Genomic DNA, 57214 nt, shown 5'->3' with positions numbered 1-57214 from the left:
GCCGGCCCTTCTGGAGCGACTGTTCGAGGAGTTCCCTGACCGGCGCGGGGACGGAGCCGGTGTCGCTCAGCGCCTTGATCCGGGCGAGCAGCGGTTCGGCGCCGGGGACGGCCGGACGGGAACCCGCCGGGGTGCGCTCCCGGGCCAGGTCGGTGGCGACGGCGGCGGAGCCGGCGATGCCGACCAGGAGGGCGGCGCAGAGGGCGGCGGACGCGAGACGCCGTGGGGGCAGCACACGCATGTGGGTTCCTTTCGGTGGGGCTGGGTCTCAGCCCACCGTTGAACCGCGGGTGGCGTACCGCAACCGCTCGGAGCCCGGGTGGAGCATCCGGGGGAGGCGGCACGTGCACCGGCCGCCCGTCCGTGCGTGACACACGGGCGGGCGGCCGGCGAAGGGGGTGCGTCTCGGCGTCAGTCGTTTTCGCAGCCGTTGCCGAAGGCGGGGTTCAGCAGGCCGATGACGTCCACGGTGTCGCCGCAGACGTTGACCGGCACGTGGATCGGGGCCTCGATGACGTTGCCCGACAGCACGCCCGGGGAGTTGGCGGCGAGGCCGTCCGCACCCGAGTCGGCGGCGGCCACGCCGACACCGCCGGCGACGGCCGCGACGGCGGCGGAGGTCAGAACCAGACCCTTCGCGATACGCGACATGGAGAAGTGCTCCTTGGGATCGACACAAACATCCGGGCGGGATGCCCAGCGCTGTGTCAACGCGTGGCAGCCACCGGGGTTCCGCCGCCAAAGGGGTGATGTGCACCGAAGTCCCCCTTCACGAATCCGACACACTTGTCCGGTTTCTTCCGATTAATCCGCATGCCCCATACAGTTGCTGCCCTCTCCGCGATGTTGCGGGAGAGGCACGGCGTGCCCCGCTCGCCGCCACGCAGGTGTGTTCGAAACCGGCCCGGCGCGGCGGCGCGGTGGTGACCAGCCGGGCCCCCGGCTCGTTGCTCATCGGGACGTGGCGTGGACCGGCGCACACCTCATGGCCGTGGATGCGCCGGCATCACACGCGTACCCACCCTCAGCCCCGATCGCCCCCCGTGAGCGAGGAACTCGAGAATGCATCAGCCGGCACCCGACCCTCGGCCGCGGGTTCTGCATCTCGCGCAACCCGTCGACGGCGGGGTCGCCCGTGTCGTGCTCGACCTGGCGCGGGCCCAACTGGCGTCCGGCGCACGGGTCACGGTCGGCTGCCCCGGCGGCGAGCTGGGCTCGGAGCTGCGCGGGACGGGTGCCGCCCTCCGCCAGTGGCGGGCCGAGCGGTCGCCGGGTCCCGGGCTGGCCGGCGAGGTACGGCGGCTGGCACGCCTGATCGAAGAGGTACGGCCCGAACTGGTGCACGCGCACAGCGCCAAGGCCGGGCTCGCCGCCCGGCTGGCGGTGCGCGGCCGCGTCCCGACCGTCTTCCAGCCGCACGCATGGTCGTTCGAAGCGGTCGGCGGAGTGACCGCCGGCCTCGCCCTGCGCTGGGAGCGCTGGGGCGCCCGGTGGGCCGACCGGGTGGTGTGCGTGAGCGAGGCAGAGCGCGCGACCGGAGTACGCGCCGGGGTGCACGCCTCGTACGCCGTCATCCCCAACGGCATCGACACCGCCCGCTTCTCCCCCGCGCCGGCGACGGCCGCGCCCGCCGCCCCCACCCGCGCCGCGCTCCTGCCGGACCTCGATCCGTCCGCACCGCTCGTCGTCTGCGTCGGGCGGCTGTGCCGGCAGAAGGGCCAGGACGTGCTGCTGCGCGCCTGGGAGCGGATCAGGAGCGCGGCGCCGGACGCCCGGCTGGTGCTGGTAGGCGACGGGCCCGACCGGGACGCGCTGCGCGCACGGGCGCACCCCTCGGTCCGTTTCGCGGGCGCCGTCGCCGACACCGTGCCCTGGTACCGGGCCGCCGACCTGGTGGTCCTGCCCTCGCGCTGGGAAGGCATGGCCCTCGCCCCGCTGGAGGCGCTGGCCTGCGGACGGCCCGTCGTGCTCACCGATGTCGACGGCGCCCGGGAGAGCCTGCCACCGGCCCTCGCGCCCCACTGTCTGGTGCCGGCGGCGGACCCCTCGGCGCTGGCCGGGGCCGTCACCGCGCTGCTCGCCGACGCATCCCTGCGTGCCGCCCTCGCGGACCAGGGGCGCCGGCACGTCCTGTCCACGCACGACGTGCGGCACACCGCCGAGCGGGTCGCGGACCTCTACCGCGAACTCCTCGGGCCCCGGCCACCCGTGTCCTTCGAGCGCAGGGAGTCCATCCACTCGTGACCGCGGAAAGTACCGTCCCCTCCACCGGCGGCCAGCCATGGGACCACGGACTCTCACCCCTGTCGGTGCTGCCGGCCCGCGCCGCCGGCGGGTCCCGGTTCCCGGTGCGCAGGCCGCCCGCGCGGCCCGCCTCGCCGCTGCCCCTGCTCGCCGCCGACGTGCTCGCCGCGTGCGCGGGCGCGCTCGCCCTTGAAGGCGCCGTCCACGGCCCGTTACTGGCCGCCGCGCTGGTGGCGGGCGCCATACTGCTGCGTCCGCGCGCGGTGCGACCGGTGCTCGGCGTGCTCGACGAACTGCCCGCCGTCTGCGGCCGGATCGCGGTCACCTGGCTCGCCCTGGCCGCGCTGCGGGCCGCCTACGACCCGGACCTGGCGCTGTCCGCACGCAGCCTGCTCCTCGGCTGGACGCTGCACGCGGCGGTGGCCTGCGCGGGGCGCGGCGCCGTGCACTGGCGGCGCCGTGCCGCCCTGGCCGGACACCCGCGCCCGGCGCTGGTCGTCGGCCCCGCGGCGACCGCCCAGCGGGTGGCCGCCGCGCTGCTGCGGCATCCGCGCTGCGGGGTGCGGCCGGTCGGCGTGGTCGCCGAACACCCCGAGGACCGGGGCGGACTGCCCGTGCTCACCACGGACGAGGAAGTGGGGCGCGCCCTCATCCAGAACGGCGTGGGCGTCGTCCTCACCGTGGCGCCGGCCGTGCGCACCGAGCGGGCGCCGCTGCTGCGGACGCTGCTCGAAGCGGGCTGCACGGTGTGGGAGGTGGACCCGGAGAGCCCGGCGCACGAGTCGCGCGACCAGCTCGCCGGGTTCGCCGTGCGCCGTCTGGACCCGGATGCGGGGCGGCGCGGGAGCCTCGGCAAGCGGCTGCTGGACCTGCTGGTGTCCGGGGCGCTGCTGGTACCGGTCTCCCCCGTGCTGCTGGTGTGCGCGGTGGTGCTCCGGCTCACCGACGGACCCGGGGTGCTGTTCCGGCAGGAGCGCATTGGCAAGGACGGGCGTCCCTTCACCCTGCTGAAGTTCCGCACCCACCGCCCGGTCGACCAGCACGAGTCGGCCACCCGCTGGAGCGTGGCGGGCGAGCGCGACATGAGCCGCTTCTGCCGCTTCCTGCGGCGGACCTCGCTGGACGAGCTGCCGCAGTTGTGGAACGTGTTCCGGGGCGACATGAGCCTGGTCGGACCGCGGCCCGAGCGGCCGTACTTCGTCTCCCTGTTCAGCCAGGCCCATCCCGGTTACGCGGCCCGCCACCGGATGCGGACCGGCATCACCGGGCTCGCGCAGATCAACGGCCTGCGCGGCGACACCTCCATCGAGGACCGGGCCCGCTTCGACAACGCCTACATCGACAACTGGTCGCTGTGGCAGGACGTCTGCATCATGCTGCGCACCGCGGTCGCGCTCGTGCGGTCGGCGGGGAGCTGACCGATGAGCCTCGCCCTGCCGCTCCACCGCTCGTTCAGGCCCTCGCCGGTGCTGTCCGTGGTGGCCGTGGTCGCGCTGCTGGCGCTGCCGGGCCAGCCCGGCAGCGAGGGCGGCGCCGGCCCGGCGGACGCCATGTCCGCGGTGGTCGTCGCGCACTGCGCCGTACGGCTCCTGCGGGAGCGCCGGCGCCCGCTGTCCCGCACCGCCGCCGTGGTGCTGGGGCTGCCGGTCGCCGGCCTCGCGTTCGCCGCGATGGGCGCGGTGTCGCCGAGCGCCGGGCTCACCGGCCTCGGCCGCTACCTGCAGATCTTCGTCCTCGTGCCCGCCGCCGTGCTCCTGCTGGTCCGCGACCGGCGCGACTTCCGGCTGCTGGCCTGGTCGCTGGTGGCGCTCGCGCTGTGGCAAGGGGCCCTCGGAGTGCAGCAGTACGTCACCGGCACGGGGGCGTCGTACGAGGGCGAGGACATCCGCGCGGTGGGCACCTTCGGCGCGTCGGACGTGATGGGCATGGCGACGGTGGTGTCCTTCGGGCTGGTCTGCGCGGTGGGCCTGGCGCTCGGCCGTGCCACGCGACGCGAGCGGTGGACCGCCGCCGCCTGCGCCCTGGCCCTGCTGCCGCCGCTCGCCCTGTCCTTCAGCCGGGGCGCCTGGATCGCCACCGTCGCGACCGTCACGGTCCAGCTCGTGCTGGCCGGGCCGCGCCGGGCGCTGCGGGTGGGGGCGGCCGCGGTGGCCGCGGGCGTCGTCCTGGTGGGCGGGTTCGGCGTGGGCACGGCGATGCTGCAGGAGCGGTTCGACAGCATCACCCAGGTCGCCGACGCGCCCGACCAGTCCGTCACCGACCGGTACACCATGTGGGCGGCGGCCACCGACATGTGGCGGGAACACCCGCTGACCGGCGTCGGCCTCAAGGGCTTCCCCGAGTACCGCGACGGCCACGCCTCGCTGGCGCTGTCCTCGGGCAGCGACACCGCGGGCGCGGGGGCGGCCTTCCGCCGCCAGCCGCTGCTGTCCCCGCACAACATGTACCTGCTGGTACTCGGCGAGCAGGGCCTCCTCGGGCTGCTGGGCCTGGCCGGCGGCTGGCTGGCCCTGCTGGTGTGCGCGCTGCGGAACCGCTGGCGGACCCGGCGCTCACGCGGGGGCCGGGAGTGCGCGCTGGTCGCCTGCGGGCTGCTGGTCTGGCAACTCGTCGACTTCGCCTACGCCGACATCGGCGGCCCCTCGACCGTGCTGACGGCGGTGTGCCTCGGCCTTGCGGCCTGGTGGGCGCTGTCCGGCACCGCCACGGAGCCGGGAGAGGCGGCCGTACGGTGACGGCGATCCCCTCCCGCGACCCACGGGACCCCCGAACGCCGGCCGGACCGGCGGCGAGCCCCGAACCCGGCGGGCGCGCGGCGGCGGCCGAACGCGCCGACGCGGAGCCGGTGGGCGGAGTGTCCCTGCCGGCCGCTCGGACGGCCGGAGAAGCCGACGCGACACCCGACACGACCGCCGGCACCCAGGGTGCGGAGGTCACGCCGGGTGCGGGGGTCACGTCCGGTGCGGAGGTCACGCCGGGTGGGGGTGCGAGGCTTGGCGCGGACGTCACGCCGGGTGCGGGGGTCACGTCCGGTGCGGAGGTCACGCCCCGTGCGGGCGCGAGGCTTGGCGCGGACGTCACGCCGGGTGCGGGGGTCACGTCCGGTGCGGAGGTCACGCCCCGTGCGGGTGCGAGGCTTGGCGCGGACGCCACGCCCACTGCGGGGGGCACGCCCAGTGCAGGCGCGAGAGTCACACCCAGTGCGGAGGTCACGCCCGGTGCGGGCGCGAGGCGTGGCGCGGACTTCACGCCCATTGCGGGGATCACGCCCAGTGCAGGCGCGAGGCCCGGCGCGGACGTCACGCCCAGTGCGGAAGTCACGCCTACTGAGGACGCGAGACCCGGTGAGGGCGCGGCCACGCCCCGGGCGGAAGCAGCCGCCGGTACGGGGGGCACGCCCCGCACCGGCGAGGACGCCCCGCCCATCCCCCGGTTCCTCGCGCGTGCCGCCCTGGTCACCGCCTCGCTCTCCATCGCCGGTTCTCTCCTCGGGCTGGTGCGGGACCAGTCGCTGGCGCGGTTGTTCGGGGCCGGGCGGGACACCGACGCCTTCCTGGTCGCCTGGACCGTGCCGGAGTTCGCGGCCACGCTGCTCATCGAGGAGGGGCTGGCGTTCGCGCTGATCCCGGCGTTCAGCGCCGCCCTGGCCAGGCGTGCGCAGGGCGCCCCCGGCGATCCCGTGCGGTCGCTGGTGGCCGGCAGCCTGCCCCGGCTGTCGCTGGCCTTCGCGGCGGTGGGCGCGCTGCTCGCCGCCGCCGCGCCGCAACTGGTGGGGGTGCTCGCGCCCGGGCTGCCCGACCCCGCGCTCGCCGTCGACTGCACCCGGCTCACCGCGACCTGCGTGCTGAGCTTCGGGCTCGCCGGGTACTGCAGCGCGGCGCTGCGGGCCCACGGCCGCTACCTGGCCCCGGCGGCGATCTACGTCGTGTACAACGCCGGCATCATCACCGCGATGTACGCGCTCGGCGGGCACTGGGGGGTGCGTTCGGCGGCGTTCGGGGTCGCGGCCGGCGGCTTCCTGATGGTGGCGGTGCAACTGCCGGACCTGGTCCGCCGGTTGCGCGACCGCCAGGTGACACGGGCCGTCTCAGGGGACGCCGCCGCCGTCCGGCCCGTGGACGTCACGCTGATGGCCACCGTGCTGCTGTTCGGGCTGTGCCGGCAGTCGCAGGTGCTCATCGAGCGGTTCCTCGCCTCGCAGCTGCCCGCCGGGGCCATCTCGCACCTGAACTACGCCCAGAAGGTCGCGCAGATCCCGATGATGCTGTCGATGATGCTGTGCACGGTCACCTTCCCGGTGGTGGCCCGGGCCCTCGCGGACGGCGACACCGAGCGGGCCCGTACGAGGGTGGAGCGCGATCTCGCGGTGGCCGCGGGCCTGGTGCTGCTCGGCGCCGCGGCCGTCCTCGCCTGCGCCCCGCAGCTCATCGGGTTCCTCTTCCAGGGCGGCGCGTTCACCGCCGCCGACACCGCGGCGACCGCGGACGTCATGCGGGTGTACGCGCTCGGCCTGCTCGGCCAGACCCTGACCGGCGTGCTGGTCCGTTCCTACTTCTCGGCGGGCCGCGCCACCTGGTACCCGCTCGCCGCCATGGCCGCCGGCATCGTCGTGACCTCCTGGATCGGCGCGGCCACCATCGGCGCCTGGGGCGTCACCGGCATCGCCGCCGCCAACGCCGCCGGGATCACCGTCACCGCCCTCCTGCTGCTGTCCGGGCTGGCCTCGCGCGCCGTGCCCGTGCGGGCCCGGGGCGTGCTGCGCGAGCTGAGCCGGCCGCTGGGGGCCGCCGCGGTGGCCGCCCCGGCCGGGGCGTTCGCCGCGAGCCTGCCCACCGCCCCGCTCGTCGGCCTGCTGGCCGGCGGCACCGCCGTGACCGTCGTGTTCGTCCTGCTCGGGCACGCCCTGGGCGCCCAGGGCTGCACCTTCGCCATCCGATTCGTCCGCACCCTCGCCGGAAGGCTCGCCCATGCCGTCCTCCGTTGAGTCGCCCCGGCGCACCGCCGCCGCGGGCCCTGGCCGTGTCCCGTGGATCGCCATGTACCACTCGGTCGGCGACCGCACCGACGACCCGTACCGGATCACCGTCACACCCGACCGGCTGGAGCGGCAGCTCCGCTGGCTCCGCGACCGGGGCCTGCGGGGGGTGTCGGTGCGCGAACTGCTCGCCGCCCGCGCCCGCGGCGAGGGGCGCGGCCTCGTCGGGCTCACCTTCGACGACGGCTACGCCGACTTCCTCACCGGCGCGGTCGACGTGCTGACCCGCTGGGACTGCACGGCCACCCTGTTCGCGCTGCCCGGCCGGCTCGGCGGCGACAACGCCTGGGACCCGATGGGCCCGCGCAAGCCGTTGCTGACCGCCGACGGGGTCCGGCGCGCGGCCCGGGCCGGCGTGGAGATCGGCTCGCACGGCCTGACCCACGTCGACCTGACCCGGGCCGACGACCTCACGCTCAAGGCCGAGACGGTCGAGAGCCGGGTCCTGCTCGAAGGGCTGACCGGTGCTCCGGTCACCGGCTTCTGCTATCCGTACGGCGCGGTCGACGCCCGCGCGGCCGAGGCCGTGCGGGAGGCCGGGTACGAGTACGCCTGCGCCATCGACCCCGGCGCGCTGACCGGCCCGTACGCCCTGCCCCGGGTGTACGTCGGGCAGCACGACACCGGTGTGCGCCTGTCGCTGAAGTACCGGCTGCACCGGCTGCGCCGCCGCCCGGTGGAGGGGCCGCGGTGAGGGCGCTGCACGTCATCACCGGGCTCGGGGTGGGCGGCGCCGAGCAGCAGTTGCGGCTGCTGCTGCGGCACCTGCCCGCGCGGTGCGACGTGGTGACGCTGACCAACCCCGGGCCGGTGGCCGACGGGCTGGCCGCCGACGGGGTGCGGGTGACGCACCTCGGCATGAGCGGCAACCGGGACGTGGCGGCGCTGCCCCGACTGGCCCGCGTCATCCGGCGCGGCCGCTACGACCTGGTGCACACCCACCTCTACCGGGCCTGCCTGTACGGCCGGATCGCCGCCCGGATCGCCGGGGTGCGCGCGGTCGTCGCCACCGAGCACTCCCTCGGCGACTCGCAGATGGAGGGCCGGCCGCTCACGGCGGGGGTGCGCGCGCTGTACCTGGCCGGCGAGCGGCTGGGCCGGACCACCGTCGCGGTCTCCCCCACGGTCGCCGACCGGCTCACCCGGTGGGGCGTGCCCCGGCCGCGCATCGCGGTGGTGCCCAACGGGGTCGACCTCGACGGCTTCCGCTTCGACCCGGAGCGGCGGCGGCTCACCCGCGCCCGGCTCGGGCTGCCGGACGACGCGTTCGTCGTCGGCGGCATCGGCCGGCTGGCCCCCGGCAAGCGCTTCGACGTCCTGATCCGGGCCCTCGCCCTGCTCCCGGACGACTGCAGGCTGCTGCTGGTCGGCGGCGGCCCGGAGGAGGCCGCCCTGCGCCGGGCCGCCGAGCGGGCCGGCGTCGCCGGCCGGGTGCTGTTCACCGGTGAGCGGCCCTACGCCCCGGACGGCTCGCCCGGTCCCGAACTGCCCGCGCTGACCTCGGCGATGGACGTGCTCGCCGCGCCGTCCCCGGAGGAGGCCTTCGGGCTGGCCGTCGTCGAGGCGCTGGCGGCCGGGCTGCCGGTGCGCTACGCCTCCTGCCCGGCCGTCGAGGACCTGCCCCCCGAGGCCGCCCCGGACGCGCTGCGCGTCATTGGCGGCGCCGACGCCTACGCCCGCGCGCTCGCCGGGGTGCGCGCCGCCGGGCCCGGCCCCCGCACCGCCCCCGAAGCGCCCCGCCACTACTGCATCACCCGCAGCGCCGCCCGGCTGATGGACGTCTACACGGCGGCGCTCGCCGGCACGTTCCCCAGGTCCCGATTCCCCGAGGAAGTCAGCTCGCCATGACCGAGAATCCCACCCGGCACTCCCGCCCGGCCCGCTTCAGGCGCCTGCGCGCGCTTCCGCCCTGGTCGCTGGTGGCGGCCGGCGTCCTCACGGGCGGGCTGCTGGGCGGCGCGTACGGCGTGCTGAAGCCGCCGGTGTACACGGCCACCAGCTACGTCATCGCCGTACCCACCGAGAGTTCCGACTCCGCCGCCGCGGTCGGCTTCGCCCAGGCCTACGGCCGGGTCGCCACCGACCTCGCGGTGCTCGGCGACGCGCAGGTGTGGGCCGGGGTGCCGGTGAACACCCTGCGCGCGAGTGTGCGCACGGCCACCTCGCCGGACGCCCCGATGGTGTCCGTCTCCGCCACCTCGGGCCGCCCGGCCAAGGCCGCCGACATGGCCAACGCGGTGGCCCGCTCCCTCGCCCAGCACGCCAACGCCACCAAGGCCGACACCCATGTCGAGCTGGTGCAGTTCTCCCGGGCCCCGCGGCCGACCGCGCCCACCTCGGCCTCGCCCGTGGTCACGGGCCTGGTCGGGACCAGCGCGGGCGGGCTGCTCGGCGCCCTGGTGCTGCTGGTGCGGCCGCGCCGCAGGCCCGAGGACGAGGCCGAGGCCGAGCTCCGCCCGGCGTCGGTGCCCGGCCCGGCCGTCGCCTCCGACGCCCACGGCCAGCTGTGACGGCCCTCTGCCCGGCGGTCCGGGCCCACACCACCGACCTCGTCACCGACGCGGCCGCCTTCGCCGCGCTGGCCCCGGCCTGGGGGCGGCTGTACGAGCGGTGCGCCGCCGCGACCCCGTTCCAGCACCACGCCTGGCTGCACTCGTGGTGGCGTTCGTACGGCGCACCGGGCCGGCTCCGGGTGCTGGTGGTGCGCCGCGGTGACGAACTGGTCGGGGCGGCGCCGCTGATGCTGGTGCACCGTCCGCTGCCCGCGCTGGTGCCGCTGGGCGGGGCGATCTCCGACTACGGGGACGTGCTGCTGGACGACGCCGACGACGGGCGCGCGGCGGACGCCCTCGCCGACGCCCTGTGGGACGCGGCCCGTACCGCCCTGGTCGACTTCCGCGAGGTACGGCCCGGTGGCGCGGTGGAGCGGGTCTACGACCGCTGGCGCGGGCCGCGCCGTACGGTCCGCGACTCGCTGTGCCTGGAACTGCCCGCCGTTCCGCTGGCCGAGCTGGCCGCCCGGCTGCCCACGAAGCGGGCCCAGCGGGTCCGCGCGCAACAGCGCCGGCACGCGTCGCTGGGCGTGGAGCGGCACGTGGCCGGTCCCGACGAGGCGGCCGCCGCGCTGCGCCGGATGCTGGAGCTGCACCGGCTGCAGTGGCAGGAGCGCAAGGTGACGGCGGAGCACATGCTGCCCCGGTTCCGTGAGCACCTGGTGCGCGCGGTGCCGGAGCTGGTCCGCTCCGGGAACGCGGTCGTCACCGAGTTCCGGATCGGCGACGACGTGGTCGCCGTCGACCTGACGCTGTGCTCCCGCAGCCTGGCCGGCGGGTACCTGTACGGAGCGCACCCGCGGCTGCGGGAGAGCAAGGCGGATGTGGCCGTGATGCTGCTGGACGCCTGCAGCGAGCAGGCCGCGCGCACCGGCGGCGCGGACGGGGGCGGCACGCTGAGTCTGCTGCGCGGGAACGAGCCGTACAAGATGCACTGGCGGCCCGAACCGGTCGCCAACCAGCGGCTGCTGATGGCCAGGCGGCGGACCGCGCCGCTGCTGTCGGCCACGCTGTTCGGCGCGGCCGCCCGGCAGCGGGGCGGCAGGGTGCTGCGCCGGTGGCGGGAGCAGCCGTCGGGCTGACTCCGGGGTCCGCCGGCCGCCGCGTCACCGGTCGAGGTCGAGGCAGAACTTCCGGCCGAGCCAGTACTGCAGCCAGTCCGCCGGGTCCGGGGCCGGGCAGTCGTCGGCCGGCGCGGGCGCGGTGGACTTCGTGGGCCTCGGGGCCGGCGTGGACACCGTCGGCGCCGGCGCGGCGGGCTGCTCGCCTCGGCCGTACAGGAAGGACCGGTAGACCTGCGACGAGCGGGGGTTCTGCGCGCACTGCCACACGCCGTGCGGGCAGTAGTCCGTGAGGGTGTTGTACACCGGCCTGTGTTCCTCGATCCAGGCCAGCATGCCCCGCATGTAGTCGGTGTCGTCGCCGTTGCGGAAGAGCCCCCACTCCGGGTAGGAGACGGGCTTGTTGTGGGCCTTGGCGAAGTCGACGTGCTGCCGCAGTCCGTAGGGCTCCTTCACCTGTTCGGCGAACGAGAGCCCGGCCGGCTGGTCGTAGGCGTCCATGCCGATGATGTCGACGGTGTCGTCCCCGGGGTAGCACTCGGTCCAGGGGACGGCGTCCCGGCCGCGGCTCGGGGTGAAGTCGAAGCGGAACCGCTGGCCCGGCACCGACCGCATGGTCCTGACGATGCGCTTCCAGTACGTCTTCCAGGCCGCCGGGTCCGGTCCGCAGCGGTGGGTGTAGGTGATGCCGTTCATCTCCCAGCCGAGGACCACCACGGTGTCGGGCACCCTCTGCTCCACCAGCCGCTCGGCCAGCGTGCGGAAGTGCTGGTCGAACTCCCCGGCCGCCCCCTGCCGGAGCAGCTGGCGCACCTGGTCGTCGGAGACGTTCTCCTCGTTGTGCTCCTGCATCGGCACGTTGAGCACGAGCGTGCGGTCCGGCTTCGCCAGCCGCCACGCCGCCCACGCGTCCAGGAAGCCGGGCGGGCCCTCGATGTCTCTCCAGGTGCCGCCGGGGAGGTAGGTGTGGCCGACCTTCACCTCGGTGCCGCCCAGCCAGCGGCGCAGCCCCGCCATACGGGTCACCCCGAGCGGCCCCGAGTCGAGGAAGGCGCCGAACGGAGCGAGCCCGGCGGTCCCCTTCGTGGCCTGGGGCGAGGCGGAGGCCGGGGGCTTCGCGGGCGCGGAGGCCGCGGGTGGAGAGGTCGTGGACGGGGAGGCCGTGGGCGCCGGTGGCGCCGGTGCGGGGGTCGCCGGGTGCTGGACCGGCCCCGCGGCCAGGACCGCCGCGACGGTGGTCCCGGCCGCGATGAGCGTCAGCCGGTACCGGGCCCTTCGCCGCTGTGGAGCCATGCCGGGATCCTCCCTCTCCCGCACGCCCGCCTGCTCGCCCGGCGGTTCCTGTTACTGACACCCAGTCATACGAACACCGGCTCCGCCAACGCGGTTACGGCTTACAGGTGGCCGCGCCCCCCGTACGGCCGAACAGGCGGGGTGCCGGGCCCGGGGCGCCGGCACCCGGCACCTCAGCGGCGGGACGCGGTGCGGCGGCCCCGGCGGTAGAGCACGGTTCCGGCCACGATCAGCGCGGCGCTCGCCGCCGAGGTCGCGATCATGGCCTGGGCGTTGCCGCCGGTGTGCGGCATGTGGGGTCTGCCCCCGTGATGGTGGTGGTGATGGTGCCCGCCGCCGTAGGACGGGGAGTCGTCATCGCCGTAGGAGGGCTTCTGCGAGTGGTCCTCGTCCCCGTAGGACGGCTTCTGCGAGTGGTCCTCGTCGCCGTAGGAGGGCTTCGGCGTGGGCTCGTCGTCCCCGTAGGAGGGCTTCGGCGTGGGCTCGTCGTCCCCGTACGAAGGCTTCGGGCTGGGCTCGTCGTCGCCGTAGGAGGGCTTCTGCGAGTGGTCCTCGTCCCCGTAGGACGGCTTGGGTGTGGGCTCGTCGTCCCCGTACGAAGGCTTCGGGCTGGGCTCGTCGTCGCCGTAGGAGGGCTTCTGCGAGTGGTCCTCGTCCCCGTAGGACGGCGGAGCCGAGTGCTCCTCCTTTCCGTACGAGGGCGCGGTCGAGTGCTCCTCCTTTCCGTACGAGGGCGCGGTCGAGTGCTCCTCGTCGCCGTACGAGGGCTCATGGCCGGGCTTCTCCTCGCCGTACGAGGACTCGGAGGAGTGCTCCTCGTCGCCGTACGAGGGCGCCTGGGTGGGCTCCTCCTTCCCGTACGAGGACCCGGTCGGGTGCTCCTCCTCCTTCGAGGGGCCCTCGGCCTTGTCCTCCTCACCGTACGAGGACTGAGGCGAATCGTTTCCCTTGCTCTGCGAGGAGGCCGGGGTCACGTCGTCGCTGTAGTCGGGCTCGTCCTGCGGGTCCGCGTTCGCGGCGCCCTGGCCCTTGTCGCCGTCCGAGCCGGACTCGTGGCCGCCGGCGCAGGAGCCGCCGGAAGCGGGGTTCAGCGCGGCGGTGCCGTTCGCCGAGTCGCCGCAGGCGTCCGCCGGGGCGTCCGCCGGGGTCTGGACGGTGTTGCCTGACACCATCCCGGACGATTGCCGTGCGGCGCCGTGCGCGTCCGAGTCGGCGAGTGCCAGGCCGCCGTACAAGGACAGCATGCCCGTCGCGGCGGCCGCCACGAGAATGCCCTTGCTGAGGGTCTGTCGCAATGTCGTCGTCTTCCTGCTCGTAGAAATGGGAAGGCCGGCCCCGGAACGAGAAAGAGGTCCGGGGCCGGCCACGACACAGCCGGTGGGCTGGAGCGTCGGGTTACCGCTCTCAGTCGTTCTCGCACTTGTTGCCGAGCGCCGGGTTCAGCGCCCCGATGACGTTCACGGTGTTGCCGCAGACGTTGACCGGAACGTGCACCGGCACCTGCACGACGTTGCCCGAGATGACGCCGGGCGAGTTGGCGGCGGCGCCCTCCGCGCCGGAGTCCGCGAAGGCGGGAACCGCCCCGCCCAGAGCCAGGATCGCACCGGTGAGGACAGCAGCGCTCTTCTTCATGAAACATTCCCTTCTCTGCGGTCATGCCCTTTTGACGACCGAGACCCAGCGAGCGGCTTCAGCCGAGCGAGCGCATCTTCAACGGCTCGCACCATGACCGGCAGTTGTAAAACGAGGAATAGACAGCGGAAGAAACTACGGAACGCATACCACCCGTCAATTCACTCGAACGCCCCCACAGAATTGACAGCTCGGCCGACACCGACGGGGTGGCTCACGGCTGAGCGCACACGAAACGGCGGCGGCCACCGGTGACCCCGGTCGCCCGCCGCCGTTTCGTGTGCTCACCCGCGGTACAGCGCCTCAATGCGTTCGGCGTAGGCGGCGGTCACCGCGTGCCGCTTCACCTTGAGCGACGGGGTCAGCATCCCGTTCTCCTCGGTGAACTCCCCCTCGATCAGAACGAAGGCGCGGATCGACTCGGCGCGCGAGACGGCCTCGTTGGCGTGGTCCACCGCCTTCTGCACCTCGCGGCGCAGCCTTTCGTCGTGGACGAGTTCGGCGAGCGGGGTGTCCGGCGGGAGCTTGCGCACCGTCAGCCAGTGCGCGACCGCCTCCGGGTCGAGGGTGATCAGCGCGGCGACGAACGGCCGGTTGTCCCCGACGACCAGGCACTGGCCGACCGGTGAGCGGCTGCGCAGCCGGTCCTCCAGGATCGACGGGGAGACGTTCTTGCCGCCGGAGGTGACCAGGATGTCCTTCTTGCGGCCGGTGATGGTGAGGTAGCCGTCCGCGTCGAGGCGGCCGAGGTCGCCGGTGGCGAACCATCCCCCGGACAGGACGGCGTCCGTGGCCGCCGGGTCGTTCCAGTACGCGCCGAAGACCACGCCGCCGCTGATCAGCACCTCGCCGTCGTCGGCGATGCGCACGGCCACGCCCGGGACGGGCAGGCCGACCGTGCCGGGGCGAGGGGAGAGCGGGGGCACGATGGTGGCGGCCGCGGTGGTCTCGGTGAGGCCGTAGCCCTCGTAGACGACGATCCCGGCCGCGTTGAAGAAGAGGTTGAGGTCGCGGTCCAGCGGGGAGCCGCCGCTGATGGCGTAGCGCATGCGGCCGCCCAGTTCCTTGCGGATGCGCCGGTAGACCAGCAGGTCGTACAGGGCCCAGGCGGCGTACAGGCCGGGGCCGGGGCCCTTGCCGGTGCCGAGGAACTTCCGCAGGTACGCCTCGGCGAAGCGCACGGCGATCCGTTCGGCGCGGTCGAAGGAGGCGCCGCGGCCGATCTTCTCGGCGGTGGCGCGCCCGGTGTCGTGGATCTTCTCGAAGAGGTACGGCACCCCGACCAGAAAGGTGGGCCGGAACTCCCTGAGCGCGGGCCTGAGTTCGTCGGGCCTGACGCTCGGGAAGTGGCCGGTCTCGATGCGGGCCATCAGGCAGGCGAGTTGCAGGGTGCGGCCGAGGATGTGGGCGAGCGGCAGGAAGAGCAGGGTGGAGGCGGTCTGTCCGGTGACCGCCTGGAAGACCGGGTGCAGCAGCTCGACGGTGTTGGCGGCCTCGGCGTGCAGGTTGGCGTGGGTGAGGACGCAGCCCTTGGGGCGGCCGGTGGTGCCGGAGGTGTAGCAGAGGGTGGCGACGGTGTCGGGGGTGAGGGCGGCGCGCCGCTTGGCGACCTCGTCGTCGCCGATGTCACGGCCGAGGGCGGTGAGGTCGTCGAGGGTGTCGCCCGGCGCGGCGGACGTCCCGGCGTCCCCCGGCGGGGTCAGTTGCCACACGCGCGGCCGGCGGGCGTGGCTCGCGGTGCCGGCGAGGACGGTGGCGGTGTTCTCGGCGGTCTCGGTGACCACGTACCGGGCGCCGGAGTCCCGCACGATCCACTCCACCTGCGCGGCGGAGGACGTCGGGTAGACGGGCACGGACTGGCCGCCGGCCGCCCAGACCGCGAAGTCCAGCACCGTCCACTCGTAGCGGGTGCGGGACATCACCGCGACCCGGCCGCCCGGTTCCAGGCCGGCGGCGATCAGGCCCTTGGCGACGGCGGTGACCTCGGCGGCGAAGGCGGCCGCGGTCACCGGGCGCCAGGCCCCCTCGGCGCGGCGGCGCAGCAGCACCGCGTCGGGCGTCGTGGCCGCGTGGCCGAACGGGAGGTCGGCCATGGAGCCGCTGGCGAGCGGGGCCGCGAGGGGCGCGGCCCGCACCTCGCGCACGTCGCCCCCGGGATCTCTGACGATCTCCACCGACCCGCGTGCCGCCAGGTCGGCGCGCCGCCGTGCTCGCTTCAGATCCCTGCGTACGCCCATGACGGCTCCCGGTCGCGGCTGTGGCGAAGGTTCTTACTGCCGGGTCAACTTACTCATAAGTAAGGGAACGTCAATGGGGCCCGCCGCCGCGCGTCCGGGCCGCGGTCACGAGACGATGTCCTTGCGCGCGAACCCCCGGAAGGCCAGGGCGAACAGCACCACGGCGTACGTCACGGAGACCGCGGCGCCCTGGACCATGCCGGACCACTCGGGGTCCTGCTGCACGGCGTCGGCCCAGGCGAACTGCCAGTGCGCGGGCAGGAAGTCGCGCCAGTGGCCGAGGGCGGTCACGGCGTCCAGGACGTTGCCGACGATCGTCAGGCCCACCGCGCCGCCGACCGCGCCGAGCGGGGCGTCCGTCCTGGTGGAGAGCCAGAACGCCAGTCCCGCGGTGACCAGTTGGGACACGAAGACGTAGCCCACGACCACCACGAGCCGCTGCGCGGCCGTGCCCGGGTCCAGCGCGCCGCCGGTGGGGATCTGCAACGGGCCCCAGCCGTAGGCGGCCGTGCCGACCGCGAGGGCCACGACCGGCAGCAGCACCATCGCGGCGAGGCTCAGCCCGAGACCCACGGCGAGCTTGGAGAGCAGCAGCCTGGTTCTGGGCACGGGCGCGGCGAGCAGATAGCGCAGCGAGGACCAGCCGGCCTCGGAGGCGACCGTGTCCCCGCAGAACAGCGCGACCGGGATCACCAGCAGGAAGCCGGCCGAGACGAACAGGTTGACCGCGGCGAAGTTGGCCCCGGACGCGGTGGCCGTGTCCATCAGGGTGACCCGGCCGTCGCGGCCCGAGGGCTCGCCGCCGATCGCGAACGCGACGAGCAGCACGAACGGCAGGACCGCGAGGACGCCGCCCATGATCAGCGTGCGGCGCCGCTTGAGCTGGCGGACCAGCTCCACGCGCAGCGGCAGGGTGCGGCCCGCGCGGTAACCGGGGGCGGCCTCGACGGGCTCCACGGGCTCGGTGAGCGTGCTCACGGGGCACCTCCGATCAGGGTGAGGAAGGCGTCTTCCAGGCGCCGGTGGGGACCGACAGAGGCGACGGGCACCTCCAGGCGCACCAGCTCCACGACCAGCGCCTCGGCGGTGCCGCCCGGTTCGAGCCGGACCAGCAGCCCGTCGTCGGTGCGGACGGCGGAGGCGACGCCGGGCAGGGCGGTGACCTTCTCCACCACGGGTTCCTCCACCGGCGTACCGGTGCCGACCAGCAGCGTGTCGCCGGAGCCGACTATCTCCCGCACCGGTCCCGCCTGGACGAGCCGGCCGCGGTCCATCACCACCAGGTGGGTGCAGGACTGCTCGACCTCGGCGAGGAGGTGGCTGGAGACGATCACGGTGCGGCCGGCCGCCGCGTAGCGGATCATCACCTCGCGCATCTCGCGGATCTGGGGCGGGTCGAGGCCGTTGGTGGGTTCGTCCAGAATGAGCAGGTCGGGCAGGCCGAGCATGGCCTGGGCGATCGCCAGGCGCTGGCGCATGCCCTGGGAGTAGGTGCGCACGGCACGGGCGAGCGCGTCGCCCAGGCCCGCGATCTCCAGTGCCTGGTCGAGACGGGCGTCCTCGGGCGGCCGGCCGGTGGCCCGCCAGTAGAGCTCCAGATTCTCGCGGCCGGACAGGTGGGGCAGGAAACCCGCGCCCTCCACGAAGGCGCCGACCCTCGACAGCACCGGCGCGCCGGGCCGTACGGCGTGGCCGAAGACGCGGATCTCCCCTCCGTCGGGTCCGATGAGGCCCATCAGCATGCGCAGAGTGGTGGTCTTGCCCGCGCCGTTGGGTCCGAGCAGGCCGAGGACCTGGCCCTTCTCCACGCGGAACGACAGCTCGCGCACCGCGTAACGGTCGGCGGACCTGGCGTACCGCTTGCTCAGGTCCGTTATCTGCAGCGGGACGTCGGCGAGCGCCGGATCGGGCGCGGGGGCGGCCGTGGGGCGGCGGCCGGTGACCAGCAGGGCGAGCGCGCCCACGGCACCGGCCAGGGGCAGCCACCACACCCAGGAGGGCAGCGGGGCCGCCGCGGTGGTGACGGCGGGCGCGGTCGGCACGCTCAGTTCCGACCTGAGGGCGACGGTGTACGTGGCGGGGGCGGCCGGTGAGGCGTAGCCGAGGTCGGTGGAGGCGAGGACCAGGCGGAGCCGGTGGCCCTTGCGCACCTCGTGGTCGATCGCCGGGAGGGTGACCGTGACGTCCTTGCCGGTCCTGGCGCCGGTGACCCGCAGGGGTGCGACGAGCTGGGACGGCAGCACCTGCCGGGTGCCGTCGGGGCCGACGTCGTACACCTTGCCGAACAGGACGGCGTCGTCGGTGGTGGAGGTGACGTGGACGGTGGCGGTCGGGGACCCGGTGATCCGCAGGTCCCGGGTGAGCGGGGCCGAGTCGAACCGGGCGTACTGCCCGGGGAAGTCGAGGGAGACCCCGACGCCGAGCGCGGAGAGCTGGGAGAGGCCGCCGGAGCCGCCGAGGCCGGGCAGCGCGGAGACGCCGGGCGGGCTGGCGCCGGCCGGGTTGGCCACGTGCTGCTCGCGGCCGGTCAGGGCGATGGCGCGCGGGTGGTCGCGCAGGCCCGGGTAGGCGCCGGCGCTCGCGCCGCGGAGCCGGGCGGCGCCGTCGGTGGAGTCGACGCCGCCGGTGCGGGTGACGCGGAAGGCGGGGCCGGTGCCGGTGGCGTGGTCGCCCTTCAGGTAGTGGTCGAACCAGGCGGTCACCCGCCCCTGCACCCGGCTGTCCTCCATGTCGCCGCCGTCGTGTCCGCCCGCGATCCAGTCGACGTCCACGGGGGCGCCGTTCGCGCGGATCGCCTTCTCGGCGGCGTCGGACTGGGCGAGGATGAACAGGGAGTCGGTCTGGCCCTGCACCAGCAGGGTGGGCACCTTGACACGGTCGGCGACCGCGACCGGCGAGCGCTCCCGGAGCAGTTCGCGGGCGGCGTCGTCCGGGGTGCCGGACTCGGCGACCCGGTCGTACATCCGGCACAGGGCGGGCTCGAACCTGGCGCAGCCGCCGCCGGTGTTGAAGAAGACGCCGGCCCAGAGCTTCTTGAAGACGCCGTTCGGGAAGAGGGCGTCGGCGAGGTTCCAGTAGGTGACGGCCGGGGCGATGGCGTCGACGCGGCGGTCGTGTCCGGCGGCGAGCAGGGAGATCGCGCCGCCGTAGGAGCCGCCGGTCACGCCCACGCGCGGGTCGCCCCTGCCGTCGAGGCGGACCTGGGGCTGCTCGGCGAGCCAGTCGATGAGCCGGGAGACGTCGGCGACCTCGTGCCGCGGGTCGTTCAGGCCGATCCTGCCGGTGGAGCGGCCGAAGCCGCGGGCCGACCAGGTCAGCACGGTGTATCCGGCGCGGGTGAGGTCCTCGGCCTGCTGCCGCACGTCGTTCTTGCTGCCGCCGAAGCCGTGGGCGAGCAGGACGGCGGGGCGGCGGCCGGCGGCGCCGGTGAAGTACGAGGTGTCCAGCCGGGTGCCGTCGGCCATGGTCATGACCCGGTCGGTCCGGCGCACCACCGGCGGGTCGTCGGACGCGACGGCCGACCACGTACCGGCGCCGGCGAGCACCACGACCGCGGCCGCGGCGGCCAGCAGCCGGCGCGGCCCCTTCAGCAGTCCCCGCGGTACGGGCACTCGAAGATCCATGCATCAACGGTACGGGCCGCCGCCGACACCGCATGCGGCCCGGGGGCCGAACCTACGCCCTCCTTGCGGCGTACGGGACGGTTCCTCGCGTACTCCAGGCGTGGTACCAAGGCGCATGCGCCCTCCGGACATCCGCCGTGCCACGACCGTCGCGCAGCTCGTCGCGGCCGGGCACCTGTTCGACCAGCCGGTCCGCCCCGAGTGGGCCGAACGGTTCCTGACCACCGCCGGGCACCATCTGTTCCTCGCGCACGCGGAGGAGGGCGGCGGCCCGGTCGGGTTCGTCAGCGGCGTGGAGACCCTGCACCCCGACAAGGGCGCCGAGATGTTCCTGTACGAGCTGGAGGTCGCCGCGCCCTACCGCCGCCGGGGGATCGGCCGGGCGCTGGTGCTGCGGCTGGCCGCGCTCGCGCGGGAGCGGGGCTGTCACGGGATGTGGGTCGGCGTGGACCGCGGAAACGACGTCGCCCTCGCCGCCTATCGCAGTGCGGGCGGCGAGGACGACGGGTCGTGCTCGGTGGTGACGTGGGACTTCGGCTGAGCCGTCAGGCCTGCTCGTCCTCGGGGATCGACACCAGCCAGCGGGTGTCGCGGCGCGGGCGGAGGTAGAAGGCCCAGTAGAGGGTGGCGACCGCGGTGATGCCGCCGGTCCACAGCAGGTAGCTCGCCTCCTGCTGGGTGAGGATGTAGGCGAGGACCACGATCAGCAGGACGGGCATCGCGGGCCACAGCGGCATCCGCCAGGCGGGGGTGTGCTTGTGGGTGCCGCGGCGGCACAGCAGGGCGGCGACCGCGACGAGGATGTACATGCCGGTCACGGAGACGCCGGTGACGCCGTACAGGGTGTCCAGGTTGACGAAGCAGAGCAGCGCGCCGGGGACGCCGACCGCCAGGGTGGCGACCCAGGGCGAGCCGAAGCGGCCGAGCCGGGAGAAGAGGTTGTTGACCGGCTCGGGCCAGGCCTTGTCGCGGGCGGAGGCGAACAGGACCCGGGAGTTCTGGATGACCATGACGATGCCCGCGTTGATGATCGCGAGGGCGACGCAGAGGCTCACGAACGTGCCGACCGCGGAGTTGGACCAGGCGGTGACCATGGAGCTGATGTCGCCGCTGGTGAGCTCCTTGACGTCGGAGGCGCCCATGGTGATCGCGGCGACCGGCACGATGATGACCACCGAGGAGATGGCGAGGGTGGCCAGCACCGTGCGGGCGACGTTGCGGCGCGGGTGCTCCAGCTCCTCGGAGAGGTAGACGGCGGTCGAGAACCCCTGGGTGGCGAAGAGGGCGATGGCGAGCCCGGATATGACCAGCATGGCCGTCACCGGGTCGGTGTGGCCGCTCGGGCCGGCCACCTGCATGGAGACCAGGCTGCCGACGCCGCGGTGGCTGTGCGAGAAGCCGAGCAGGGCGACCACGCCGGCCGCGATGACCTCGAGGACCAGGAAGATGCCGGTGATCCAGGCGTTGGCCCGCAGGTCGAGCAGTCCGGCGAGGGTGGCGAGCAGCATCACGCCGGCGCCGGTCATGGCCGGGTCCAGGTGCACGATCGGGGCCAGGTAGTCGGCCGTGCCCATCGCGATCACGGGCGGGACGATCATCACCACGAGCAGGGACAGCACGAAGACCAGCCAGCCCGCGAGCCGCCCGGCCATCGTCGACACCATGGCGTACTCGCCGCCCGCGCTGGGGATGAGGGTGCCCAGCTCGGAGTAGCAGAACGCCACGGCGATACACAGCAGGGAGCCGATGGCGATCGTCAGGGCGGTGGCGGTGCCGAGGGAGCCGAACAGGTCCGGGACGACCACGAAGAGCGTGGAGGCGGGCGTGACGCACGAGAGCGTCAGCAGGGTGCCGCCGACGACGCCGATGGAACGCTTGAGCTTCTGGGGGCCGTCGGAGATGCCGGGGGCGTCTGCGACGGCTGTGTCGACAGGGCGGAGCGTGTCGGTCATGCGGCGTGGTTCCGATCGACTCGTGCGACTGAGGGTGGGGGTCGGGAGCGCTATCGCCTCCGGCGGCTCGTCTTACGTTCGTCTCGTCCGCTCCCGGCGCTGCTTAGAGAACCCCTTCGAAAACCGCCGCGTCAATGGGGGTTCACCTTCGGATTCCGCACTCGTAAAGCGACGCAGTTCACATAACTTTCGCAGGCACTGATCACGCAGCAGCTCATTCAGCAAGCTGATGGGATCTATGACCTTGCTTTCGAAGGTGATCAGGAGATCCCTCATGGCTTGCCCGTTTCATCCGCGAAAACGGGAACCGCAGGAGGCGGGGCAAAAAAATGTCGGGCCGTCCGGTATCCGGACGGCCCGACGGGGTGTTCTCAGTGGTTGCGCGGGAAGCCCAGGTCGACGCCCGCTGGGGCGTCCGCCGGGTCGGGCCAGCGGGTGGTGACGACCTTGCCGCGGGTGTAGAAGTGCGTGCCGTCGTTGCCGTAGATGTGGTGGTCGCCGAAGAGCGAGTCCTTCCAGCCGCCGAAGGAGTGGTAGCCGACGGGGACCGGGATCGGGACGTTGACGCCGACCATGCCGGCCTCGACCTCGAGCTGGAAGCGGCGGGCCGCGCCGCCGTCCCGGGTGAAGACGGCGGTGCCGTTGCCGAACGGCGAGGCGTTGATGAGCGCCAGGCCCTCCTCGTACGTCTCGGCGCGCAGCACGCACAGGACGGGGCCGAAGATCTCGTCCCGGTAGGCGCTGGCGGTCGTCGGCACCCGGTCGAGCAGCGAGATGCCGATCCAGTGGCCGTCCTCGAACCCGTCCACGGTGTGGCCGGTGCCGTCCAGCACCACTTCGCAGCCCTCGTCCGCCGCGCCCTTCACGTAGGAGGCGACCTTGTCCCGGTGGGCGGCGGTGATCAGCGGGCCCATCTCGGACGTCGGGTCGTTGCCGGGGCCGATCTTGATCTTCTCGGCCCGCTCGCGGATCTTCTCCACCAGCTCGTCGCCGATCGCGCCGACCGCCACGACCGCGGAGATCGCCATGCAGCGCTCGCCCGCCGAGCCGTAGGCCGCCGAGACGGCCGCGTCGGCGGCCGCGTCCAGGTCGGCGTCCGGCAGGACCAGCATGTGGTTCTTGGCGCCGCCGAGGGCCTGCACCCGCTTGCCGGCCGCGGAGGCGGTGGCGTGGATGTAGCGGGCGATCGGGGTCGAGCCGACGAAGGAGACGGCCTTGACGTCCGGGTGCTCCAGCAGCCGGTCCACGGCCGTCTTGTCGCCGTGCACGACGTTGAAGACGCCGTCGGGCAGCCCGGCCTCGGCGAGCAGCTCGGCGAGCCTCACCGCCGCCGACGGGTCCTTCTCGCTCGGCTTCAGCACGAAGGTGTTGCCGCAGGCGATGGCGATCGGGAACATCCACATCGGGACCATTGCCGGGAAGTTGAACGGGGTGATGCCCGCGACGACACCGAGCGGCTGGCGGATCGACGACACGTCCACCCGGCTCGCCACCTGCGTGGACAGCTCGCCCTTGAGCTGCACGCTGATGCCGCAGGCCAGTTCGACGATCTCCAGGCCGCGCGCGACCTCGCCCAGGGCGTCCGAGTGCACCTTGCCGTGCTCGGCGGTGATCAGCTCGGCGATCTCGTCCCGGTGCGCGTCGAGCAGCGCCCGGAACTTGAAGAGGATGCCGGTCCGCTGGGCCAGCGAGGACTGGCCCCAGGTCGTGAAGGCGTCCTTGGCGGCGGCGACGGCCGCGTCCACCTCCTCGACCGACGCGAACGCGACCTTGGTGGTGACCGCGCCGGTCGCCGGGTCCGTGACCGGCCCGTACGTACCCGACGCGCCTTCGGCGGTCTTGCCGCCGATCCAGTGGTTGACGATCTTCGTCATGCCCTAAGACTCCTTCTACAGATGGCGGCGTCGGGTCGAGACGTGCCGTTCGTACAGCTCACGTGCCTTGACCGCGGACGGTCGGGTCGCGGTCTCGGCCACAGGAACATCCCACCAGGCCTGCGCCGGAGGCGCGCCCGACACAGTGTCGGACGTTTCGGTCTCCACGTAGACACATGTGGGAGTGTCGGCCGCGCGTGCCTCGGCGAGCGCCGCCCGCAGGTCCCGGACCGTCCGCGCGCGCAGCACCCGCATGCCGAGGCTGGCAGCGTTGGCGGCGAGGTCCACCGGCAGCGGGGCGCCGGTGAAGCCGCCGTCGGCCGCGCGATAGCGGTAGGCGGTGCCGAACCGCTCGCCGCCCACCGACTCCGACAGGCCGCCGATCGAGGCGTACCCGTGGTTCTGCAGCAGCAGGACCTTGATCGCGACGCCCTCCTGGACGGCGGTCACGATCTCCGTCGGCATCATCAGGTAGGTGCCGTCGCCGACCAGCGCCCAGACGTTCCGCCCGGGCGCGGCGAGCTTGACGCCGATCGCGGCCGGGATCTCGTAGCCCATGCAGGAGTAGCCGTACTCCAGGTGGTACTGGTCCCGGGACCGGGTCCGCCACAGCTTGTGCAGGTCGCCGGGGAGGGAGCCGGCCGCGTTCACGATGATGTCGGACTCGTCGACCACTGCGTCCAGGGCGCCGATGACCTGGGGCTGGGTCGGCCGTACGTCGGGCTCGTCGGCCTCGAAGCAGGCGTCGACCCGCTGTTCCCAGCGCTCCTTGTCCTCGGTGTACTCGGCGACGTAGCTGTCGGCGACCCGGTGCCCGTGCGTCGCCAGGGCCTCGGTCAGCTCGCCCAGACCGCTGCGGGCGTCCGCGACCAGCGGGAGACCGGCGAGCTTGTGGCCGTCGAAGGGCGCGATGTTGAGGTTGAGGAAGCGGACGTCCGGGTTCTCGAAGAGGGTCCCGGAGGCGGTGGTGAAGTCGGTGTAGCGGGTGCCGACGCCGATGACGAGGTCAGCGGTGCGGGCCAGTTCGTCGGCGGTGGCGGTGCCGGTGTGGCCGACGCCGCCGACGTCCTGCGGGTGGTCGTGACGCAGGGAGCCCTTGCCGGCCTGGGTGGAGGCGACCGGTATGCGGGTGGCCGCCGCGAACTCCGCGAGGGCCTCCTCGGCGCGGCTGTGGTGGACGCCGCCGCCCGCGACGACGAGCGGCCTGCGCGCCCGGCGGACGGCCCGCACCGCCTCGGCCAGCTCGGCCGGGTCCGCGCCGGGACGCCGTACCGTCCACACGCGCTCGGCGAAGAACTCCTCGGGCCAGTCGTACGCCTCGGCCTGCACGTCCTGCGGCAGGGCGAGGGTGACCGCGCCGGTCTCCACCGGGTCGGTGAGCACCCGCACGGCCTGCAGCGCGCCCGGGACGAGCTGCTCGGCCCGGGTGATCCGGTCGAAGTAGCGCGAGACCGGGCGCAGGGTGTCGTTGACCGAGACGTCGCCCGCGTACGGCGTCTCTAGCTGCTGCAGGACCGGGTCGGCGGGGCGGGCGGCGAAGACGTCGCCGGGGAGGAGCAGGACCGGGAGGTGGTTGACGGTGGCGAGGGCGGCGCCGGTGACCAGGTTGGTGGCGCCGGGGCCGATGGAGGTCGTGACGGCGTGGGCGGACAGGCGGTTGGACTGGCGGGCGTAGCCGACCGCCGCGTGCACCATGGCCTGTTCGTTGCGGCCCTGGTGGTACGGCATGACCTCGGCGTACTCGACCAGCGCCTGGCCGAGCCCGGCTACGTTGCCGTGCCCGAAGACGCCCCAGGTGGCGCCGATCAGCCGGCGGCGCTCGCCGTCGCGTTCGGTGTACTGGGCGGCGAGGAAGCGGACGAGTGCCTGGGCGACGGTCAGCCGGATCGTCATCGGTAGCCCCCTGTGCTCATCGCTTGGTCGGGGTGGAAGCGGATCCGCCACTCCCGCGTCTCGCCGGGTCCCGCCATGACGTTGAGGTAGTACATGTCGTGACCGGGCTGGGCGATCGACGGGCCGTGCCATCCGTCGGGGACGAGGACGGCGTCGCCGGAGCGGACCTCGGCGAGGACGTCGGAGCCGCCCTCACGGGAGGGGAACACGCGCTGGTAGCCGAACCCGTTCGGGCCGTCGATCTCGAAGTAGTAGATCTCCTCCAGCCGGGACTCCTCGCCCGGCACGTGCTCGTCGTGCTTGTGCGACGGGTAGGACGACCAGTTGCCGCCGGGGGTGACGACCTCCACGGCGATCAGCCGGTCGCAGTCGAAGGCGTCGGCGGCCGCGAAGTTGCGCACCCGGCGCGCGCAGGTGCCGCTGCCGCGGTGTTCGACGGGGACCTCCGGCGCGGGGCCGTAGCGGGCGGGGAGTCGTCGCTCGCACTTCGCTCCTGCCAGGGCGAAGCGGCCTCCCGCGCCGGAGGCGATCTGGACCCGGGCGTCGCGGGGCGCGTAAACGAAGTCGGAGACCCCGGTGAACACGCTCTCACGACCCAGGAGTTGGAACTCGTCTTCCTCGATTCGCACCGTACATCCGCCTTGCAACGGAAGCACGATCCATTCACTGCCCCCGGTGGTGAACGTATGGCTGCCGCCGGGTGTCAGCTCCACGACGCGCAGGCCGCTGTACTCCCAGCCGGCGCGCTCGGGACCGATGTCGACGGTGTACCCGCCGTTGGCGGTGGTTCCCCGGGGCAGGTGCAGTTCGTCGCCGGTCATGCGGCCCCTCGCAGCAGTGCGGTGGCGGTGTCCACGGCGGCGGCCACGTCGCCGTCCGCCGGGTACAGCAGCGAACGGCCCACGACCAGGCCGCGCACGGTGGGCAGCCGGAGCGCGCCGCGCCACTTCTCGTAGGCGGCGACCTGCTCCCCGGGGGAGTCGCCGACGTCACCCCCGAGGAGTACGGCCGGCAGGGTCGAGGTCTCCATGACCCGGGCCATGTCGTCGGGGTTCTCGGTGACCGGCACCTTCAGCCAGGTGTAGGCCGAGGAGCCGCCGAGGCCGGAGGCGATGGCGATGGACCTGGTGACGGCGTCGGCGGACAGGTCGTTGACCAGCCGGCCCCCGGGGGTGCGGCTGGTGATGAACGGCTCCACGAAGACCGGGAGCCGGCGGGCGGCCATGTCGTCGATGACGCGGGCGGCCGACTCCATGGTGGTCAGCGAGCCCGGGTCGGCGTAGTCGATGCGCAGCAGCAGCTTGCCGGCGTCGAAGCCGAGACGCTGGATGTCCTCGGGACGGTGGCCGGTGAAGCGGTCGTCCAGTTCGAAGCCGGCGCCCTGCAGCCCGCCGCGGTTCATGGAGCCGAGGACGACCTTGTGGTCGAGGGCGCCGAGCAGCAGCAGGTCGTCCAGGACGTCGGCGGTCGCGAGGACGCCGTCGACGCCGGGTCGCGACAGCGCGAGGCACAGGCGCCGCAGCAGGTCGGCGCGGTTGGCCATGGCGAGGGCGCGGTCGCCCACGCCGAGCGCGCCGCGGGCCGGGTGGTCGGCGGCGACGATCATCAGCCGGCCGCTCGTGTCCAGCAGCGGGCGCCGCACGCGCCGGGCGGCGGCCTCGGCGACGGCCTCGGGGTGGTGGATGCGGAGGCGGACCAGTTCGGAGACGTCGACGGGCGGCGGCCGCGTCCCCGGCCCGTCCTCGGCGTGCGTCCGCGGCGCGTCCCCGGTGGGCGTCCCCGACCCACCCTCCGTGTGCGTCCCCGGCGCATCCCCGGCGTGCGTTCCCGGCGCACCCCCGGTGGGCGTACCCGGTGCGTCCCCGGCGTGCGTCCCAGGCGCGTCCCCGGCGTGCGTCCCCGACCCGCCCTCGGTGTGCGTCCCCGTCACCCGGCCCGCCCTCACAGCACCGCTCCGGCGTCGAGTGCGGCGGCCACCTCGGCGGGGGTCGGCATCGCGGAGGAGCACTCCAGGCGGGAGGCGACGATGGCGCCGGCCGCGTTGGCGTGCCGCATGGTCGTCTCCAGGTCCCAGCCCGCCAGCAGGCCGTGGCACAGGGAGCCGCCGAAGGCGTCCCCGGCGCCGAGTCCGTTGAGGACGGTGACCGGCAGCGGCGGGACCTCGGCGCACTCGCCGCTGCGGTCGACGGCGAGGACACCCTTGGGCCCCTGTTTGACCACGGCGATCTCGGCCCCGGCGGCCAGCAGGGCGCGGGCCGCCGCATGGGGCTCGCGGACGCCGGTCGCGATCTCCACCTCGTCCAGGTTGCCCACGGCGACCGTGGCGTGCCGCAGCGCCTCGGCGTAATAGGGCCGGACCCGGCCGGGGTCGGTCCGGGCCGCGTCGTTCCAGAGGACGGGGCGCCAGTCGAGGTCGAAGACGGTCGGGCCGGACCGGGCCCGGTGGGCGAGGGCGGTGAGGGTGGCCGTGCGGCTCGGCTCCTCGCTCAGGCCGGTGCCGGTGACCCAGAAGATCCGGGCGGCGGCGATGGCGTCCAGGTCCAGGTCGCCGGCGTCGATCTCCAGGTCCGGCGCCTTGGGGCGGCGGTAGAAGTAGAGGGGGAAGTCGTCCGGCGGGAAGATCTCGCAGAAGGTGACCGGCGTGGCCAGTCCGGGGACCGGGGTGACCCAGCGGTCGTCGACGCCGAAGCCGCGCAGGGCCTCGTGCAGATAGGCGCCGAACGGGTCGTCGCCGGTGCGGGTGATGACGGCCGTCCGGCGGCCGAGCCGGGCGGCGGCCACCGCGACGTTGGTCGCCGACCCGCCGAGGAACTTGCCGAAGGCCGACACCTGGGCCAGCGGGACGCCGGTCTGCAGCGGGTAGAGGTCCACTCCGATCCGCCCCATGGTGATCAAGTCGTACGCCATCGGCTTCCCTTCCGCGCTGTCCGGTTCACCCCGCGTATCTCCTCCCGGGCTTTCTAGTCCTGTCAGACGAACCCTGTCAATCTTTTGTCCGGACATTCGGACGACAGCTTGACACCGCTTTCCGGGCGCCCGCAGGCTGGCGGCCATGACGTCCTCGGCACCCTCCTCACTTTCCCGCATCCGGATCGGTTCGGCGCCCGACTCCTGGGGCGTGTGGTTCCCGGACGACCCGCGGCAGGTGCCCTGGCGGCGGTTCCTCGACGAGGTCGCCGGCTCGGGCTACGAGTGGATCGAGCTCGGCCCCTACGGCTATCTGCCCACCGACCCCGCGGTGCTCGCCGAGGAGACCGGCCGCCGCGGCCTGAGGGTGTCGGCAGGCACCGTCTTCACCGGCCTGCACCACGGCGCCGCCGTCTGGGAGAAGACCTGGGAGCACGTCTCCGGCATCGCCGCCCTGACCCAGGCCATGGGCGCCCGCCACCTGGTCGTCATCCCGTCCTTCTGGCGGGACGACCGGACCGGCGAGGTGCTGGAGCCCGACACGCTGACCGCCCCGCAGTGGCGCGACCTCACCTCGCTGACCGAACGGCTGGGGCACGAGGTGCGGGAGCGGTACGGCCTCACGGTCGTGGTCCACCCGCACGCCGACACGCACATCGACACCGAGGAGAACGTCACCCGGTTCCTCGACGGCACCGACCCGGACCTGGTCTCGCTGTGCCTGGACACCGGGCACTACGCCTACTGCGGCGGCGACAGCGTCAAGCTGATCGAGACCTGCGGCGAACGGATCGGCTACCTGCATCTGAAGCAGGTGGACCCGGAGATCCTCGCCGACGTGCGGGCCCAGGGGACGCCGTTCGGCCCGGCGGTCGCCCGCGGAGTGATGTGCGAACCTCCGTCCGGCGTGCCCGCGCTGGGGCCGGTGTTGGAGGCCGCCGGACGGCTGGGCGCCGACCTGTTCGCGATCGTCGAGCAGGACATGTACCCGTGCGACCCGGACAAGCCGCTGCCGATCGCCCGGCGCACCCGGGCGTTCCTGAGGTCCTGCGGAGCCTGAGCGCCCACCCCGAACGGCAGGCATCGCGCGCCGCTTTGCTGCGGCCGTGTCACAAAGTCCCCCTTCCTGTCACAGATGTCGCACCTACGCGGGTTATCGGTCACACCCGGCCAACAGCCGCTTGCCCGCCGCCTCCCGGTGTCGTTCACCGGGCAAAGGCTTGGTGATCACCAGCGCACCGCCCGGCTCCCCCGACGGCCGCCCCCGGCCGCGCCGCGGCGCGCGCGGGGAGGTACGACGCATGACCGACCGAAGGCTCTGGGGCTACAAGGAGATCGCGGCGCACATCAGGGTGCAGCCGGACACCGTGCGGTCCTACCGCAAGCACGGCCTGCTGCCGCCGCCGGACCAGGTGGAGTCCGGCAAGCCCTACTGGTACGCCGACACCGTCCGCGCCTGGGTCGCCTCCCGGCCGGGCAACCGGGGCCGAAGAGGGGACTGAGCGCGGAAAAACCACCTGTGCCCCACCTGCGGCGTGGGGCACAGTCGCCCCATGAGCTTCTCCGTCAAACCCGTCCTGACCGGCCGCAGGACCGTGCTGCGGCCGTTCACCGAGGCCGACGCCGCCGCCATGGGTGAGATCGTCGCCGACCCCGAGGTCGTCCGCTTCACCTTCGATCCCTCCACGGAGCTGACCCCGGAACGGCTGCGCACCTGGTACGGCTCCCGGGCCACCGCCCCCGACCGCCTCGACCTGGCCGTCACCGATCCGCAGACCGGCGAGGTCCTGGGCGAGGTGGTGCTGTACGAGTACGACGCGGCCGCCCGAAGCTGCGTCTTCCGCACCCTCATCGGCCCCCGCGGCCGGGGCCGCGGCATCGGCACCGAGGCGACCCGGCTGATCGTCGGCCACGCCTTCGAGTCGCTCGGTCTGCACCGCGTCGAGCTGGCCGCCTGGGCCCACAACCACCGGGCCCTGCGCGTCTACGAGAAGGCCGGCTTCGTGGTCGAGGGCGTACGGCGGGAGGTGCAGGTGCGCGACGGCGAGTGGGCCGACGAGGTGATCATGGCGATCCTGGACCGCGAGTGGGCCGCGCTCAGCGCCACGGCTCGATGACGGTCACGCCCGCGCCCGGCGTGGTCCCCATGGCGGCGAGGGCGGCCGGCGCCTCGTCCAGCGAGATCGTCCGCGTCACCAGCAGGTCCGGGCGCAGCGCCCCGGAGCCGACCAGCTCCAGCATCCCGGGATAGGCGTGGGCGGCCATGCCGTGGCTGCCGAGGATCTCCAGCTCCAGGGCGATGGCTCGGGCCATCGGGACCGGGGTGGTGCCGTCCGCCGAGGGCAGCAGGCCCACCTGGACGTGCCGGCCGCGGCGGCGCAGGGAGCCGACGGAGGCGGCACAGGTGGCGGCCGAGCCGAGGGCGTCCAGCGAGAGATGGGCGCCCCCGCCGGTCAGCTCCCGTATGGCCGCCGCCGTGTCCGGTACGGCTGAGGCGTCCACCGTCGCGGCCGCGCCGAAGGTCCGGGCCAGTTCGAGCGCCCGCGGCGAGACGTCCACCGCGACCACCCGGGCCCCCGCGGCGGCCGCGATCATCACCGCCGACAGCCCGACCCCGCCGCACCCGTGCACCGCGACCCACTCCCCCGCCGCCGACCGGCCCTGCCGCACCACCGCGCGGAAGGCGGTGGCGAAGCGGCAGCCGAGGGCGGCGGCCGTGCCGTACGCCATCGAGTCCGGGATCGCGACCAGGTTCACGTCGGCGTGGTCGAGCGCCACGTACTGGGCGAAGGAACCCCAGTGGTGGAAGCCGGGCTGGGTCTGGCGCTCGCACACCTGCTGGTCGCCGGCCGCGCAGGACGGGCAGCTTCCGCAGGCGCAGACGAAGGGCACGGTGACCCGGTCGCCGGGGTGCCAGCCGGTCACCCGGGCGCCCACCGCCTCGACGACTCCGGCGAGTTCGTGGCCGGGGACGTGCGGCAGGGTGATGTCCGGGTCGTGGCCCATCCAGCCGTGCCAGTCGCTGCGGCACAGTCCCGTCGCCTCGACCCGCACCACGACCCCGTGCTCGGCCGGCTCCGGGTCCGGCACCTCCCGCACCTCGGCCGGCTCCCCGTACTTCTCGAACACCGCCGCTCTCATGCGGCCCACCTTCGCACGGGGGGACGCCGCGCCACACCCCGCCTCCCGCTCATACGCCCGCCGGCTCCTTCTCCGGCGCGGACGCCGGCGCCTCGCCCTCGCTGAGCCCGAACCGCCGGTGGAAGCGGCGCAGCGGGGCGGGCGCCCACCAGGTGGCGCGGCCGGTGAGCCGCATGATCGCCGGGACCAGCAGGCTGCGGACGACCATCGCGTCCATCAGGACCGCGAGCGCGATGCCGAAGCCCAGCATCTTGGTGTTGGTCACCCGGGAGGTGCCGATGGCGACCATCACCACCGCGAGGATGACCGCCGCCGCGGTGATCAGGCCGCCGGTGCGCTGGAGACCGTGGCGGACCGCCTCGTCGTGGTCGCCGGTGCGGTCGTACTCCTCCTTGATGCGGGAGAGCAGGAACACGCCGTAGTCCATGGAGAGTCCGAAGGCCACGCAGAACATCAGCACGGGCAGGGTGGTCTCGATGGAGCCGGGGCTGGTGAAGCCGAGCGCGCCGGACAGGTGGCCGTCCTGGAAGACCCAGACCACCGCGCCGAACATCGCCGTCAGGCTGAGCGCGTTGAGCACCACGGCCTGCAGGGGTATCAGCACGCTCCCGGTGAGCAGGAAGACCAGCAGCAGGGTGACGACCGCGATGAACGCCCCCGCCCAGGGCAGGCGTTCGCCTATCGCGTGCTTGGAGTCGACCAGGACGGCGGCCGTACCGGTCACCTTGGTGTCGAAGGGGGCCTTCAGCGCGCGCAGTTCGCCGACGAGGCGCTGGGCCCCGGTGTCGACGGCCTCGCCCTCCGGCTGGACGGTGAAGTAGCCCGTGCCGCCCTTGACCAGGGGGCCGTCGACCCGGGCGACCTCGGGCAGGGCGGCCACCCGCTGCTTGTAGGCGGCGTACTGCGCCTTGGTGGCGCCGCCCTCGGTGAGGATCTCGAGGCCGCCGCCGGGTGTGCCGGGGAAGCCGTCGCGGAGGTGCTGCTGCACCACGTGCGACTCGGCACCCGAGGGCAGTTGGCGGTCGTCGGCGGTGCCGAATCGGACGCCGAGGAAGGGGAGGCCGAGGACGACGAGGAGGGCGCTGGTGCCGATCGCGAAGAGCGGCGCACGGCGCATCACCAGCGTGGCGGTGCGCGTCCAGCCGGTGCTGCCCGCGGCCTCGCCCGCGGAGCCTGCGGTCTCGCGGCCGCGGCGGAACAGGCGCCGCAGGTCGAGGGAGTTGACCCGGTGGCCGAGCAGGATCAGGGCGGCCGGCAGCAGGATCAGGGCGGCAGCGGCGGCCAGCAGGACCACGGCGATGCCGGCGTAGGCGAAGGACCGCAGGAAGTACTGCGGGAAGACCATCATGGCGGCCAGGGAGACCGCGACGGTGAGGGCGGAGAACAGCACCGTGCGGCCCGCCGTGCGCAGTGTGGTGCCGACCGCCGTCAGCGGTTCGGCCCCGCCGGACAGTTCCTCCCTGTAGCGGCGCACGATGAAGAGGGCGTAGTCGATGGCCAGGCCGAGGCCGAGGGCCGTGGTGAGGTTGAGCGCGAAGACCGAGACGTCGGTGAAGGCGGTCAGGCCGCGCAACACAGCGTTGGTGCCGAGGATCGCCACGATGCCGATGCCCAGCGGCAGCAGGGCCGCGACGGCGCTGCCGAAGACCATCACGAGGAGCACCAGCGTGATCGGCAGGGCGATCATCTCGGCCCGGGTGAGGTCCTCCTTGATGATGGTCTGCATCTCGTGCCGGACGGCGACGATGCCGCCGACCTTCACCCGCACCGGGCCGTGCGCTCCCCGGTAGTGGGGCGCTATGCGGTCGAGGGTGCGGCCCATCGCGTTCTCGTCGCCGGTGATGCGGGCGGCGATCAGCGCCTCGTGGCCGTCCTCGGCGCGCAGGCCGGGCGCCGCCGAGGGAGCGGCCTGCCAGTAGGAGCCGACGCCGGTGATGCCCCGCTCCCCGGCCAGCCGCTCGGCCAGGCCGCGGGCCTCGGCGGCGACCGCCGGGTCGTCGACGGAGGCGCGGCCCGCGTCGACCAGGAGCAGCAGATTGGGCTGGGAGCCGGGGAACTCGCGCTCCAGCGCCTTGGTCGCGTAGGTCGACTCGGCGGCCGGGTCCTCCCAGCCGCCGCTGCCCAGATGGTCCGCGACCCCGCTGCCGGCCAGCACGGCGAGCGCGGTCAGCACCAGGGCCGCCAGCAGCGACAGGCGTGGGCGGGCGGTGACGAGACGGGCCCAGCCGCCGGCTCGGGGAGGTCCGTCGCCGGGGCGCGGCGCCTTGTTGACTTCGGTCATCGTGCGGTGTCCCCTTCACCGTGACCCGTGTCCGTGCAGGCAGGCGGCATGGGTCGGTCATTGCCATAAACTGGCAAACACGAGAGATCGCTCGCGTTTCACAAGAATGCGAGCGACCGCTCGTGTTTGTCAATCGCCTTCGAAGGGCTGGGGATAACGCGTGTCCGACACCTCGGAGAACGAGCAGCCGCGCCGCCGCCAGGCGCGCGGCGAGCGCCGTATCGCCCAGCTCCTCGAGGCCGCCGCCCAGGTCTTCTGCACCACCGGCTACACCGCCGCCAGCACCAACGCCATCGCCCGCGAGGCGGGCGTCTCGCCGGGCACGCTCTACCAGTTCTTCCCGAACAAGGAAGCGATCGCGATCGAGCTGGGCGACCGCCTGATGCACGAGATGCGGGAGACCTACGGCGAGGCCCTCGCCCCGGTCGATCCCGCCACCCCGCTGGAGGAGGCCATCGGCGCGGCCGTCGACCGGTTCATGGCCTTCAACACCGAGCACCCGGTGTTCTTCGCGCTGATGCACGGCCCCGACCTGCCCGGCGGGATCACGGAGGCGCACGACCAGCTGCACGCCACCCTGATCGGCCGCGTCGAGGACCTGCTCGCCTCGCTGCTGCCCGAGGCCCCGCCCGCCGGCCTCACCCGCACGGCACACGTCTGCCTCGGCATCTACAAGGCCGGCCTGGAGCTGGTCCTGGCCCACGAGGGGGACGAGCGCGCGGCCTACGTCCAGGAGATCAAGCACGTGCTGGTCCGCTATCTCGACCCCCTGGTGGGCGACCGGCTCGGCCGCGCCTGACCCCACAGGGTCACCCGGACTGCGGCACAAGGCGCACCTGCATAGGGTGCGGATAAATCGCCCCGCAGCAGTCCGAGGGGGACACGTGACCCACTCCCCGCCGCCCGGCAGGCCCCGGGCCCGCATCCCAGGCCCGCAGCAGCCGCCACCGCCGTTCCCCCGCATCGGCGCGGGCCTGTGGCGGCGCTGCCTCAAAGGCGGGCTCGCCCTGTGGGCGCTGACCGCGGCGGTGGCGTACACGACGCGCGGTGTCGCGCCGCTGCCCGCGCTCGCCCTCCTCGGCGGCTTCCTGATCCCTGTCGTCTTCGTGCTGTGGGCGTACGAGCGGCACGGCCGCGACCTGGGCGTCAGCGCGGTCCTCGGCTGCTTCCTGGCCGGCGGCGCGCTCGGGGTGCCCGCCGCCGTGCTGATGGAGTCGCACCTGCTCCACACCTCCCTCGGGCGGTTCACCGGTGTCGCCCTGGCGGAGGAGGCGGCGAAGCTCGGCGCCCTGGTGTTCGCGCTCCGCCGCCAGCCGGGCCTTCGCGGCGCGCGGGCCGGGCTGGTGCTCGGCGCGGCCGTCGGACTCGGCTTCGCCGCGGTGGAGAGCTGCGCCTACGCCTTCGACGCGCTGCTCCTCTCCGACGCCGCCGATCTGCGGGTGGTGCTGGAGACGGAGTTCCCGCGCGAGCTGCTCGCCCCGCTCGGGCACGGGCTGTGGACGGCGATCGCGGGGGCCGCGCTGCTGTCCCAGCGCCGTCCGAACGGGCACTTCCGCCTCGCCGCGCCGGTGGTGGGCACCTGGCTCGGCGTCTGCGTGCTGCACGCTGCGTGGGACGCCACGCGCGGGGTCGCCGGCCGGCTGGTGACGCGGGTGTACGGCGTCCAGGGCGCCCCGGGACCGTTCGGGCAGCCGTACCTGCCGCGGACCGGCGCCGGACAGGAGCACCTGTTCACGTTGCTCTCGGCGGGAGGCCTGGTACTCGTGGCCCTGCTCGGCCTCGCCTGGGTGTGGTCACTGACCCCGGCGGACGCTTGGAGAAATACCCCCTAGGGGTATAGTGTGGTGAACGTGGGGATCCCATCGTGAGCCCCACTGGCCCCACCTGCCTCGACGAGGAGTAACGACATGACCGCCCAGACCGACACTTCGGGCTCCGTCACCACCGTCTACAAGGTGACCGGCATGAGCTGCGGCCACTGCGAGGGATCCGTCTCCGGCGAGATCTCCGGGATCCCCGGCGTCAGCTCGGTGAAGGCCGTCGCGTCCACCGGCGAGGTGACCGTCGTCTCCGCGGCCCCGCTCGACGACGAGGCCGTCCGCGCCGCCGTGGACGAGGCCGGGTTCGAGCTCGCCGGCCGGGCCTGAGAAAAACCCTCCCTTCCCCGACCGGGCCGTTCCGACCAGCTGATACTGGATCCGTACGGCCCGGTCCGATGTCTGGAGTCCGGACATGACCAGCACCACCGCCGCCAAGCCGGCGAGCGCGATAGGCGACACCTCCGAGGTCGAGCTGCTCATCGGCGGGATGACCTGCGCCTCCTGCGCCGCACGGGTGGAGAAGAAGCTCAACCGCATCGACGGCGTGAGCGCCACCGTGAACTTCGCGACCGAGAAGGCCAAGGTCAGCTACGCCGGGAGCGTCCAGGTCGCCGACCTGATCGCGACCGTGGTGAAGACCGGCTACACCGCCGAGGAGCCGCCGCCCCCGGAGCCCGAACCCCCGGCCGCCGAGCCCGCCGGGGCCGCCGCCCAGGACCCGGAACTCGGCGCCCTGCGCCACCGCCTGCTGGTCTCCGTACTGCTCGCCGCCCCGGTCGTGCTGCTCGCGATGGTCCCCGCCCTGCAGTTCGACAACTGGCAGTGGCTCTCTCTCACCCTCGCGGCGCCCGTCGTGGTCTGGGGCGGCGCGCCCTTCCACCGGGCCGCCTGGACCAACCTCCGGCACGGCGCCGCGACCATGGACACGCTCGTCTCCGTCGGCACCCTGGCCGCCTTCGGGTGGTCCCTGTGGGCCCTGTTCTTCGGCGACGCGGGCATGCCCGGCATGCACGACGAGTTCCGGTTCACCGTCTCGCGCATGGACGGCGCCTCCACCATCTACCTTGAGGTCGCCTCCGGAGTCGTGGCGCTGATCCTGCTCGGCCGCTACCTGGAGGCCCGCTCCAAGCGGCGCGCCGGGGCCGCCCTGAAGGCGCTGATGGAGCTGGGCGCCAAGGACGTGGCGGTGCTGCGCGAGGGCCGCGAGGTGCGGGTCCCGGTGGCCTCGCTGGCCGTCGGCGACCGGTTCGTCGTCCGGCCCGGAGAGAAGATCGCCACCGACGGCACGGTCGCCGAGGGCGTCTCCGCGGTGGACGCGTCCATGCTGACCGGCGAGTCCGTGCCGGTGGACGTCGGACCCGGCGACCTGGTCACCGGCGCGACCGTGAACGCGGGCGGCCGGCTGGTCGTCGAGGCGACCCGGGTCGGCGCCGACACCCAGCTCGCCCGGATGGCGAAGCTGGTGGAGGACGCGCAGAACGGCAAGGCCGAGGTGCAGCGCCTCGCCGACCGGATCTCCGCCGTGTTCGTCCCGGTGGTCATCCTCATCGCGCTCGGCACCTTCGGCGTCTGGCTGGGCGTCACCGGGGACACCGTCGCCGCGTTCACCGCCGCCGTCGCCGTCCTGATCATCGCCTGCCCCTGCGCGCTGGGCCTCGCGACCCCGACCGCCCTGATGGTCGGCACCGGCCGGGGCGCCCAGCTCGGCATCCTGATCAAGGGCCCCGAGGTGCTGGAGTCCACGCGCCGCGTCGACACGGTCGTCCTGGACAAGACCGGCACGGTGACCACCGGACGGATGACCCTCCAGGAGGTGTACGCCGCCGAGGGCGAGGACGCCGGGGAGCTGCTGCGGCTCGCGGGCGCCCTGGAGCACGCCTCCGAGCACCCCGTCGCCCGGGCGATCGCCGCGGGCGCCGAGGAACGCCTGCGGGGGACGAGCGCTCAGCACGCTCCGGCGGTGGCGGGCGACGGGTGGGGCCTGCCCGCCGTCGAGTCCTTCGAGAACGTCCCCGGGCGGGGCGTGCGCGGGCGCGTGGCGGGTCGCGAGGTGGCCGTGGGGCGGCTCTTCGACGAGCTGCCCGAGGAGCTGGCACGCGCCCGGGAGACGGCCGAGCGGGACGGGCGTACGGCCGTCACCGTCGGCTGGGACGGTCGGGCCCGCGGAGTGCTCGCCGTCGCCGACGCGGTGAAGGAGACCAGCGCCGAGGCGGTGCGCGAGCTGCGCGCGCTCGGACTCACGCCGGTGCTGCTCACCGGGGACAACCGGACCGTCGCCGAGTCGGTCGCCCGGGCGGTCGGCATCGACGAGGTGATCGCCGAGGTCCTCCCCGAGGACAAGGTGGACGTCGTACGGCGGCTGCGGGACGAGGGCCGGACCGTGGCCATGGTCGGCGACGGCGTCAACGACGCGGCCGCGCTCGCCACCGCCGACCTCGGGCTGGCGATGGGCACCGGCACGGACGCGGCGATCGAGGCCGGCGACCTGACCCTGGTCCGCGGCGACCTGCGGGTGGCCGCGGACGCGATCCGGCTCTCCCGGCGCACCCTCAGCACCATCAAGGGCAACCTGGTGTGGGCCTTCGGGTACAACGTGGCCGCGCTGCCGCTGGCCGCCGCCGGTCTACTGAACCCGATGATCGCGGGCGCCGCGATGGCCTTCTCCTCGGTGTTCGTGGTGACCAACAGCCTGCGGCTGCGCGGCTTCCACTGAACTCGCCCGGGGTTACCGGCGGTTATCTGTAGTTGAAACCGCAACCCCCCTGGAGTCGGGCGCGAGCCTCACATAAGCTCTTCACAAGGCTCGCGCATCATCCTTACGCTTGGGTCCCGATCGCCGTATCGGGGCTCTTGCGCACCTAAAGGACAAATGCAAGAGACGCAGATCACAGTGACGCGAACGTAACCATCGAAGGGGTTCGAAGGTCTAAGTTGGCGATGTCAGACCAGCGTCTTGGGGGGCGCTGACTGGCATCTGGGGATGTCTTGGGGGACTTCCTCAGAGATGCGTTGCCGGGGCACGTACACCGGGAAGCTTTGAGCGGCCCTCCCAGCGTGCGTTGTCCCGGCAGATCGCACCGCGTCACTGGAGCACGACGGGTTCTGCCCGTGGTGCTCAGACAGCGATTTCAGGCGCTGTCCTCTCCGAGCGCCCGGCCGGATCCCGTGGGGGGAATCCGCACCGGGACATGGGAAGGCGCCCTGGTCGTCGGCCCGTGGGGGGACCGGCGTCAGGGCGCCTTCCGTTTTTCGTTCTTCACCGTCGATCCAGGGCCCGCCCGTGGCGGCAGGCCCTGTGCGGCGGGCGGGGCGCCGGATGGGCGCCCCTGGACCGGCAGATCCTCAGCGCTCCTCGACCGGCACGAAGTCGCGCTCGACGACGCCCGTGTAGATCTGGCGCGGGCGGCCGATGCGGGAGCCCGGCTCCTTGATCATCTCGTGCCACTGGGCGATCCAGCCCGGCAGCCGGCCGAGGGCGAACAGGACCGTGAACATCTCGGTCGGGAAGCCCATGGCCCGGTAGATCAGACCGGTGTAGAAGTCGACGTTCGGGTAGAGGTTGCGCGAGACGAAGTAGTCGTCGGAGAGCGCGTGCTCCTCCAGCTTGAGAGCGATGTCCAGCAGCTCGTCGGACTTGCCGAGGGCGGACAGCACGTCGTGCGCGGCAGCCTTGATGATCTTCGCGCGCGGGTCGAAGGACTTGTAGACCCGGTGGCCGAAGCCCATCAGGCGGACGCCGTCCTCCTTGTTCTTCACCTTGCGGATGAAGGAGTCGACGTCGCCGCCGTTGGCCTGGATGCCCTCGAGCATCTCCAGGACCGACTGGTTGGCGCCGCCGTGCAGCGGGCCCCACAGGGCGTTGATGCCGGCCGAGATCGACGCGAACATGTTCGCCTGCGACGAGCCCACCAGCCGGACCGTGGACGTCGAGCAGTTCTGCTCGTGGTCCGCGTGCAGGATCAGCAGCTTGTCGAGCGCCGAGACGACGACCGGGTCGAGCTCGTACTCCTGCGCGGGGACCGAGAAGGTCATGCGGAGGAAGTTCTCCACGTAGCCGAGGTCGTTGCGCGGGTAGACGAACGGGTGACCGATCGACTTCTTGTACGCGTAGGCCGCGATGGTGGGGAGCTTCGCGAGCAGGCGGATCGTCGAGAGGTTGCGCTGCTTCTCGTCGAACGGGTTGTGGCTGTCCTGGTAGAAGGTGGACAGCGCCGAGACGACCGAGGAGAGCATGGCCATCGGGTGGGCGTCGCGCGGGAAGCCCTTGTAGAAGTTCTTGACGTCCTCGTGCAGCAGGGTGTGCCGCGTGATCTCGTCCTTGAACGTCGTCAGCTCGTCGACGGTCGGCAGCTCGCCGTTGATCAGCAGGTAGGCCACCTCAAGGAAGGTGGAGCGCTCGGCCAGCTGCTCGATGGGGTAGCCGCGGTAGCGGAGGATGCCCGCCTCACCGTCGAGGTAGGTGATGGCGGATTTATAGGCGGCCGTGTTGCCGTAACCGCTGTCCAGAGTCACCAGACCGGTCTGGGCGCGGAGCTTCCCGATGTCGAAGCCCTTGTCACCGACGGTGCTGTCGACCACCGGGTAGGTGTACTCGCCGTCGCCGTACCGCAGTACTACAGAGTTGTCGCTCACGTCTTCCCTCACCGACGTAGTGCCTCATCTTCGAGGTGCCCTGACTGTCTCTACCATCCCCCATTTGGCTCAGGAGAGTGCACTCGGGGTCGACCATTGGGCCTATCGGCGGCACTCAGTGCCGCCAACCTGCTCATCCTGCCCGCTTCGACGGGTAACCGGAAGTGCTCTGTGACCTTCACGACTCATTTGATCGATCATTTTTTGGGACGCCTGCCGGAGCCGCTGGTCAGAGGTGTCCGGTGCCCGCGAGCCGGAAGTCCAGCGCCGTGCAGCGCCGCCCCGCCGACACCGTGCGCACCGCCTGCGCGATCGCCTTGCGTGAACCGACGAGCACCACCAGCCGTTTCGCCCGTGTCACCGCGGTGTACAGCAGGTTCCGCTGGAGCATCATCCATGCGCCGGTGGTGACGGGGATCACCACGGCGGGATACTCGCTGCCCTGCGAGCGGTGGATGGTCACCGCGTACGCGTGGGCCAGTTCGTCCAGTTCGTCGAAGTCGTACGGCACCTCCTCGTCCTCGTCCGTCAGCACCGTCAGACGCTGGTCGACCGGGTCGAGCGAGGTGACGACGCCCACGGTGCCGTTGAAGACACCGTTCTCCCCCTTCTCGTAATTGTTGCGGATCTGGGTGACCTTGTCGCCGACACGGAAGACCCGGCCGCCGAACCGCTTCTCCGGCAGGTCGGGCCGGCCCGGCGTGACGGCCTGCTGGAGCAGCCCGTTGAGGGTGCCCGCGCCGGCCGGTCCCCGGTGCATGGGCGCGAGCACCTGCACGTCCCGGCGCGGGTCCAGGCCGAACCGGGCCGGGATCCGGCGGGCGGCCACGTCCACGGTGAGCCGGCCGGCCTCCTCGGTGTCGTCCTCGACGAAGAGGAAGAAGTCCTTCAGCCCGTCGGTGAGCGGGTGCTGCCCGGCGTTGATGCGGTGCGCGTTGGTGACGACGCCGGACTGCTGGGCCTGCCGGAAGACCCGGGTGAGCCGCACGGCCGGCACCGGGCTCCCCTCGGCGAGCAGATCGCGCAGCACCTCCCCGGCGCCGACGCTCGGCAACTGGTCGACGTCGCCGACGAAGAGCAGGTGGGCACCCGGCGGCACGGCCTTGACCAGCTTGTTGGCGAGCAGCAGGTCCAGCATCGAGGCCTCGTCCACGACCACCAGGTCGGCGTCCAGCGGGCGGTCCCGGTCGTAGGCCGCGTCGCCGCCGGGCTTGAGCTCCAGCAGGCGGTGGACCGTGGAGGCCTCGGCGCCGGTCAGCTCGGCCAGCCGCTTGGCGGCCCGGCCGGTGGGCGCGGCGAGCAGCACCTTGGCGCGCTTGGCGCGGGCCAGCTCCACGATCGAGCGGACCGTGAAGGACTTGCCGCAGCCGGGGCCGCCGGTGAGCACGGCCACCTTCTCGGTCAGCGCGAGCCGTACGGCGGCCTCCTGCTCGGGGGCGAGGTCGACGCCGGTACGGCTTCCGAGCCAGCCCAGCGCCTTGTCCCAGGCCACGTCCCGGAAGGCGGGCATCCGGTCCTCCGGGGTGCGCAGCAGCCTCAGCAGCTGGGCGGAGAGGGAGAGTTCGGCCCGGTGGAAGGGCACCAGGTAGACGGCGGTCACGGGCTCCGCGCCGCCGTCGGGCCCGGGCACCTTCTCCCGTACGACCCCCGGGTCCTCGCCCTCCCCGGGCGGCTCGGCCAGCTCGGCGAGGCACTCGATGACCAGGCCGGTGTCGACCTGGAGCAGCTTCACCGCGTCCGCGATCAGCCGTTCCTCCGGCAGGAAGCAGTTGCCCTGGTCGGCGGATTGGGACAGCGCGTACTGCAGGCCCGCCTTCACGCGCTCCGGGCTGTCGTGCGGGATGCCGACGGACCGGGCGATCCGGTCGGCGGTGAGGAAGCCGATCCCCCAGACGTCGGCGGCCAGCCGGTAGGGCTGGTCGCGCACGACCGAGATGGACGCGTCGCCGAACTTCTTGTAGATCCGCACGGCGATGGACGTCGACACCTCGACGGTCTGGAGGAAGAGCATGACCTCCTTGATCGCCTTCTGCTCCTCCCAGGCGTCGGCGATCTTCCTGGTCCGCTTGGGGCCGAGGCCGGGGACCTCGATCAGCCGCTTCGGCTCCTCCTCGATGATCCGCAGCGTGTCCGTGCCGAAGTGCTGGGTGATGCGGTCGGCGAAGACCGGGCCGATGCCCTTGACCAGGCCGGAGCCCAGGTAGCGGCGGATGCCCTGGACGGTGGCGGGCAGCACGGTCGTGAAGTTCTCGCAGACGAACTGCTTGCCGTACTGCGGGTGCGACCCCCAGCGGCCCTCCATCCGCAGCGACTCCCCGACCTGGGCGCCGAGCAGCGCGCCGACCACCGTCAGGAGGTCGCCGCCGCCCCGGCCGGTGTCGACGCGGGCGACGGTGTAGCCGTTCTCCTCGTTGGCGTACGTGATGCGCTCCAGCACGCCTTCGAGCGTGGCGAGCCGGCGCTCGCCGGGGGCCGCGGATGGCTGGTTGGGCATGATCCGACGTTACCGGTGGGGTGTGACAGGAGGCTCCCCGTCCGGGGATGCCGGAGTCTTCTCGGCGTCCGTCGGCCCCGGGACCCCGGCGCGGTCGGCCGCGTAGTCGCGGCGCCCCCGACCGGCGCCTCAACAGCGCGCGCGGAGTTCGTCGTTCGGGTCGGCCCGGACTCCGGAGACCCGGGGGGCCTCATGCCTGGAGGATGCCCTCGACGCCGCGCAGAAAGGTCTCGGTGACGAGCTGCGGGTCGAAGAGGCAGCCGGCCGCCATCGCGCCGTCCCGCAGCATGACGAGGTGCCGGCCGGTCTCGTCCGCGGGCTCGCGGCCGGCCCGTGCCAGCAGGTCCGTGACGGTCTCCAGGAACCACTGGCGGTGTGCCAGTACGGCCTGGTGGACGGGGTGGGCCGGGTCGGGGTATTCGGCCACCGCGTTGAGGAAGGCGCAGCCTCGGAACCCCGGGGATCCGATGCCCTCCGCGATGGACCGGGCGACGGCCCTGACCTTGTCCGCCGCCGACTCGGCGCCCTGCTCCGCGGCGGCCACCTGCCCCCGGATCCCCTGGTCGGCCAGGTCGAGGTAGGCGAGGACGAGTTCCTCCTTGCCCGAGAAGTGCCGGTAGAGCGTCGCCCGCGTGACCTGCGCCTCCGCGATGATCCGGTCGACGCCGACGGAGTGGATCCCCTCGGCGTAGAAGACCCTCGTCGCCGTCGCGAGCAGCCGCGCTCGCGCCTCGGACGTGCTGCCTGTCGCTGTGCCCCGGCTCATGGAGGCGAGGTTACCAAAACCGTGAGGGAGAACGTTCGGTCTTGACAGGCGCCACGGCACCCACTTCCATGAGAGGTAGACCGAACGTTCTCCCTCACCCTGGGAAGGCATCCCGTGGACACCGTCGTCGCCACCGCCACCACCCGCTCCAGCGTCCCCGCGACCCTGCGGAAGCTGTACCTCCTGCGCTTCGCCTTCGCCGCCGTGTGGGCCGCCCTGCTGTTCGCGACCGCCGGCGCGCTGAACCCGGCGAGCGCGGCGCTCCTGGTGATCTATCCCCTGTTCGACGTCGCGTGCGCCGTCTTCGACGTCCGGTCCGCCAGGGCCGACGGCGGCCCGGTGCGCCACCTGTACGCGAACATCGCGCTCAGCGCCCTCACCGGCGCCGGTCTCGCCGCGGCCGCCGCGTCCGGGATTCCGGCGGTACTGCGCGTCTGGGGCGCCTGGGCCGTCGCCGCGGGCGTGGTCCAGCTCCTCGTCGGCGCAGCAAGGCGCCGGCTGGGAGGACAGTGGGCGATGATCGCGAGCGGCGCCCTCTCCACCCTCGCCGGCGCGTCGTTCTTCGCCCAGGCGGGCTCGTCCGGCGCCTCCCTGGGCAGCCTGGCCGGTTACGCCCTCCTCGGCGGGATCTTCTTCCTCGTGTCCGCCCTCCGGCTGGGGCGCGCCCGCGCGGAGGCGTGACTCCGCGCCTCCCGGCGCCGCACGCCACCGGGTGGTCCGGCAGCGCCCGGACCACCCGGTGGTCACGATTGAGTTTCAGCCACCCTTACCCCCCTTGTCTTGGCTCGTGTAATCGATTCCAATCCTTCGTGCACGTCGATGTAATCGATTCCATGAGTTCCACAAGGAGGTGGAGCCCGCGATGGCGAGCATCAAGGACGTCGCCGCCGCGGCGGGCGTCTCGGTCGCCACGGTGTCGCGCGTCCTGAACGAGCACCCGTCGGTCAGCGCGGACGCACGCACACGCGTGCTGGCCGCCGTCGAGGCGCTGGGCTACCGTCCCAACGCCGTCGCCCGTTCCCTGCGCACCGACCAGACCCGCACCCTCGGCCTGGTCATCAGCGACGTACTGAACCCGTACTTCACCGAGCTGGCCCGCTCCGTCGAGGAGGAGGCCCGCGCGCTCGGCTACAGCGTGATCATCGGCAACGCGGACGAGCGGCCGGACCTCCAGGACCACCATGTGCGGACCCTGCTGGACCGCCGCATAGACGGCCTGCTGGTCTCCCCCACCGACGGCGGCTCCCCGCTGATGCTGGACGCCGTGCGCGCGGGGACGCCGATGGTGTTCGTCGACCGGTGGATCCCGGGCGTCGAGGTGCCCGTGGTGCGGGCGGACGGACAGCGCGCCGTCCGGGACCTGGTCGCGCACCTGCACGGGCTCGGGCACCGGCGGCTCGCGATCATCTCCGGACCCGCGGCCACCACCACCGGCAGCGAGCGCGTCGAGGCGTTCCGGGCCGCGCTGGCCGAGTACGGGCTGGACCTGCCGGACGCCTACACCGGCCAGGGCGACTTCCAGGCCGAGAGCGGCCGGCGGGTCACCGAGGGCTTCCTCGACCTGCCGGAGCCGCCCGAGGCGGTCTTCGCCGCGGACAACCTGATGGCGCTCGGCGCCCTGGACGCGATCCGCGCGCGCGGGCTGCGCGTCCCGGACGACATCGCGCTCGCCGCCTTCGACGACATCCGCTGGTTTGTGCACACCGATCCGCCGGTCACCGCGATCGCCCAGCCCACGGGCGAACTGGGCCGGGCCGCCGTACGGGCCCTGGTGGACCGCATCGGGGGACTGCCCGGCGAGTCCGTCACCCTCCCCGCCCGTCTCGTCGTGCGCCGCTCGTGCGGCGCGCCCTCCGGCGGGACCCCCGTAACGAACAGGAGCGAGTCGTGAGCGACAGGGACGAGTTGCTGCGCATCGAGGGCATCCGGAAGACCTTCCCCGGCGTGGTGGCGCTGGACGGCGTCGACTTCTCCTTGCGCCGGGGCGAGGTGCACGTGCTGCTCGGCGAGAACGGCGCGGGCAAGAGCACGCTCATCAAGATGCTCTCCGGCGCCTACACGCCCGACGGCGGGCGGATCCTCGTCGGCGGCGAGGAGGTGCGCATCCATGGTGCGCAGGACTCCGAACGCCTCGGGATCGCCACCATCTACCAGGAGTTCAACCTCGTTCCCGACCTCACGGTCGCCGAGAACATCTTCCTCGGCCGGCAGCCGCGCCGGTTCGGGATGATCGACCGGAAGCGGATGGAGGCCGACGCCGAGGTCCTGCTGCAGCGGGTCGGCGTGAACGTGTCGCCCCGCGCGCGGGTGCGTGAACTCGGCATCGCGCGCCTGCAGATGGTCGAGATCGCCAAGGCGCTCAGCCTGGACGCGCGCGCGCTGATCATGGACGAGCCGACCGCCGTGCTCACCTCCGAGGAGGTCGACAAGCTGTTCCGGATCGTGCGCCGGCTGCGCGAGGACGGCGTCGGCGTCGTCTTCATCACCCACCACCTGGAGGAGATCGCCGCCCTGGGCGACCGGGTCACCGTCATCCGGGACGGCAGGAGCGTCGGGCAGGTCCCGGCCGCCACCCCGGAGGCCGAGCTGGTCCGGCTCATGGTGGGCCGCGCCATCGAGCAGCAGTACCCCCGCGAGCGGGCCGACCGGGGCGGTGCGCTGCTCAGCGTCGAGGGCCTGACCCGCGACGGCGTCTTCCACGACGTCAGCTTCGAGGTGCACGCCGGTGAGGTGGTCGGCATCGCCGGCCTGGTCGGCGCCGGCCGGACCGAGGTGGTCCGCGCGGTCTTCGGGGCCGACCGGTACGACAAGGGGGCCGTGAAGGTCGCCGGGACGGCCCTGAAGGGCCACGACGTCAACGCCGCCATGGCGGCCGGCGTCGGACTGATCCCCGAGGACCGCAAGGGCCAGGGGCTCGTGCTCGACCAGTCGGTCGAGGAGAACCTCGGCCTGGTCACCATGCGCGCCGCCACGCGCGCCGGGCTCGTCGACCTCAAGGGCCAGCGCGAGGCCGCCGCACGGATCGCGGGGCAGCTCGGCGTGCGGATGGCCGGGCTCGGCCAGCACGTGCGGACCCTGTCCGGCGGCAACCAGCAGAAGGTCGTCATCGGCAAGTGGCTGCTGGCGAACACCAAGGTGCTGATCCTCGACGAGCCGACGCGCGGCATCGACGTCGGCGCCAAGGTCGAGATCTACCAGCTCATCAACGAGCTGACCGCGGCCGGCGCCGCCGTACTCATGATCTCCAGCGATCTGCCCGAGGTGCTCGGCATGAGCGACCGGGTGCTGGTGATGGCCCAGGGCCGGATCGCGGGCGAACTGTCCGCCGACGAGGCCACCCAGGACTCCGTGATGGCACTCGCCGTCAGCAACCCCACGACCGACAAGGAGGCCGCTCGTGGCCACTGACACGCTCGAGAGCAGGACGGGCGCCGGTGGCGCCACGGCGGTACGCCGGCTGCTCCTGGAGAACGGCGCGCTGACCGCGCTGATCGTCCTCGTCATCGCCATGTCGGCGCTGTCGGGCGACTTCCTGACCACCGACAACCTGCTCAACGTCGGCGTCCAGGCGGCCGTGACCGCCGTCCTGGCCTTCGGCGTCACCTTCGTCATCGTCTCGGCGGGCATCGACCTGTCGGTCGGCTCGGTGGCGGCCCTGTCGGCCACCGTCCTCGCCTGGACGGCCACCTCGCACGGCGTGCCGGTCGTCGTGGCGGTGCTGCTGGCCCTCGTGACCGGCGTCGCGGCCGGGCTCGTCAACGGCTTCCTGATCGCGTACGGCAAGCTCCCGCCGTTCATCGCGACGCTGGCCATGCTCTCGGTGGCCCGCGGTCTGTCGCTGGTGATCTCCGGCGGCTCCCCGATCCCCTTCCCCGACTCCGTCTCGCACCTCGGGGACACCCTCGGCGGCTGGCTGCCGGTGCCGGTGCTCGTGATGATCGTGATGGGTCTGATCGCCGCCCTCGTGCTCGGCCGGACCTACATCGGCCGCTCGATGTACGCGATCGGCGGCAACGAGGAGGCCGCGCGTCTGTCCGGCCTGCGGGTGAAGAAGCAGAAGCTCGCCATCTACGCCCTGTCCGGCGTGTTCGCCGCCGTCGCGGGTGTCGTGCTCGCCTCCCGGCTGTCCTCCGCGCAGCCCCAGGCGGCCGACGGCTACGAGCTGGACGCGATCGCCGCGGTCGTGATCGGCGGCGCCTCGCTCGCGGGCGGCACCGGCAAGGCGTCCGGCACGCTGATCGGCGCGCTGATCCTCGCGGTGCTGCGCAACGGCCTGAACCTGCTGAACGTCTCCGCCTTCTGGCAGCAGGTCGTCATCGGCGTCGTGATCGCGCTGGCCGTCCTCTTCGACACGCTGCGCCGCAAGGCGGGGGCGGCCCCGGCGGCGGCCGGCGCCTCTCCCGGCGGCAAGGGCAGGCAGGCGGGGACGTACGCGCTCGCGGCGGTCGTCACCGTGGCGATCGTCGGCGCGACCTCCTTCCTGCACAACGGCTCCTCCTCGTCGGCGAACCCGAAGATGGGCCTGTCCCTGTCCACCCTCAACAACCCCTTCTTCGTGCAGATCCGGGCGGGCGCCCAGGCCGAGGCGAAGAAGCTGGGCGTGGACCTCACGGTCACGGACGCCCAGAACGACGCCTCCCAGCAGGCCAACCAGCTCCAGAACTTCACCAGCTCGAACGCCGGCGCGATCATCGTCAACCCGGTGGACTCGGACGCGGCGAGCAACTCCGTGAAGGCCGCCGACAAGGCCGGGATCCCGGTCGTCGCCGTCGACCGCGGGGTCAACAACGCGAAGACGAGCACCCTGGTGGCCTCGGACAACGTGGCCGGCGGCGAGCTGGCCGCGAAGACGGTCGCCGAGAAGCTCAGCGGCAAGGGCAGGATCGTCATCCTGCAGGGCCAGGCGGGCACCTCCGCCGCCCGTGAGCGGGCGGCGGGCTTCGCCAAGGGGCTGAAGGCCTACCCGGGCATCCAGGTCCTGGCCCAGCAGCCGGCCGACTTCGACCGCACCAAGGGGCTCGACGTGATGTCGAACCTGCTGCAGGCCCACCCCGACGTGCAGGGCGTCATCGCCGCCAACGACGAGATGGCCCTCGGCGCGATCAAGGCGCTGGGCGCCAAGGCCGGCCGGTCGGTCCAGGTGGTCGGCTTCGACGGCACCCCGGACGGACTGAAGGCCGTCGAGGGCGGCACGCTGTACGCGTCCGTGGCGCAGCAGCCCAGCCAGCTCGGCCGGATCGCGGTCGACAACGCGCTGAAGGCGGTCCAGGGCGAGAAGGTCGGATCTGCCGTCAAGGTGCCGGTCAAGGTGGTCACGAAGGACAACGTGGCCGGGTTCACCGGCTGACATCGGCGAGCGGGCGGGCGGTCCTCGGGGACCGCCCGCCCCGGTCATCTCTCAGGGGAGTCAATTCCATGTACGACTACGACCTCCTGGTCGTGGGTTCGGCCAACGCCGACCTGGTGATCGGGGTCGAGCGGCGGCCGGCCGCCGGCGAGACGGTGCTGGGCGGCGACCTGGCCGTCCACCCGGGCGGCAAGGGCGGCAACCAGGCGGTCGCGGCCGCCCGGCTCGGCGCGCGCACGGCCCTGCTGGCCCGGGTCGGCGACGACGCCCACGGCCGGTTGCTGCTGGACGGGCAGCGGGCGGCCGGGGTGGACACGGCGGGCGTGCTGGTGGGCGGGGCGCCGACCGGTGTCGCGCTGATCACCGTCGACCCCTCCGGCGACAACAGCATCGTGGTGTCGCCCGGCGCCAACGCCCGGCTCACCCCGGCGGACGTGCGGGCGGCCGCGGGTCTGCTGCGCGCCTCGCGGGTGGTGTCGGCGCAGCTGGAGATTCCGCTGGAGACGGTCGTGGAGGTCGTGCGGAACCTGCCGGACGGCGGCCGGTTCGTGCTGAACCCGTCCCCGCCGCGCGAGCTGCCCGCGGAGGTGCTGGCGGCCTGCGATCCGCTGATCGTCAACGAGCACGAGGCCCGGGTGCTCCTCGGCGGGGAGGACGTGAGCGGTGAACCGGCGGACTGGGCGCCCCTGCTGCTGGCCCGGGGCCCGCGCTCGGTGGTGGTGACGCTCGGCGCCGCCGGCGCCCTGGTGTGCGACTCCTCCGGTGTGACCCCGGTGCCGTCGGTGCGGGTGGACGCGGTGGACACCACCGGCGCGGGCGACGCGTTCACCGCGGCCCTGGCCTGGAAGCTGGGGTCGGGCGCCGCGCTGCCGGACGCGGCGGCCTACGCGGCCTTGGTGGGCGCGGCCGCGGTGACGCGGCCCGGTGCCCAGGAGTCGTACCCGACGGCGGCGGAGGCCGAGGCGCTCGGCGAGCGGGGCGGTGACCGGTGAAGCGGGCGGGCATTCTCAATCGTCATCTGGCCGGTGCGCTGGCCGCGCTGGGGCACGGCGACGGGGTGCTGGTGTGCGACGCGGGCATGCCGATACCGGACGGGCCGCGTGTGGTGGACCTCGCCTTCCGCGCGGGCGTGCCCTCGTTCGCGGAGGTCCTGGACGGGCTGCTGGCCGAGCTGGTGGTGGAGGGGGCCACGGCCGCCGAGGAGGTGCGGGACGCCAATCCCGCGGCGAGCGCGCTGCTCGACGGCCACTTCCCGGAGCTGGCGCTGGTGCCGCACGAGCGGCTGAAGGAGCTGTCCGCGGGGGCCCGGCTGGTGGTGCGCACCGGGGAGGCACGGCCGTACGCGAACGTGCTGCTGCGGTGCGGGGTGTTCTTCTGACGCTCGGGCGGCGGCGCCCGGACGTTTCGAGGGGGTGCGCCCGGTCCGTCGACCGGGCGCACCCCCTCGGCTTTTCCCCTCCGTGCCGGAACCCCTCAGATCCCCCCCGGGTCCCTCCCCAGGAGTTCCAGACGACGGGTTCGACCCGGGAGGCGGGGCGAGGGTTGTACGGGGTCCGGAATTTTTCTCACCGGATCACATGCGCGACGAACCGCTGCGCCGTCTCGGCCAGCACCTCGCGGCCGTCCCGGGCCCACAGCCCCTCGTTGAACAGCTCGACCTCGATGGGCCCCGTGTAGCCGGCCGCCTCCACGTACCCCTTCCACTCCCGCATGTCGACCGAGCCGTCGCCGATCTGCCCGCGGCCGTTGAGGACCCCCTCGGGAAGCGGTGTGGTCCAGTCGGCGAGCTGGAAGGTGTGGATGCGGCCGGCCGCGCCCGCGCGGGCGATCTGCTCGGGCGCCCGGTCGTCCCACCACAGGTGGTAGGTGTCCACGGTCACGCCCACCTGGTGCGCGGGGAAGCGCTCGGCGAGGTCCAGGGCCTGGGCGAGGGTGGAGACCACGCAGCGGTCGGACGCGAACATGGGGTGCAGCGGTTCGACGGCGAGGCGTACGCCGTGCTCCTCTGCGTACGGCCCGAGTTCGGCGAGGGCGTCCGCGATGCGCTCGCGGGCCGCCCGCAGGTCCTTGGAGCCGGGCGGCAGCCCGCCGGAGACGAGGACCAGGGTGTCGGTGCCGAGGGCCGCGGCCTCGTCGATAGCGCGGCGGTTGTCGGCCAGGGCCGCCGCCCGCTCCCCGGGACCGGCCGCCGTGAGGAAGCCGCCGCGGCACAGCGTGGTGACCGTCAGACCAGCGTCCCGGACCAGCTTGGCGGTCGCCTCCACGCCGTAGGACTGGACGGGCTCGCGCCACAGGCCGACGCCCGGAACGCCCAACCGGACGCAGGCGTCGGCCAGTTCCGGCAGGGAGAGCTGCCTGACCGTCATCTGGTTGATGGAGAAGCGGGCGAGATCGGTGCGTGCGGGACCGGTGCTCACTGGTTCACCCCGTACATCGACAGCAGGTTCCGCATGCGCTCCTCGGCCTGCTTCGGGTCGGGGAACAGGCCCAGACCGTCGGCGAGTTCGTAGGCGCGGGCGAGGTGCGGCAGCGAGCGGGCCGACTGCAGGCCGCCGACCATCGTGAAGTGGCTCTGGTGGCCGGCCAGCCAGGCCAGGAACACGACTCCGGTCTTGTAGAAGCGGGTCGGCGCCTGGAAGAGGTGGCGGGACAGGGCCACGGTCGGATCGAGCAGGGCGCGGAAGCCGGCCGTGTCGCCCGTGTCCAGGACCCGTACCGCCTCGGCGGCCGGCGGGCCGAGCGGGTCGAAGACGCCGAGCAGGGCGTGGCTGAAGCCCTGGTCGTCGCCCGCGATCAGCTCGGGGTAGTGGAAGTCGTCGCCGGTGTAGCAGCGCACGCCGCGCGGGAGCCGGCGGCGCAGGTCGACCTCGCGCCGGGCGTCCAGCAGGGAGACCTTGATGCCGTCGACCTTGTCGGGGTGGGCGGCGACGACGTCGAGGAAGGTCTCGGTGGCCGCGTCGAGGTCGGACGAGCCCCAGTAGCCCTCGAGCGCCGGGTCGAACATCGGGCCGAGCCAGTGCAGGATCACCGGTTCGGCGGCCTGGCGCAGGAGGTGGCCGTACGTCTCCAGGTAGTCCTCGGGGCCGCGCGCGGCGGACGTGAGCGCCCTGGACGCCATGACGATGGCCTGCGCGCCCGCCTCCTCGACGACCGCGAGCTGCTCCTCGTAGGCCGCGCGGATGCCGGCCAGGGTGCCGCCGGCGATCTGGTCGGTGCCGACGCCGCAGGCGATACGGCCGCCTACCGCCCGGGCCTCCGCGGCCGAGCGGCGGATGAGCTCGGCCGCGCCCGCCCAGTCCAGGCCCATGCCGCGCTGGGCGGTGTCCATGGCCTCGGCGACGCCGAGCCCGTGGGACCACAGATGGCGGCGGAAGGCGAGGGTGGCGTCCCAGTCGACGGCGGCGGGCGAGTCGGGGCTGGTGTCGGCGAACGGGTCGGCCACGACGTGCGCCGCCGAGAAGACGATGCGGGAGGTGAGGGGGGTGCCGGGGGTGACGGCGAGCGGTTCGGTCCGCGGCTCGTAGGTCCGCAGTCCCCCGCCGGCGTCCGGGAGTCGGATGGTCACAGCGTGATCTCCGGGACCTCGAGGCGGCGGCCCTCGGCCGAGGACCGCAGGCCCAGCTCGGCGAGCTGGACGCCGCGGGCGCCGGCCAGCAGGTCCCAGTGGTAGGGGGTGCCGGCGTGCACGTGCTTGAGGAACAGCTCCCACTGGGCCTTGAAGCCGTTGTCGAACTGCTGGTTGTCCGGGACCTCCTGCCACTGGTCGCGGAAGACCTCGGTGGCGGGGATGTCCGGGTTCCAGACCGGCTTGGGGGTGGCCGAGCGGTGCTGGACGCGGCACCTGCGCAGGCCCGCGACCGCGGAGCCCTCGGTGCCGTCCACCTGGAACTCGACCAGTTCGTCGCGGTTGACGCGCACCGCCCAGGAGGAGTTGATCTGGGCGATCGCGCCGCCCTCGAGCTCGAAGACGCCGTACGCGGCGTCGTCCGCGGTCGCGTCGTAGGGCTTGCCGTTCTCGTCCCAGCGCTGCGGGACGTGGGTGGCGGCCAGGGCCTGGACGGAGGTCACCCGGCCGAACAGCTCGTGCAGGACGTACTCCCAGTGCGGGAACATGTCGACGACGATGCCGCCGCCGTCCTCGGCGCGGTAGTTCCAGGACGGGCGCTGGGCGTCCTGCCAGTCGCCCTCGAAGACCCAGTAGCCGAACTCGCCCCGCACGGACAGGATGCGGCCGAAGAAGCCGCCGTCGACGAGCCGCTTCAGCTTGAGCAGCCCCGGCAGGAAGATCTTGTCCTGGACCACGCCGTGCCTGACGCCCTTCTCGCGGGCGAGCCGGGCGAGTTCGAGGGCGCCGTCGAGTCCGGTGGCGGTGGGCTTCTCGGTGTAGACGTGCTTGCCCGCCGCGATCGCCTTCCGGAGGGCGTCCTCGCGGGCGGAGGTGACCTGGGAGTCGAAGTAGACGTCGACGTCCGGATCGGCGAGCACCGCGTCCAGGTCGGTGGAGACGTGCTCCAGGCCGTGCCGGTCGGCGATCTCCCGCAGGGCGTGCTCGCGGCGGCCGAGCAGGATCGGCTCGGGCCACAGCACGGTGCCGTCGCCGAGGTCGAGGCCGCCCTGCTCGCGCAGGGCGAGGATGGACCGGACGAGATGCTGGCGGTAGCCCATGCGTCCGGTCACGCCGTTCATGGCGATACGCACCGTCTTGCGTGTCACGTGAGTCCCTTCGTAACGCCGGTGCGGCCTCGTTCGGCGGGGCCGGCGTCGTCATCGTCAGCAAGTGCAGCAAGCGCTTTCTACGACGAGAAGCTAGCCTCTGCACAGCGCTCCGGACAAGACCGTGTCCTCTTCGAGTTGTTCGAGGGGGCGAACGAACCGCCTGGTTGGCCTTATGGTCTGCTCGGCACGGACGGAACCGTGACCGTGCCCGGCCTGTCTACGAGGACGTACGAGCACCAATGCGCAACCCCCCGCGCGACCGGAGGACGACGAGATGACGGTGACCCTGGCGGACGTGGCGGCCCGCGCACAGGTCTCCCCCGCGACGGTTTCGCGCGTGCTGAACGGCAACTACCCGGTGGCCGCGTCCACCCGGGAGCGCGTGCTGCGGGCGGTCGACGAGCTGGACTACGTGCTCAACGGCCCGGCCAGCTCGCTCGCGGCGGCCACCTCGGACCTCGTGGGCATCCTCGTCAACGACATCGCGGACCCGTTCTTCGGGATCATGGCGAGTGCGATACAGGCCGAGATCGGGGGGCCGGGCGGCCGGGCGGGCGGCGAGCGGCTGGCGGTCGTGTGCAACACCGGCGGCTCGCCGGAGCGGGAGCTGACGTACCTGACCCTGCTGCAGCGGCAGCGGGCCGCGGCGGTGGTGCTGACCGGCGGGGCCGTGGAGAACGAGCCGCACGCGGCGGCGGTCTCGGCCAAGCTGCGCAAGCTGGCGGAGGCCGGGACCCGGGTGGTGCTCTGCGGGCGGCCGCCCGCGCCGGACACCGAGGCGATCGCGCTGACCTTCGACAACCGCGGGGGCGCCCGCGCCCTGACCGACCACCTCATCGGCCTCGGCCACCGGCGGCTCGGCTACATCGCGGGCCCCGAGGAGCGCACCACCACCCGGCACCGGCTGGAGGGTCACCGCGCGGCGCTGGAGGCGGCCGGTGTCGAGGAGGACCCGCGGTGGACGGTGTACGGCCGCTACGACCGCCGGTCCGGTCACGAGGCCACGCTGGAACTGCTGCGCCGGGACCCGTCCCTGACGGCGATCGTCGCCGCGAACGACTCCGTCGCGCTGGGCGCGTGTGCCGCGCTGCGGGAGTCCGGGCTGCGCATCCCCGAGGACGTCTCGGTGGCCGGCTTCGACGACCTGCCGTTCAGCGTCGACGCGGTGCCGTCGCTGACGACGGTGCGGTTGCCGCTGTCCGAGGCGGGTGCGCGGGCGGGGCGGATCGCCATGGGCCGTGAGGAGGCTCCGCCGGGTGGGATCGCGTCGGTGCGGGGGGAGTTGATGGTGCGGGGGTCCTCCGGGGTTCCGCGGGGGGCCTAGCTCGGGGTGCTTGGGGGGTCCGTGGGGCGCCTACTGGCTCGTGGTGCTTGGGGGGCGTGGGGCGCCTACTGGCTCGGGGTGCTGGGGGGCGTGCGGCGCCTACTGGCTCGGGGTGCTGGGGGTGGCTTGGGCGGGTGCGCGTTGGTGGGGGCTGGTCGCGCAGTTCCCCGCGCCCCTCTTTTGCTGGGCGGCGTTGGTTGGGTTCCGGGGTTTCGGGGGCCGTCGCGCAGTTCCCCGCGCCCCTCATCTGGTGGGCGGCGTTGGTTGGGTTCCGGGGTTTCGGGGGCCGTCGCGCAGTTCCCCGCGCCCCTCTTCTGCTGGGCGGCGTTGGTTGGGTTCCGGTGTTTCGGGGGCCGTCGCGCAGTTCCCCGCGCCCCTCTTCTGCTGGGCGGCGTTGGTTGAGTTCCGGTGTTTCGGGGGCCGTCGCGCCGTTCCCCGCGCCCCTCATTTGCTGGGCGGCGTTGGTTGGGTTCCGGGGTTTCGGGGGCCGTCGCGCAGTTCCCCGCGCCCCTCATTTGGTGGGCGGCGTTGGTTGGGTTCCGGGGTTTCGGGGGCCGTCGCGCAGTTCCCCGCGCCCCTCATTTGGTGGGCGGCGTTGCTTTGGTGCTGGGGTTCTTGGCGGGCCTAGGGTCGGGGTTGTGGGAATGGGTGCTTCTGATGACGGCGAGGGCGTGCTGCGGGCGCCGATGGCCGGTGATCTCGGGTGGATCGTGCAGCGCAACGGCGCTCTGTACGCGGCCGAGTACGGCTGGAACGCCGAGTACGAGGGGCTGGTCGCGAGGATCGTCGCCGACTTCGCCGAGGACCACGACCCGCGCCTGGAGCGGGTGTGGATCGCCGAGCTGGACGGCCGGGTGGTGGGCTGCGTGATGTGTGTGCGGGACTCGGCCCCGCACACCGCGCGACTGCGGCTGCTGCTCGTCGAGCCCTCCGCGCGCGGGCACGGGATCGGCGACCGGCTGGTGCGCGCCGTCGTCGGCTTCGCCCGCGAGGCCGGCTACCGGGAACTGGTGCTGTGGACCAACGACGTCCTCAGCGGGGCCCGGCGTCTTTACCGGCGGCACGGCTTCGTGCTCGTCGCCGAGAAGCCGCACCACTCCTTCGGCAAGGATCTGGTCGGCCAGGACTGGCGGTTGGATCTCCGCGGAACGGCCCCCTGACGAGTAGGGTCCGAGCATGAAGCTGGCGTTCTCCACTCTCGGTGTCCCCGGCCTGGCCGTCCCCGATGTCCTGGCGCTCGCGACCGCGCACGGTTACCACGGTGTGGAACTGCGCGCCCATCCCGAGGAGCCCGTGCACCCGGGCCTGTCCCCCGCCGAGCGCGCGGAGACGGCCGCGCTGTTCAAAGCGTCCGGAATCGAACTGCTCGGCCTGGCCGGATACACGCGCGTCGCCGCGCCCGGCGACGACGCACCCGTCCTCGACGACATCCGGCTGCTCCTGCAACTCGCCCACGACCTGGGCGCCCCCTTCGTCCGGGTCTTCCCCGGCGCCGATCCCGACCGGCCCCGCGAGGAGTCCGAGGCCCTCGCCGCCCGGCGGCTCGGTGCCGCCGCCGAGGACGCCGCCGCGCTCGGCGTCCGGATCCTGGTGGAGACCCACGACTCGCACCGCACCGGCGCCGACGTGATCCGTGTGCTGGGCCCGGTCGGGCACCGTCAGGTGGGTGCGCTGTGGGACGTGATGCACACCTGGCTGGGCGGCGAACAGCCCGCCGACAGCTACGCGGCGCTCTCCCCGCACCTCGGCTACGTCCAGGTCAAGGACATCGCCTCGGCCGACGACCGCGCGCCGCTGCCGCTCGGCGCGGGCGTCCTGCCGCTCACCGAGTGCGTGGACGTCCTGTGCCGCAACGGCTGGGACGGCTGGCTGTGCTGGGAGTACGAGAAGCGCTGGTACGAGCACGCCACGCCGCTCCCCGAGCTGTTGTCCGCGGGCCGCGACCACCTCGTACGCCTGCTCGGCGAGGCGGCCTAGCCGACCCGCCCACCGGCCGCCCGGCCCAGACGTGCCACAGCCCGGCCCCGGGCGAGCACCCGGCGCCGGGCGGCCGACCATGGGCCACAACAACCCCGGCGAGCCTGCTCGCCCTCCCACGTAGGGCCCGCTGAGGTCGCCCGGTCCGACCGGTCGCGTCCACGGTCGCCCAGGGCAGACGTCGAACCGCCCAGTCTCGGACGAGCACTCCGCGCCCGGCGGCCGGCCACGCGCCACGAAAACCCCCAGCAAGCCGGCTCACCCTCCTACGCACGGCCCTATGAGGCAGGCCCGGTCCGACCGGTCATGTCCACAGTCGCCCAGGGCAGACGTCGAACCGCCCAGTCTCGGACGAGCACTCCGCGCCCGGCGGCCGGCCACGCGCCACGAAAACCCCCAGCAAGCCGGCTCAC

At 73.4% G+C, this 57214-nt stretch carries 46 protein-coding genes and 1 pseudogene (1 of these 47 cut by a window edge); 25 read left to right on the top strand and 22 right to left on the bottom strand.

Features of this window, described 5'->3' with window-relative positions; all coding sequences use genetic code 11:
* Positions 1 to 241 carry the beginning of a hypothetical protein gene (locus tag ACFYU0_RS09800; RefSeq protein ID WP_389299279.1) on the bottom strand. The gene continues 608 nt to the left of window position 1, outside the view, so 241 of the gene's 849 nt are visible here — the first part of the coding sequence; it begins with the start codon at positions 239 to 241; its stop codon lies off the left edge, out of view.
* Positions 242 to 411: 170 nt separating this feature from the next.
* Positions 412 to 651 (bottom strand): chaplin, encoded by a 240-nt coding sequence (locus ACFYU0_RS09795; protein ID WP_351659041.1) that lies wholly within the window; start codon positions 649 to 651, stop codon positions 412 to 414.
* A gap of 411 nt (positions 652 to 1062) precedes the next feature.
* On the opposite strand from ACFYU0_RS09795, the gene ACFYU0_RS09790 reads away from it, so the two are divergent.
* The 8 genes from ACFYU0_RS09790 (at position 1063) to ACFYU0_RS09755 (ending at position 10913) form a co-directional block, all read left to right on the top strand.
* Positions 1063 to 2244, top strand: a complete 1182-nt coding sequence (locus ACFYU0_RS09790; protein ID WP_389299276.1) for a glycosyltransferase family 4 protein — start codon at positions 1063 to 1065, stop codon at positions 2242 to 2244.
* Complete coding sequence (locus ACFYU0_RS09785) at positions 2241 to 3662, top strand: sugar transferase (RefSeq protein ID WP_389299274.1); 1422 nt, start codon at positions 2241 to 2243, stop codon at positions 3660 to 3662. Before ACFYU0_RS09790 ends, ACFYU0_RS09785 begins: the two co-directional genes overlap by 4 nt.
* A gap of 3 nt (positions 3663 to 3665) precedes the next feature.
* Complete coding sequence (locus ACFYU0_RS09780) at positions 3666 to 4979, top strand: O-antigen ligase family protein (protein ID WP_389299271.1); 1314 nt, start codon at positions 3666 to 3668, stop codon at positions 4977 to 4979.
* Positions 4980 to 5506: 527 nt separating this feature from the next.
* Positions 5507 to 7228 (top strand): murein biosynthesis integral membrane protein MurJ, encoded by a 1722-nt coding sequence (murJ, locus tag ACFYU0_RS09775; protein WP_389299924.1) that lies wholly within the window; start codon positions 5507 to 5509, stop codon positions 7226 to 7228.
* Entirely contained in the window at positions 7212 to 7973 is a 762-nt protein-coding gene (locus ACFYU0_RS09770) for a polysaccharide deacetylase family protein (protein WP_389299268.1), read from the top strand. The genes murJ and ACFYU0_RS09770 overlap by 17 nt, the downstream gene beginning before the upstream one ends.
* Entirely contained in the window at positions 7970 to 9127 is a 1158-nt protein-coding gene (locus tag ACFYU0_RS09765) for a glycosyltransferase (RefSeq protein ID WP_389299265.1), read from the top strand. Before ACFYU0_RS09770 ends, ACFYU0_RS09765 begins: the two co-directional genes overlap by 4 nt.
* The gene (locus tag ACFYU0_RS09760; protein WP_389299262.1) at positions 9124 to 9789 is read left to right on the top strand and encodes a lipopolysaccharide biosynthesis protein; all 666 of its coding nucleotides are present in this window, start codon (positions 9124 to 9126) and stop codon (positions 9787 to 9789) included. Before ACFYU0_RS09765 ends, ACFYU0_RS09760 begins: the two co-directional genes overlap by 4 nt.
* Positions 9786 to 10913, top strand: coding sequence for a GNAT family N-acetyltransferase (locus ACFYU0_RS09755; RefSeq protein ID WP_351659021.1), 1128 nt, complete (start codon positions 9786 to 9788; stop codon positions 10911 to 10913). Before ACFYU0_RS09760 ends, ACFYU0_RS09755 begins: the two co-directional genes overlap by 4 nt.
* 24 nt (positions 10914 to 10937) lie before the next feature.
* Here ACFYU0_RS09755 and ACFYU0_RS09750 read toward each other — a convergent pair whose 3' ends face one another.
* From ACFYU0_RS09750 to ACFYU0_RS09725, 6 genes are all read right to left on the bottom strand, one after another.
* On the bottom strand, positions 10938 to 12185 hold the full coding sequence (locus ACFYU0_RS09750; protein WP_351659018.1) for a glycosyl hydrolase: 1248 nt from the start codon (positions 12183 to 12185) through the stop codon (positions 10938 to 10940).
* A 173-nt stretch (positions 12186 to 12358) separates the two neighbouring features.
* On the bottom strand, positions 12359 to 13480 hold the full coding sequence (locus ACFYU0_RS09745; RefSeq protein ID WP_389299259.1) for a chaplin family protein: 1122 nt from the start codon (positions 13478 to 13480) through the stop codon (positions 12359 to 12361).
* A 109-nt stretch (positions 13481 to 13589) separates the two neighbouring features.
* On the bottom strand, positions 13590 to 13817 hold the full coding sequence (locus ACFYU0_RS09740) for a chaplin (RefSeq protein WP_351659011.1): 228 nt from the start codon (positions 13815 to 13817) through the stop codon (positions 13590 to 13592).
* Between the two features lie 284 nt (positions 13818 to 14101).
* Entirely contained in the window at positions 14102 to 16054 is a 1953-nt protein-coding gene (locus ACFYU0_RS09735) for an AMP-dependent synthetase/ligase (protein ID WP_389299256.1), read from the bottom strand.
* 105 nt (positions 16055 to 16159) lie between these two features.
* A complete protein-coding gene (locus ACFYU0_RS09730) occupies positions 16160 to 17032 on the bottom strand; it encodes an ABC transporter permease (RefSeq protein WP_351659005.1) in 873 nt (290 codons plus the stop codon).
* A complete protein-coding gene (locus ACFYU0_RS09725; RefSeq protein WP_389299253.1) occupies positions 17029 to 19677 on the bottom strand; it encodes an alpha/beta fold hydrolase in 2649 nt (882 codons plus the stop codon). Before ACFYU0_RS09725 ends, ACFYU0_RS09730 begins: the two co-directional genes overlap by 4 nt.
* Positions 19678 to 19792: 115 nt before the next feature.
* Between ACFYU0_RS09725 and ACFYU0_RS09720 the strand changes: the two genes are divergently transcribed.
* Complete coding sequence (locus ACFYU0_RS09720; RefSeq protein WP_351658999.1) at positions 19793 to 20218, top strand: GNAT family N-acetyltransferase; 426 nt, start codon at positions 19793 to 19795, stop codon at positions 20216 to 20218.
* Positions 20219 to 20222: 4 nt separating this feature from the next.
* Here the strand turns inward: ACFYU0_RS09720 and ACFYU0_RS09715 are convergent, their stop codons facing one another.
* From ACFYU0_RS09715 to iolC, 6 genes are all read right to left on the bottom strand, one after another.
* Positions 20223 to 21629, bottom strand: a complete 1407-nt coding sequence (locus ACFYU0_RS09715; RefSeq protein ID WP_351658996.1) for an APC family permease — start codon at positions 21627 to 21629, stop codon at positions 20223 to 20225.
* Positions 21630 to 22000: 371 nt separating this feature from the next.
* Positions 22001 to 23503: a CoA-acylating methylmalonate-semialdehyde dehydrogenase gene (gene mmsA / locus ACFYU0_RS09710; protein WP_351658993.1), complete on the bottom strand. Its 1503-nt coding sequence runs from the start codon at positions 23501 to 23503 to the stop codon at positions 22001 to 22003.
* Between the two features lie 15 nt (positions 23504 to 23518).
* Positions 23519 to 25396, bottom strand: a complete 1878-nt coding sequence (iolD, locus tag ACFYU0_RS09705; protein ID WP_389299250.1) for a 3D-(3,5/4)-trihydroxycyclohexane-1,2-dione acylhydrolase (decyclizing) — start codon at positions 25394 to 25396, stop codon at positions 23519 to 23521.
* Positions 25393 to 26217: a 5-deoxy-glucuronate isomerase gene (iolB, locus tag ACFYU0_RS09700; protein ID WP_389299248.1), complete on the bottom strand. Its 825-nt coding sequence runs from the start codon at positions 26215 to 26217 to the stop codon at positions 25393 to 25395. The genes iolD and iolB overlap by 4 nt, the downstream gene beginning before the upstream one ends.
* Entirely contained in the window at positions 26214 to 27095 is an 882-nt protein-coding gene (locus tag ACFYU0_RS09695) for a deoxyribose-phosphate aldolase (RefSeq protein WP_389299921.1), read from the bottom strand. The genes iolB and ACFYU0_RS09695 overlap by 4 nt, the downstream gene beginning before the upstream one ends.
* A gap of 242 nt (positions 27096 to 27337) precedes the next feature.
* Positions 27338 to 28303 (bottom strand): 5-dehydro-2-deoxygluconokinase, encoded by a 966-nt coding sequence (gene iolC, locus ACFYU0_RS09690; RefSeq protein WP_389299246.1) that lies wholly within the window; start codon positions 28301 to 28303, stop codon positions 27338 to 27340.
* 145 nt (positions 28304 to 28448) lie between these two features.
* Here iolC and ACFYU0_RS09685 point away from each other — a divergent pair, with 145 nt between their 5' ends.
* The 3 genes from ACFYU0_RS09685 (at position 28449) to ACFYU0_RS09675 (ending at position 30420) form a co-directional block, all read left to right on the top strand.
* Positions 28449 to 29363 (top strand): sugar phosphate isomerase/epimerase family protein, encoded by a 915-nt coding sequence (locus ACFYU0_RS09685; RefSeq protein ID WP_389299245.1) that lies wholly within the window; start codon positions 28449 to 28451, stop codon positions 29361 to 29363.
* A gap of 241 nt (positions 29364 to 29604) precedes the next feature.
* Complete coding sequence (locus ACFYU0_RS09680; RefSeq protein WP_351658978.1) at positions 29605 to 29805, top strand: MerR family transcriptional regulator; 201 nt, start codon at positions 29605 to 29607, stop codon at positions 29803 to 29805.
* Positions 29806 to 29856: 51 nt separating this feature from the next.
* Positions 29857 to 30420: a GNAT family protein gene (locus ACFYU0_RS09675; protein WP_351658975.1), complete on the top strand. Its 564-nt coding sequence runs from the start codon at positions 29857 to 29859 to the stop codon at positions 30418 to 30420.
* Here ACFYU0_RS09675 and ACFYU0_RS09670 read toward each other — a convergent pair.
* Both ACFYU0_RS09670 and ACFYU0_RS09665 read right to left on the bottom strand, forming a co-directional pair.
* On the bottom strand, positions 30401 to 31444 hold the full coding sequence (locus ACFYU0_RS09670) for a zinc-dependent alcohol dehydrogenase family protein (protein WP_389299241.1): 1044 nt from the start codon (positions 31442 to 31444) through the stop codon (positions 30401 to 30403). The genes ACFYU0_RS09675 and ACFYU0_RS09670 overlap by 20 nt on opposite strands.
* Before the next feature lie 49 nt (positions 31445 to 31493).
* On the bottom strand, positions 31494 to 33725 hold the full coding sequence (locus ACFYU0_RS09665; RefSeq protein ID WP_389299238.1) for an MMPL family transporter: 2232 nt from the start codon (positions 33723 to 33725) through the stop codon (positions 31494 to 31496).
* Positions 33726 to 33885: 160 nt separating this feature from the next.
* Here ACFYU0_RS09665 and ACFYU0_RS09660 point away from each other — a divergent pair, with 160 nt between their 5' ends.
* The 4 genes from ACFYU0_RS09660 (at position 33886) to ACFYU0_RS09645 (ending at position 38258) form a co-directional block, all read left to right on the top strand.
* Complete coding sequence (locus ACFYU0_RS09660) at positions 33886 to 34524, top strand: TetR family transcriptional regulator (protein WP_389299235.1); 639 nt, start codon at positions 33886 to 33888, stop codon at positions 34522 to 34524.
* An 85-nt stretch (positions 34525 to 34609) separates the two neighbouring features.
* Positions 34610 to 35557, top strand: a complete 948-nt coding sequence (locus tag ACFYU0_RS09655) for a PrsW family intramembrane metalloprotease (RefSeq protein WP_389299233.1) — start codon at positions 34610 to 34612, stop codon at positions 35555 to 35557.
* Between the two features lie 75 nt (positions 35558 to 35632).
* On the top strand, positions 35633 to 35872 hold the full coding sequence (locus tag ACFYU0_RS09650) for a heavy-metal-associated domain-containing protein (protein ID WP_351658962.1): 240 nt from the start codon (positions 35633 to 35635) through the stop codon (positions 35870 to 35872).
* An 85-nt stretch (positions 35873 to 35957) separates the two neighbouring features.
* Entirely contained in the window at positions 35958 to 38258 is a 2301-nt protein-coding gene (locus ACFYU0_RS09645) for a heavy metal translocating P-type ATPase (RefSeq protein ID WP_389299230.1), read from the top strand.
* A gap of 629 nt (positions 38259 to 38887) precedes the next feature.
* On the opposite strand, the gene ACFYU0_RS09640 is transcribed toward ACFYU0_RS09645, so the two are convergent.
* The 3 genes from ACFYU0_RS09640 to ACFYU0_RS09630 all read right to left on the bottom strand — a co-directional run bounded on the left by ACFYU0_RS09640 (position 38888) and on the right by ACFYU0_RS09630 (position 43437).
* Entirely contained in the window at positions 38888 to 40177 is a 1290-nt protein-coding gene (locus ACFYU0_RS09640) for a citrate synthase (protein WP_351658956.1), read from the bottom strand.
* Positions 40178 to 40406: 229 nt separating this feature from the next.
* Positions 40407 to 42671 carry an ATP-dependent RecD-like DNA helicase gene (locus ACFYU0_RS09635; RefSeq protein WP_389299228.1) on the bottom strand — a complete coding sequence of 755 codons (2265 nt, stop codon included), beginning with the start codon at positions 42669 to 42671 and terminating at the stop codon, positions 40407 to 40409.
* Between the two features lie 190 nt (positions 42672 to 42861).
* The gene (locus ACFYU0_RS09630) at positions 42862 to 43437 is read right to left on the bottom strand and encodes a TetR/AcrR family transcriptional regulator (protein WP_389299225.1); all 576 of its coding nucleotides are present in this window, start codon (positions 43435 to 43437) and stop codon (positions 42862 to 42864) included.
* Between the two features lie 114 nt (positions 43438 to 43551).
* Between ACFYU0_RS09630 and ACFYU0_RS09625 the strand changes: the two genes are divergently transcribed.
* The 6 genes from ACFYU0_RS09625 to rbsD all read left to right on the top strand — a co-directional run bounded on the left by ACFYU0_RS09625 (position 43552) and on the right by rbsD (position 50162).
* Complete coding sequence (locus tag ACFYU0_RS09625; RefSeq protein WP_389299223.1) at positions 43552 to 44118, top strand: hypothetical protein; 567 nt, start codon at positions 43552 to 43554, stop codon at positions 44116 to 44118.
* A 181-nt stretch (positions 44119 to 44299) separates the two neighbouring features.
* Entirely contained in the window at positions 44300 to 45328 is a 1029-nt protein-coding gene (locus tag ACFYU0_RS09620; protein WP_351658944.1) for a LacI family DNA-binding transcriptional regulator, read from the top strand.
* On the top strand, positions 45325 to 46845 hold the full coding sequence (locus tag ACFYU0_RS09615) for a sugar ABC transporter ATP-binding protein (protein ID WP_389299219.1): 1521 nt from the start codon (positions 45325 to 45327) through the stop codon (positions 46843 to 46845). The genes ACFYU0_RS09620 and ACFYU0_RS09615 overlap by 4 nt, the downstream gene beginning before the upstream one ends.
* Complete coding sequence (locus ACFYU0_RS09610; protein WP_389299216.1) at positions 46835 to 48784, top strand: substrate-binding domain-containing protein; 1950 nt, start codon at positions 46835 to 46837, stop codon at positions 48782 to 48784. Before ACFYU0_RS09615 ends, ACFYU0_RS09610 begins: the two co-directional genes overlap by 11 nt.
* Positions 48785 to 48852: 68 nt before the next feature.
* Positions 48853 to 49776 carry a ribokinase gene (locus ACFYU0_RS09605; RefSeq protein ID WP_351658936.1) on the top strand — a complete coding sequence of 308 codons (924 nt, stop codon included), beginning with the start codon at positions 48853 to 48855 and terminating at the stop codon, positions 49774 to 49776.
* On the top strand, positions 49773 to 50162 hold the full coding sequence (gene rbsD / locus ACFYU0_RS09600) for a D-ribose pyranase (protein ID WP_358931622.1): 390 nt from the start codon (positions 49773 to 49775) through the stop codon (positions 50160 to 50162). Before ACFYU0_RS09605 ends, rbsD begins: the two co-directional genes overlap by 4 nt.
* A gap of 187 nt (positions 50163 to 50349) precedes the next feature.
* On the opposite strand, the gene ACFYU0_RS09595 is transcribed toward rbsD, so the two are convergent.
* From ACFYU0_RS09595 to ACFYU0_RS09585, 3 genes are read right to left on the bottom strand one after another with little or no spacing between them, the layout of a single operon-like run.
* A complete protein-coding gene (locus tag ACFYU0_RS09595) occupies positions 50350 to 51150 on the bottom strand; it encodes a sugar phosphate isomerase/epimerase family protein (RefSeq protein WP_389299919.1) in 801 nt (266 codons plus the stop codon).
* 47 nt (positions 51151 to 51197) lie between these two features.
* Entirely contained in the window at positions 51198 to 52349 is a 1152-nt protein-coding gene (locus tag ACFYU0_RS09590) for a dihydrodipicolinate synthase family protein (protein WP_389299213.1), read from the bottom strand.
* Positions 52346 to 53497: a Gfo/Idh/MocA family oxidoreductase gene (locus ACFYU0_RS09585; protein WP_351658927.1), complete on the bottom strand. Its 1152-nt coding sequence runs from the start codon at positions 53495 to 53497 to the stop codon at positions 52346 to 52348. The genes ACFYU0_RS09590 and ACFYU0_RS09585 overlap by 4 nt, the downstream gene beginning before the upstream one ends.
* Before the next feature lie 277 nt (positions 53498 to 53774).
* Here ACFYU0_RS09585 and ACFYU0_RS09580 point away from each other — a divergent pair, with 277 nt between their 5' ends.
* The 3 genes and pseudogenes from ACFYU0_RS09580 (at position 53775) to ACFYU0_RS09570 (ending at position 56801) form a co-directional block, all read left to right on the top strand.
* Positions 53775 to 54824 carry a LacI family DNA-binding transcriptional regulator gene (locus tag ACFYU0_RS09580; RefSeq protein ID WP_389299209.1) on the top strand — a complete coding sequence of 350 codons (1050 nt, stop codon included), beginning with the start codon at positions 53775 to 53777 and terminating at the stop codon, positions 54822 to 54824.
* A gap of 671 nt (positions 54825 to 55495) precedes the next feature.
* Positions 55496 to 55984, top strand: a pseudogene (locus ACFYU0_RS09575) (GNAT family N-acetyltransferase); the annotation flags it as partial.
* A 16-nt stretch (positions 55985 to 56000) separates the two neighbouring features.
* On the top strand, positions 56001 to 56801 hold the full coding sequence (locus tag ACFYU0_RS09570) for a sugar phosphate isomerase/epimerase family protein (protein ID WP_351658921.1): 801 nt from the start codon (positions 56001 to 56003) through the stop codon (positions 56799 to 56801).
* Positions 56802 to 57214 lie beyond the last annotated feature (413 nt).

The organism is Streptomyces sp. NPDC003720 (genome assembly GCF_042875075.1).
Taxonomy (GTDB): Bacteria; Actinomycetota; Actinomycetes; order Streptomycetales; family Streptomycetaceae; genus Streptomyces.
The sequence above is the reverse complement of the archived record's forward strand: the minus strand, read 5'-3'. Positions and strand labels throughout refer to the sequence as shown.

Coding starts and splice junctions, on each gene's coding strand:
- ACFYU0_RS09735 (WP_389299256.1), bottom strand. CDS start 16,054: ATGGGCGTACGCAGGGATCTGAAGCGAGCACGGCGGCGCGCCGACCTG.
- ACFYU0_RS09720 (WP_351658999.1), top strand. CDS start 19,793: ATGCGCCCTCCGGACATCCGCCGTGCCACGACCGTCGCGCAGCTCGTC.
- iolC (WP_389299246.1), bottom strand. CDS start 28,303: ATGGCGTACGACTTGATCACCATGGGGCGGATCGGAGTGGACCTCTAC.
- ACFYU0_RS09580 (WP_389299209.1), top strand. CDS start 53,775: ATGACGGTGACCCTGGCGGACGTGGCGGCCCGCGCACAGGTCTCCCCC.
- ACFYU0_RS09750 (WP_351659018.1), bottom strand. CDS start 12,185: ATGGCTCCACAGCGGCGAAGGGCCCGGTACCGGCTGACGCTCATCGCG.
- ACFYU0_RS09715 (WP_351658996.1), bottom strand. CDS start 21,629: ATGACCGACACGCTCCGCCCTGTCGACACAGCCGTCGCAGACGCCCCC.
- ACFYU0_RS09770 (WP_389299268.1), top strand. CDS start 7,212: ATGCCGTCCTCCGTTGAGTCGCCCCGGCGCACCGCCGCCGCGGGCCCT.
- mmsA (WP_351658993.1), bottom strand. CDS start 23,503: ATGACGAAGATCGTCAACCACTGGATCGGCGGCAAGACCGCCGAAGGC.
- ACFYU0_RS09635 (WP_389299228.1), bottom strand. CDS start 42,671: ATGCCCAACCAGCCATCCGCGGCCCCCGGCGAGCGCCGGCTCGCCACG.
- ACFYU0_RS09675 (WP_351658975.1), top strand. CDS start 29,857: ATGAGCTTCTCCGTCAAACCCGTCCTGACCGGCCGCAGGACCGTGCTG.
- ACFYU0_RS09595 (WP_389299919.1), bottom strand. CDS start 51,150: ATGACGGTCAGGCAGCTCTCCCTGCCGGAACTGGCCGACGCCTGCGTC.
- ACFYU0_RS09630 (WP_389299225.1), bottom strand. CDS start 43,437: ATGAGCCGGGGCACAGCGACAGGCAGCACGTCCGAGGCGCGAGCGCGG.
- iolD (WP_389299250.1), bottom strand. CDS start 25,396: ATGACGATCCGGCTGACCGTCGCCCAGGCACTCGTCCGCTTCCTCGCC.
- iolB (WP_389299248.1), bottom strand. CDS start 26,217: ATGACCGGCGACGAACTGCACCTGCCCCGGGGAACCACCGCCAACGGC.
- ACFYU0_RS09740 (WP_351659011.1), bottom strand. CDS start 13,817: ATGAAGAAGAGCGCTGCTGTCCTCACCGGTGCGATCCTGGCTCTGGGC.
- ACFYU0_RS09605 (WP_351658936.1), top strand. CDS start 48,853: ATGTACGACTACGACCTCCTGGTCGTGGGTTCGGCCAACGCCGACCTG.
- ACFYU0_RS09670 (WP_389299241.1), bottom strand. CDS start 31,444: ATGAGAGCGGCGGTGTTCGAGAAGTACGGGGAGCCGGCCGAGGTGCGG.
- ACFYU0_RS09650 (WP_351658962.1), top strand. CDS start 35,633: ATGACCGCCCAGACCGACACTTCGGGCTCCGTCACCACCGTCTACAAG.
- ACFYU0_RS09725 (WP_389299253.1), bottom strand. CDS start 19,677: ATGGATCTTCGAGTGCCCGTACCGCGGGGACTGCTGAAGGGGCCGCGC.
- ACFYU0_RS09685 (WP_389299245.1), top strand. CDS start 28,449: ATGACGTCCTCGGCACCCTCCTCACTTTCCCGCATCCGGATCGGTTCG.
- ACFYU0_RS09680 (WP_351658978.1), top strand. CDS start 29,605: ATGACCGACCGAAGGCTCTGGGGCTACAAGGAGATCGCGGCGCACATC.
- ACFYU0_RS09780 (WP_389299271.1), top strand. CDS start 3,666: ATGAGCCTCGCCCTGCCGCTCCACCGCTCGTTCAGGCCCTCGCCGGTG.
- ACFYU0_RS09795 (WP_351659041.1), bottom strand. CDS start 651: ATGTCGCGTATCGCGAAGGGTCTGGTTCTGACCTCCGCCGCCGTCGCG.
- ACFYU0_RS09790 (WP_389299276.1), top strand. CDS start 1,063: ATGCATCAGCCGGCACCCGACCCTCGGCCGCGGGTTCTGCATCTCGCG.
- ACFYU0_RS09760 (WP_389299262.1), top strand. CDS start 9,124: ATGACCGAGAATCCCACCCGGCACTCCCGCCCGGCCCGCTTCAGGCGC.
- ACFYU0_RS09570 (WP_351658921.1), top strand. CDS start 56,001: ATGAAGCTGGCGTTCTCCACTCTCGGTGTCCCCGGCCTGGCCGTCCCC.
- ACFYU0_RS09665 (WP_389299238.1), bottom strand. CDS start 33,725: ATGACCGAAGTCAACAAGGCGCCGCGCCCCGGCGACGGACCTCCCCGA.
- ACFYU0_RS09620 (WP_351658944.1), top strand. CDS start 44,300: ATGGCGAGCATCAAGGACGTCGCCGCCGCGGCGGGCGTCTCGGTCGCC.
- ACFYU0_RS09645 (WP_389299230.1), top strand. CDS start 35,958: ATGACCAGCACCACCGCCGCCAAGCCGGCGAGCGCGATAGGCGACACC.